Genomic DNA, 54298 nt, shown 5'->3' with positions numbered 1-54298 from the left:
CGCCGCGACGAACCACCTCAACAGGAAGCGCGCCCACAGGAAGCGCGCCAGCAGGAAGCGCGCCAGCAGGAAGCGCGCCAGCAGGAAGCGCGCCAGCAGGAGGCGGGGCCGCAGGAGCAGCGCCAGCAGGAGGCGCGCCGCACAGCTTCGCCTCCCCGGCCTTCGCCTCCGCCATCGGAGAGCGTCCGGTCGGACCCGCGTCCCGCTCCGGCCGCAGCGCCAACGGCAGCACCGACGGCCGCACCCCCGGTCGCCGCGCCGGTCGCGCCGGTATCGGTCGAGGCCCTGCCGAGCGGGGCGGAAACACGCACATCTGCGGCCGTGCCGGGCGCCGTTCCCGCACGGGTGGTCGCGCCGGGCCGCGCGGTTGCGCTGGCCTTCCCAGACGGCACCGGCGTCGCCGTGTTTCGGCGTGGTGGCGCGGTGCTCGCGGTGTTCGACGCCAAGGCCCCGCTCGACCTGACGGCGTTGCGGGGCGACCCGGTCTTTGGCGCCGCCGATAGCTGGACCTTGCCCGACGGCGTCGTGTTGCGCCTGCCGATGGCGGCCGGCGGCGGCCTGCTGCCCCGGCGCGAAGGCGCGACCTGGGTGCTCGAAGCGATGCGCGTGGAGGCGCCGTCGCGCCGTCCCGGCATCTCGGCGGAGCCCGAGCCCGGCCCGCCGGCCCGCCTTGTGATCGCGACCGAAGGCAGCGGCCGCGCACTCGCGCTGCAGGATCCCGAAACCGGCATGCCGTTGCTGGTCGCGACGCTCGCTGTCCCCGGCCAGGGCTTCGCGGCCGCACGCCGCATGCCCGACCTGGAATTGCTGCCGACGCAGCAGGGCGCGGCGGTGCTGGCGCGCAGCGACCGCCTGGTGCTGCGCAGCCTCTCCGATCGCATCCTGCTGACCGCGGCGCCGGGCGACACCCTGCGCTTCGGGACGCCCGGCGGCCTGGAGCCGGTGGCGGAGGCAGCGGCGTTGACGCGGGTCTTCGACCTGCCGACCCTGCCGCCTGCCGTCCTGCAGGACCGGCTGCGCGACCAGCAGGCGGCGATCGCCGGCGCTGCGCCGCTGGCGCGCGGACCGCTGCGGCGGGAGGCGATGGAAACCCTGCTCGCCCTCGGCATGCCGCAGGAAGCGCAGGCGATGGCAGGCCTCGCTCTGCAAGAGGATCCGCGGGTGCGGGGCGATGCGCGCCTGCTGCTGGGGCAGGGCGTGGCAGCACTGCTCGCCGGACGTGTCGCGGATGCGCGGGGTATCGAGGACCGGCGGCTGCCGGCAACCGATGAGACCGCGCTGTGGCGCGGGCTGCTCGCCGCGGCGCGGGGCGAGATGGATGCTGCGGCCTCGGGCATCGTGCCGGCGCTGCCGCTGCTGATGGTCTACCCGGAGGCGGTTCGCCAGCGCCTGCTGCCGCTCGTCGCCGACGCGCTGGCCGAGGCCGATCCGCGCGCCGCGCAGCGGCTGCTGGCGGCGCTGCCGGACGACGCCAGCTTCGGCTACGCAAGGGCGCGCGTCGCCGAGGCGGAAGGCCGGGCCGAGGATGCATTGACGCGCTATGATGCGGTGGCCCAGGGCGTGGACCGGCTGCGGCGCGCGCGGGCGTTGCGGCGGGCGACGGAATTGCGCCTGGCGACCGGACGCATCGATGCCGCCGGCGCTGCCGGCGCGCTGGAGCGGGCGGTCTTCGCCTGGCGCGGCGATGCGGAGGAGCTGGCTACGCGGCGCCGCATCGCGGCGTTGCGGCGCCAGACCGGCGCGGCGCGCCAGGCTTTCGATCTGCTGCGCGAGACCGCGGTGATGTTCCCGGATCAGGCGGCGGCACTCGCCCCCGACATCGCCGGCAGCTTCGCGGAGGCGCTGATATCCGATCCCCCCGTCTCGGCCGTGGCGCTGTTCGATGCGCATCGGGATCTGCTGCCGAGGGGCCCCGAGGGCGCCGAAGCGCTCGCCGGGCTGGCCGGACGGCTGGTCGAGCTCGATCTGCCCGACCGCGCGGCGGCGCTGTTCCAGGAAGCCGCCGATCGCGCCACCACGCGCGCCGGCCGGGCTGGCTTCGGCGCCCGGCTCGCGGCGCTGCGCCTGGCGGAGCGCGATGCCGCGGCGGCGCTCACCGTGCTGGATGCAACCGGCTTCGACGGATTGCCGGCACCCCTTGTCGTCGAACGCGGCGTGCTGCGCGCACGCGCGCTCGCCATGCGCAGCGAGCGCCAGGCCGCCGAAGCGCTGCTGGTCTCGCTCGGCGACGCCGGCTTCGCGCCGCTCGCCGCCTTGCGCGCCGATGTGCAGGACTGGGCGGGTGCGGCCGAGGCGCTGTCCCGTCACCTGACCGCGAGCCTGCCGCCGGCACCCGCGGCGCTGGATGACGCGCAGCGGCGGGACGCGACGCGGCTTGCAGCTTTCGCGGCGCTCGCCGGCGACGATGCACGGCTCGCCGTCCTGAAGGACTCGCTGAAGCCGCGCATGGGGGAGGGGCCGCTGGCCGAAGCCTTCGGCCTGCTCACCTCCGATCCGCTGCGCGGCATCGCCGATCTGGCGCGCCTGCAGCGGGAGCTGGACCTGATGCGCGCCCTGCCGGGGCGGCTGGCGGCGCGGCGCGCGGACTGACGCCAGCGCGGCCTTGGCGGTGAGTTTTCCGCCGTCCCCCGGGGGTCCGCAGGCGGAGTGCCGCGTCGCGGACGGGGGAGGTCCGCAGAAATTTCGGTCCCGCCACGGGATTTTCGCTTGCGGAGGGGGGCCGGGTGCCGCATATGCCCGCGCCGTCGACCCGTTCGACCCATACCACGACCGTTACGGTCATCTGCTGGCTGGAAGGAGCCCGTACTATGGAAGCTCTCGTCCAACTGGGGATGGTCTCGGACCTGCCGAGCGAAGCCCAGACTGATGAGAACCGCTCGGTGGAGGCGAAGGACTACTTCGTCAGCCGCAATGGCATTCGTTACGCGGGCACGCATCTGATCATCGATCTGTGGGGCGCGACCAACCTCGACGATCCCGAGCATATCGATGCGGTGCTGCGCGAGGGCGCGCTGGCGACCGGCGCCACGATCCTGCACGGCCATTTCCATCACTTCTCGCCGAATGGCGGCGTCTCGGGGGTGCTGGTGCTGGCCGAGAGCCATGTCTCCATCCATACGTGGCCGGAGCGGGACTATGCGGCGCTCGACATCTTCGTCTGCGGCGATTGCGATCCCTACAAGGCGCTGCCGGCGTTGAAGAAGGGCTTTTTGGCGGAGCGGGTGCAGCTCGCCGAGCACAAGCGGGGCCTGATCGGCTGAGCGCCGGAGCATTCTGCTCCAGCGTCTTTGTTTGATCGCGTGATTCGGACTTTTCGGCCGATGCGGCCTCAAGTCATCACGCTCCGACCCTACGGCTGATGCCAGGGCGGGGCCGCGAGGCTCCGCCCTTTTCGTCGCGGTGAGGATGGACATGACGACCGACGCCTGGGTGAACGAGACGCTCTACGCCGCCTGGGGCCAGCGCTTCCGCGTGGTGCGGGAACTGGCGCGGGTGCGTTCCGACTTCCAGGACATCATGATCTTTGAGAGCGAGACGCATGGCCGCGTCATGCTGCTCGATGGCGTGGTGCAGATCACCGAGGCGGATGAATTCGTCTATCAGGAGATGCTGGCGCATGTGCCGCTGCTGGCGCATGGCGCGGCGAAGCGGGTGTTGATCATCGGCGCCGGCGATGGCGGCGTGCTGCGCCGCGTGCTGCAGCACCGCAATGTCGAGAAGGCCGTGATGGTCGAGATCGACGGTGCCGTGATCCGGCTCGCCAAGGAGCATCTGCCAGGCATTGCCGGCGATGCCTGGACCGATCCGCGGGCCGAGGTGATCGTCGGCGACGGCATCGACTACGTGCAGCGGGCGCCGGACGCGTCCTTCGACGTGGTCATCGTCGACAGCACCGATCCGATCGGCGTCGGCGAGGTGCTGTTCACCGATGATTTCTACGCGAACTGTGCCCGGCTGCTGACCGATCGCGGGCTGGTCGTGAACCAGTGCGGCGTGCCCTTCATGCAGGCCGACGAACTACGCGAGACCAGCCTGCGCCGGAAGCGCTTCTTCGCCGAGGTCTCGGCCTATGTCGCGGCGGTGCCGACCTATGTCGGCGGCCTGATGACGCTCGGCTGGTCGGCCAAGGCGCCCGGGCTCAGCGCGACGCCGGTGGCCCAGATCCGCGCCCGCGCGGAGGCCGCGGGCATCCTCGGTGCCACCCGCTACTGGACGCCGGAGATCCACGCCGGCGCCTTCCACCTGCCGCCCTATATCGCCGAGCACCTGCCGGCGGATTGACGGCTTCCGGCCCCGGTATCAATCCGCCTGGATGCCGGCGGCCGCGATGATGGGCCGCCATTTGGCGACCTCCTCGCGGGTCATGACCTGCAGCCGTTCCGGCGTGCCGCCGATCGGCGCCACGCCCTGGGCACGGAGGCCCTCGATGGCTTCGGGATCGCGCAGCAGGGCATTGGCGGCGGCGTTGAGCTGGGCGATGAGCGCGGGCGGCGTGCCGGCGGGCGCGTAGAGCGCCCACCAACCCTCGACCACGAAGTCCGGCAGCCCGCCTTCCTGCATGGTCGGCACTGCGGCCAGCGCTTCGGCGCGTCGCGGCGCGGTCACGGCCAGTGGCAACAGCGAACCCTCCCGGAAATGCTGCACCAGCGGCAGGTAATGGTAGAACATCGCATCCACCTGGCTGGCCAGCAGATCGGTGATCGCCTGCGCCCCGCTGCGATAGGGCACGTGCACCGTCTGGATCCCGGCGCGCAGGTCGAGCAGCGCCTGCGACAGGTGACCCGTCGTGCCGTTCCCGGCCGAGGCGAAGGTCAGGGCGCCGGGTCGCTGCTTCGCCAGCGCGACCAGCTCCGCCAGGGTCGTCACGCCGAGCCGGCGCCCCACGGCGAGCACGGCGGGCGCGGTGACGAAGGGCATGATCGGCGCGAAATCCCGCACCGGGTCATAGCCCTGGTCGCGATAGAGGCTGGCATTCACGCCATGCGTGCCGCTGGTGCCAAGCACCAGCGTGTAACCATCGGGGGGCGACTTCGCGACCGTCGCCACGCCGAGATTACCGCCGGCGCCGCTGCGGTTGTCCACGACGACGCTCTGGCCGAGCGCCTGCGACAGATGCCGCGACAGGATGCGGGCCAGGAGGTCGGTCGTGGTGCCGGCGGCGAAGGGCACCACCAGGCGGATCGGCCTGGTCGGCCAGGCCTGGGCCCCTGCCGTGCCCGGCAGCCATGCCGCGGCACCCGCGGCTAGGCCGACGCGCCACAGCGATCGTCGGTCCATCTGGGTCATGATGCTGGCTCTCCTCCCATCATCCGCTCTTGGCGCCGGACGGAGGTCCGGTCGTGACGTAAGCGTCCATCGAGGCCTGCGGTACGCCGCGCCGAATCGGTGTGCAGGCGTCAGGGAATGCCTGCGGGAAGTGGTAGCCCCGATCCGCGAGCACGCCGAGGAAGCGGTCCAGATGGCGCATCGCGCCGCCCGGCAGGTCGTGCAGCACCAGCACGGTGGGGGAAGGCCCCGCGCACTGGGTCAGCGCGTGCTCCACCCAGCCATCCGGATCGCGCCAGTCGCCGGGAACGGCGGTCCACAGCACGCAGGTAAAGTGATGGCGTTGCAGATACGCCAGCGTCGCGCGCCCGAGCAGGTGTGGCCCGATCCGGCCGCCGCCGCCCACCGGGCGGAACAGCCGGTCGGGATGCGCGAGCCCGCCGATCAGATCCTGGGTACGGCCGATCTCGGCTTCCGCCACGCGATCCTCATCGGGTTGCTCGCCGAGCGGCCCGCCATGGGTGAAGGTGTGATTGCCGATCCAATGTCCTTCGGCATGCGCCCGTTCCGCCAGCGCCCATCCCGCCCTGTCGGCCAGCTTGCGGCCCATCACGAAGAAGGTCGCGCGCAAGCCACGCCGGCGCAGCACGTCCAGCACGCCCGGCGTGACCTCCGGCTCAGGGCCATTATCGAAGGTCAGGGTGATCTCCGCGCCGGCAGAGCTCATGCGGCGCCTGCCCGGCGTCCCGCCACTGCCCGGGCTTCGCCCTGGGAAGCAGCGCGCCGCGTGGTGACGCGCAAGCGGCTGACCGGCCGGTCAGCGGCTTCGGCGGCAAGGCGCATCCGGATTCACCCCCCTGTGTCCGACGATACTTTGTCGATAAAGGGAGCCCGTCAAATGCCTGCGCAAGCATTGGCGCGATTGGCCGGAGGCCTGCCGAATAGCTTCGAGCGGCATCTTGGCCGCGACGCCTCAACGACGCCGTGGCCGAGATGGCTGCCGCCCCTAGGTTGCGAAGCCCTGCACGAGACTGCCGGCGACCAGCCGCCAGCCATCGACGATCACGAAGAAGATCAGCTTGAAGGGCAACGACACGACCGAAGGTGGCAGCATCATCATGCCGAGCGACATCAGGATGCTGGCCACCACCATGTCGATGACCAGGAAGGGCAGGAACAGCAGGAAGCCGATCTCGAAGGCGCGGCGCAGCTCGCTGACCATGAAGGCCGGCATCAGGGCGCGCCAGGGCGCCTGATCGGCGGCTTCCGGCGCTGCCATGCCGCCGAGGTCGAGGAACAGCGCCAGATCCGCCTCCCGCACATGCGCGGCCATGAAGCGGCGGAAGGGCTCGGCCGCCGCCTGCATGGCGTCGATCTCACCCATGCGGCCCTCGGTCATGGGCAGCAGCCCCTGGGTCCAGGCCTGCTCGAAGACCGGCTGCATCACGAAGAAGGTGAGGAACAGCGCCAGGCCGATCAGCACCGGGTTGGGCGGGATCGACGGCGCGCCGATGGCACTGCGCAGCAGGCCGAGCACGATGACGATGCGGCCGAAGGCGGTCGCCATCACCAGCAGCGAGGGAGCGAGCGAAAGGAGGCCGATCAGCGCGGTGAGTTGCACGAGGCGCGCCGTGGTCCCGGGCTGGTTGGCGCCGAGATCGATCGCGACGCTCTGCGCGGTGGCGGGCGGCGCGATCAGCACGACTGCGGCGAGCAGCAGCGCGGCGGCGAAGGGCAGGGCGCGCCTCATGCCTCGTCCACCTTCGGAGCGCGAGGCACCCAGCCGAGGCTCTGGTCCGCATTGCCACCGGTGAGCAGCAGCAGCCTTTCGCCATCGACGTGCACCAGCAGCAGCCGGCGCCTGGCATCGAGCGCCAGCGTCTCCTCGACGCGCATGCGCTGCCCGGCCATGCGCGGCGCCAGCCCCGCGGCGCGGGCGCCGCGCGCCAGCAGCAGCAGCAGCGCGACGATTCCGGCCAGCGCGAGGCCGGCCCAAAGCCATTGAGTGGTGATCCATTGCGAGGGGTACATGCCGCGGCCTCCTGCCGGCGGTTGAAGGACGAAAGGTCAGGGGGGCGGCAGGGCGTTTTGCAGCCGCTCCACCTGATCGCGCAGCGCGGTCAGGACAGGGGCCAGTGCCTGCCCCTCCGATTTCGGCAGGGCAAGGATGCCGGCGCAGAGCCGCGCCACCTCCTCCTCGAAGCCGGCCAGGTCCACCCGATTCCCGGCGGTGACCAAGGCTTCGGCGATGCTGAGCATCGCCGACGCGCCCTCGGCCATATCCTCGGCCCCCACGAATCCGGGGCTGCGGGGCGGTGTCTCCGGGTCAGCGACCTGCTGCATGGCGGCAGCAAAGCACAGGGGGCGTTACCGGAAGCTTTCGGTCGGCGTTTACCGATAATTCGCCAAGCCCGTGCGATCCCTGTGCCATGGACCCGACCCAGACCGGACCCCTCGCGCTCACGGAACGGCGGCTGCACTGGCTGGACGCGCGGCAGCGCGTGCTGGCGCAGAATATCGCCAATGCCGACACGCCCGGCTACCGGCCGAACGATCTGCGCCCTTTCGGCGAGACCCTGGCGCGGGCCTCGGGCACCGCTCTGGCCGTCACCAACCCGCAGCATATCGCCAGCCCGGGCGGGCGAGCGCCGGATGCGCGGCAGGACCGCCGTGCGATCGAGCGGACGCCGGATGGCAATGCCGTCTCGATCGAGGAACAGGCGCTGCGTGTCGCCGAGACCGACCAGGCGCATGCGCTGGCGATCACGCTGCACCGCCGCTTCATGAACATGTTCCGCACCGCCCTCGGGCGGCAGGGCTGAGGAGGCCCGGGCCAATGGATATCGAAAGCGCGCTTCGCATCTCGGCCGCCGGCATGCAGGCGCAGGCGACCCGGCTTCGCGTCGTCGCCGAGAACCTCGCCAACAAGGACAGCACGGCGGAGACGCCGGGCGGCGATCCCTACCGGCGGCGCACCGTCACCTTCGCCAACCGGCTGGACCGGGCGGCCGGGTTGCAGACGGTGCACGTCTCCCGCGTCGGCACTGCGCCCGGGGAATTCCCGCAGCGCTTCGATCCGGCGCATCCGGCCGCCGATGAGCGCGGCTATGTCCGCACGCCGAACGTCAACAGCCTGGTCGAGGTGATGGACATGCGGGAGGCGCAGCGCAGCTACAGCGCCAATCTTGGCGTGCTGGAGACGACGCGCGGCATGCTGACCCGCACCATCGAGGCGCTGCGCTGATGGTCGCCGCCCTCACCTCCGCCGGCGTCGCGGCTGCCTATCGCAGTGCCGATGGGCTGGCGAACACGACCCGGGCACAGCCCGGGGCGGGCAGCGGCTTCGGCGCGGCGCTGTCGCGCGCCATGGAACAGGCCGTCGATGCCGGCCGGACCGCCGACACCACCGCGACCCAGGCGCTGACCGGCCAGGGCAGCGTGACGGATGTGGTCATGGCGGTCAGCCGGGCGGAGCTCGCGCTGCAGACCACGGTCGCGGTGCGCGACAAGGTCGTCGCCGCCTATCAGGACGTGATGCGCATGCCGATCTGACGCGAATTTTCGCGTCAGTCCCTCTGTTCACGGGCAGTCACCCGCCGTCAGGCGATCTGCTCAGGTGCGCCGCAAAATGCGGCCGAGGATGATGCCTTGGATCAGGTGACGCTCGCGACGCGCGAGGCGCTGTGGATTGGCCTTCAGGTCGGTGGGCCGCCGCTGATCGCGCTGCTGCTGGTGGGGCTTGCCGTGTCGGTCTTCCAGGCGCTGACCCAGATCCAGGAGGCGAGCCTCGGCTTCCTGCCCAAGCTTGCGGTGCTGGCCGGCGTGCTGCTGCTGCTCGGCCCGTTCATGGCAGGCGCCCTGCGTGGCTATACCGAGTCCCTGTTCCAGATGATGGTCGCGGCGGGCGGGGCGCCGTGACCGAGGCCGAACTGCTGGCATCCTTGCCGGTTCTGGCCTTCCAGGCGGCCCTGCTCTTTGCCCGGATCGGCGCGGCCGTGATGCTGCTGCCGGGCCTCGGCGAGCAGGAGGTGCCGCCCCCCTTGCGCCTCGGCCTCGGGCTCGCGCTGGTGCCGCTGCTGCTGCCCGCCCTGGCGCCGAGCCTGCCGGCAGCGCCGGACACGGCGACGGAGGCGGCGCGGCTGATCCTGCTCGAGGTGCTGGTCGGCCTCTGGCTCGGCTCGCTCGCGCGTCTCGTCAGCATCGGCTTCGCCCTGGCCGGACAATTCGTGGCGCTGATGATGGGGCTCGCCAGCGCGCTGGTGCCGGATCCGCAGATGGGCGGGCAGGGCACGGTGACGAGCCGCCTCTTCGCATTGCTCACCGTGCTGGTGGTGCTGAGCAGCGGGCTCTATGCGCTGCCGCTGCGGGCGCTTGCCGAGAGCTACGGGGTGCTGCCGGCGGGCGATCCCTGGCCGGCCGGCGAAGCGGCGGAAGCCTTCGCGGTAGCCGCGGGCGAGAGCTTCGCGCTGGCGCTCCGGATCGCCGCACCCTTCGTGCTGGGCTCGATCGTGCTGAACGTGGCGCTCGGGCTGCTGTCGCGGCTGGCGCCGCAGGTGCAGGTCTATTTCGTCGCCATTCCCGGCCAGATCCTGGCCGGCATCGCGCTGCTCGGACTGCTGCTGCCGGTGATCCTCGGCGTTTATGGCGAGGCGGCGCGCGCTGCCTTCACGGCCTTGCCGGGGAATCGCTGAACCATGGCGGGGGAAGAGAAGGACGCCGAGGACCGCACGGAAGCACCGACACAGCGCCGGCTCGACCGGGCGCGGGAGGAAGGCCAGGTCGCGCTCTCGCGGGAGGCCGTGATGCTGGCGACGCTCGGCGCCGGGCTGCTCGGCATGATGGTGGCGCTGCCGCCGATGGCACGGGAGCTGGTGGCGGCGCTGCGCGGCGTCGTCGCCATGTCGCACAGCCTGGCCCCGGAGGAAGCGGCGCCGGCGCTGCTGAAGCTGGCCCTGCTGACGATCGCGCCGGTGGCCGGGTTGACGCTGATCGGCGCCGTCGCCGGCACGCTGCTGCAGACGCGCGGCCTGGTCTCCGCCAGCGGGCTGACGCCCCGCTTCTCCAAGCTGAACCCATTGGCGGGCCTCAAGCGCCTGCTGGGCGTCGATGCGGCCATCGAATTCCTGCGCACCCTGCTGAAGCTCGGGATCGTTGGCGCCGCGCTCTGGCTGGCGCTCGACGATCCCACAGTGCTCCGGACCCTGCTGCACGAGCCGGCGGCGGCGCTGCTCGGGCGGGCGGCCGATGCGTCCTACGGGCTGATGCGGGCGGCGCTGATGGCCTTCGCGGTGGTCGCGACGCTCGACCTGGTGCTGGTCCGGCTGCGGCACATGCGCAAGCTGGGCATGAGCCGGGAGGACATGCGGGACGAGCAGAAGGAGACCGACGGCGATCCGCACGTGAAGGGGCGGATGAAGCAGCTTCGGCTCGCGAAGTCGCGGCAGCGCATGCTGGCGGCGGTGCCGAAGGCCGCCGTCATCATCACCAACCCGACGCACTACGCCGTGGCCCTGGGTTATGAAAAAGGCTCCAATGCGGCGCCGCGCATCCTTGCCAAGGGCGTCGACGCGCTGGCGGCACGCATCCGTGCGGTGGCCGAGGAGCACAAGGTGCCGATCGTCCCCAACCCGCCGCTGGCCCGCGCCCTGCATCGGCTGGAGCTGGAGGCGGAGATCCCGCCGGAGCACTACCAGGCGGTCGCCGAGATCATTGCCTTCGTCTGGCGCCTGAACAACCGCGTGGCCGGGAATTCCTGAGCGGAGGACGCCGGCGATCAGGCTGTCGCGGCGGCGGGGGCATGGCGATGTTTACTAAATGTTCTTGTCGGCCCGCGCCCCGGATCGCATAGTGTGGGTGACGCAGCGTGCTTCGAGTCGGCCCCTGCCGCCTTCGCGGCTGCACGGGAATCGATGCTCTGCAACGCAAAATTGCTAAACCGGACCGCCAGCAGGATTGGGGATCGCATATGGACAAGGGTAAGGCGCTCGACGCCGCGCTGAGCCAGATCGAGCGGGCCTTCGGCAAGGGCTCGATCATGCGGCTGGGGGCCCGGAACCTGAGTGACGGGGTGGAGGTGGTGCCGACCGGCTCCCTCGGCCTCGACCTGGCGCTTGGCATCGGCGGCCTGCCCAGGGGGCGCGTCGTCGAGATCTACGGGCCGGAAAGCTCGGGCAAGACGACGCTGGCGCTGCATGCGATCGCCGAGGCGCAGAAGAAGGGCGGCACCTGCGCCTTCATCGATGCCGAACATGCGCTGGATCCCGGCTACGCCCGCAAGCTCGGCGTCGACGTGGACAACCTGCTGATCAGCCAGCCCGATGCCGGCGAGCAGGCGCTCGAGATCGCGGACACGCTGGTGCGGTCCGGCGCCGTCGACGTGCTGGTGGTGGACAGCGTCGCCGCCCTGGTGCCGCGCGCCGAGCTCGAGGGCGAGATGGGCGACAGCCATGTCGGCCTGCACGCCCGCCTGATGTCCCAGGCGTTGCGCAAGCTGACCGGCTCGGTCTCCAAGTCCAACACGCTGCTGATTTTCCTGAACCAGATCCGGCTCAAGATCGGCGTCATGTTCGGCAATCCGGAGACGACGACGGGCGGCAACGCGCTGAAGTTCTATGCCTCGATCCGCATGGATATCCGCCGCATCGGTGCGCTGAAGGACCGTGACGAGGTGGTGGGCAACCACACCCGCGTGAAGGTGGTGAAGAACAAGATGGCGCCGCCGTTCCGGGAGGTGGAGTTCGACATCATGTACGGGGAGGGCATCAGCAAGGTGGGCGAGCTGATCGACCTCGGCGTCAAGGCGAACATCGTCGAGAAATCCGGCGCCTGGTTCAGCTATGACAGCACCCGGATCGGCCAGGGGCGGGAGAACGCGAAGCAGTTCCTCCGCGATCATCCTGAGATGGCGCAGGCCATCGAGCAGAAGGTCCGCACCCAGGCCGGGCTTCTTGTGGACAAGATGCTGACCGGCGAGCGGGACGAGGACGAGGCCCAGGCGGCCGAATAGAACGTGGTCGCTTGAGGTGGAATCACCGAAAGGCGTGAATCACGTGATCAAACAAAGTGGCCAGGACATGATCGCTTCAGCTTGAGGCGATCATGTCCTGGCCCACCCGCATTCCGGACCGGCGCCGTGCAACCGGCAGCCGGTCCGGGCGCTTCAGCCTGTTCGAGGAGAACAGGCCATGAGCACGCCCGAGAAGCCGAAGCTGCCCGAAAACGCGCCCGCCAGGCCGCCCGCGGCGCAGCCGGACCCGCAACGGCGGCCGGACGAGCGCAAGGAAGGCGGCCCGGACTTCGGCAAGGCCGAAAAGCAGCAGCGGAACAAGGAGAAGGCCCGGGAGGATGCCGCGGAAGAGGCGGAGCCCTGAGCGGCCGCCGCGGCCCCAAACCGGTCCTCGGCCCTTCACGCCCCAACTTCCGCGCGTTACAGGTTGCGGCCCCGCGCTCCGGCGGGGTCACGCGACGGCCGAGACATGACCAGCAGCAACGATATCCGCGCCACTTTCCTGGACTACTTCGCCCGCAACGGCCATCAGGTGGTGGACAGCAGCCCGCTGGTGCCGCGCAACGACCCGACGCTGATGTTCGCGAATTCCGGCATGGTGCAGTTCAAGAACGTCTTCACCGGCCAGGAGAAGCGGCCCTACAGCCGCGCCACCACCGCGCAGAAATGCGTGCGCGCCGGCGGCAAGCACAACGACCTCGACAATGTCGGCTATACGGCGCGCCACCACACCTTCTTCGAAATGCTGGGGAATTTCTCCTTCGGCGATTATTTCAAGGATCAGGCGATCGAGCACGCCTGGACCCTGCTGACCCGCGATTTCGCGTTGCCCAAGGACAAGCTGCTGGTCACCGTCTTCTCGGAGGATGAGGAGGCGCCGGTCTATTGGAAGAAGGTCGCGGGGCTGCCGGACAGCCGTATCATCCGCATCCCGACCTCGGACAATTTCTGGCGCATGGGCGATACCGGCCCCTGCGGCCCCTGTTCCGAGATCTTCTTCGATCACGGCCCTTCGATCCCCGGCGGCCCGCCGGGCAGCGCGGACGAGGATGGCGACCGGTTCATCGAGATCTGGAACCTGGTCTTTATGCAGTTCGAGGAAGGCCCGCCCGGCACCCGCGTGCCGCTGCCGCGCCCTTCGATCGATACCGGCATGGGGCTGGAGCGCTTCGCGGCCATCCTGCAGGGCAAGCACGACAATTACGACACCGACACGCTGCGCGCACTGATCCTCGCCTCGGCTGAGGCGACCGGCCAGGACCCCGACGGGCCCTTCCGCAGCAGCCATCGCGTCGTCGCCGACCACCTCCGCGCCGGCACCTTCCTGATCGCCGATGGCGTGCTGCCTTCCAACGAGGGCCGCGGCTACGTCCTGCGCCGCATCCTGCGCCGCGCCATGCGCCACGCCCACATGATGGGCGCGCGCGAACCGCTGCTCCACCGCCTGGTGCCGGCGCTGGTGCGCCAGATGGGCGCCGCCTATCCCGAGATCGTCCGCGCCGAGGCGCTGGTCATCGAGACCCTCCGCCTGGAGGAGACGCGCTTCCGCAGCCTGCTCGACCGCGGCCTGCACCTGCTGGCCGAGGAGGTGGCGAAGCTGCCGGAGAAGGGCACGCTCGCCGGCGACGTGGCCTTCCGTCTCTATGACACCTACGGCTTCCCGCTCGATCTGACCCAGGACGCGCTGCGCGAACAGGGCAGGGCGGTCGACCTCGCTGGCTTCGAGGCGGCGATGACCGAGCAGAAGCAGCGCGCCCGCGCCGCCTGGGCCGGCAGCGGCGAGGCCGCGACCGAGACCGTCTGGTTCGACCTGCGCGAGAGGCTCGGCGCCACCGAGTTCCTCGGCTACTCGACCGAAAGTGCCGAGGGCGAGATCCTGGCCGTGGTACAGGACGGCAAGGTCGTGGATAGCGCCCCCGCCGGTGCCGAGGTTGCCGTCATCCTCAACCAGACGCCCTTCTATGCCGAAAGCGGCGGCCAGGTCGGCGACGGCGGCACCATCCAGGCCGGCGAGGCCTGCCGCATCGTGGTGCGCGACACCCAGAAGAAGCTCGGCGATCTCTTCGTGCATCTCGGCACCGTCGCCCATGGCGCGGCGAGGCCCGGCCTCGCTGTCGTCGCCGAAGTGGATCATGGCCGCCGCGGCGCCATCCGCGCGCATCACTCCGCGACCCATCTGCTGCATGAGGCGCTGCGCCGCAAGCTCGGCACCCATGTCGCGCAGAAGGGCAGCCTCAACGCGCCCGACCGGCTGCGCTTCGACGTCTCCCACCCGAAGCCGATCGAGGCGGACGAGCTCGCCTGGGTCGAGGCCGAGGTGAATGCCCGTATCCGCGAGAATGCCGAGGTCATCACCAGGCTGATGACGCCCGAAGCCGCGGTCGCCGAAGGCGCCATGGCCCTCTTCGGCGAGAAATACGGCGACGAGGTCCGCGTCGTCGCCATGGGCCGCGACGAAGCCGCGACCGAGCGCCGCGGCAACTACAGCGTCGAGCTCTGCGGCGGCACCCATGTGACGCGCACCGGCGATATCGGCCTGTTCCGGATCGTCTCCGAAGGCGCCGTCGCCGCCGGCGTGCGCCGCCTCGAAGCCGTCACCGGCGAAACCGCGCTGAAGCTCATCGACGAGAGCGACGCCTATCTGCGCGATGCCGCCACCCTGCTCAAGGCCCGCCCGCAGGAGCTGGCCGAGCGTGTCGGCGCGCTGCTCGAGGACCGCAAGCGCCTGGAGCGCGAAGTCGTCGACCTCCGCAAGAAGCTCGCGACCGGCGGCGGCGCGGCCGCCGTCGAGGAGATCGGCGGCTTCCGCGTCGCGCTCCGCAATGTCGGCGAAGTCCCCCCGCGCGACCTCAAGGGCTTGGTCGAAGCCATCCTGCAAGGTGGCACCGCCGACATCGTCGCCGTGGTCTCCACCGCCGACGGCAAGGCCAGCGTCATGGTCGGCCTCGGCGACGCCGCCCGCGGCAAGGCCGACGCCGTCACCCTGGTCCGCGCCGCCAGCGCCGCCCTCGGCGGCAAGGGTGGCGGCGGCAAGCCCGACATGGCCCAGGCCGGCGGCCCCGACGCGTCGCAGGCGGACGAGGCACTCGCGGCGGTCAGGGCGGCGCTGGGGTGAGTTGCCTCGGGAGGGCGCTGCCCTCCCGAACCCACCCGGCAGGAGCCTACAGGCCCCTGCACTCCGTTTACTTTTAGAGCCCTGATGGGGAAGGGGTCAGCCGGTGCAATCGCACCGGATGACCCCTTTCCCATCAGGGCGCCAAGTGAAGCAGGTCCAGGAGCATCTATGCTCCTGGTGGGGTGGGTCCGGGAGGGGCAAAGCCCCTTCCGGAGTGCGACCTCACCCCCGCGGTGCCCCTGACCGGGCCGTGACGGCCTGTCGCACGACGCTGCGGAATTCGCGGCGGTGCAGTTCCTGGACGACCCAGAGGCTGGCGCCGATCAGCGCGAGCGGGTGGATCAGCCAGGCGAGGGCGGCGAGGCCGAAATAGTAGGCGCGGAGGCCCGAGTTGAAGTGGCGGGCGCCGCGGTTGACGACCTTGGCGGCCATCTCCGCGTCCAGCATGGCGTGCGGATCGCGGGCCGTCGCCATGCCGCCGACCAGGATCGAGGTGTAGTTGAACTGGCGCAGCGCCCAGGTCAGTTCGAAGAAGGCGCGGATGAAGATCAGCAGCAGCAGGGTGATGCGGATCTCCCAGGCGACCGGATCGGCCGGCACCTGGGCGAAGGGCATGATGGCGAAGATGCGCTGCCCGACCTCGGGCCCCGACATCAGGGCGACCAGGCCGCCCAGGATGAAGATGCAGGTATTGGCGAGGAAGGAGGTGGAGGACATCAGGTTGCCGATGATCGAGATATCGGCGATCCGGTTCTCCCGCCCCGGCACCTGGCGCATCCAGCTCCGGCGATGCTCGTCCATCGCCGCGATGACGCTCCGCCGACGGATGCCCGGCACGCGGTCCACGACCATCGCGTAGCCGATCCAGGCCATGAAGAAGAGCGCGAGCGCCAGCCAGTCCAGGATGGAGAAGGGCAGGGTCATGGCTGCGGCTTAGAGCAGATTCCGTTCAGCCGCGCAGCGGATCGTAGGGGGCGAGGTCGAGTTCCGGCGTTTCGCCGAGGGCCAGGGCTGCGGCGATGCGGCCGGCGAAGGGGCTGATGGTCAAGCCGCTCGGACCGAGGCCGTTGGCGATGACGAGGCCGGCGAGGCCCGGCACGGTGCCGAGCAGCGGCCTGCCGTCCGGCGACATGGGCCGGAAGCCGACCCGGGTCTCGACATGCGTGGCGGCGGCAAGGCCGGGGGCGATGGCGAGGCCGGCCTCCAGCACCTCGCGGAGTCCGCCGGCGGTGACGCGGTAGTCGAAGCCGGAGCCGGTTTCCCGCGTGGCGCCCACCACGACCCGCCCGTCTTCGAAGGTGAGGAGGTAATGCGACGTCATCGGATAGAGCACCGGCCAGGCGGCGGTGTCCTGGCCGTCCAGCCGGAGGTGCAGGATCTGCCCGCGTTGCGGTGCGATGGCCAGGCGCAGGCCGAGGGGTGCCAGCAGCGCCGGGGCCCAGGCACCGGCGGCCAGCACCACGGCGTTGGCTTCGATGCGCTCGCCATCCAGGGTGACGCCGCGCAACCGGCTTCCTTCCACCAGCAGCGCCGCGGTGCCGGCCTTGAGCGTGCCGCCCCGCCGCGCGATGGCGCGATGCAGCGCGGCCGAGAGGCGGCGGCCGTCGAGGCGCGCGCCGCCTTCGACATGCAGCGCCGCCCGATCGCCGGCGAGCGCCGGGAACAGTGCCCCGGCCTCCGCGGGCGTCAGGCGCGTGACGGCGCCGGCGGCGGGTGAGGCCGCAGCGCGGGCGCGTACCATGGGTTCGAGATCATCGAGGATGGCCGGGTCTTCCGGCGCGCAGAGCGTGCCGACGCGGCGATAGCCAAGATCGGTCTCGCCATCCTCGGCGAGGGCGGCGACCAGCGCCGGATAGGCCTCCGCGCCGCCGAGCAGCATCGTGTAGAGCGCGGGGCCTTCGTAGCGGGTGGTCCAGGGCGAGACGATACCCGCCCCGGCCGAAGTGGCGCGCCCTTCATGCGCGCGGTCGAGGAGGATGACCTCCGCACCGGCACGCATCAGGTGGTAGGCCGTGCAGGCGCCGAGGATACCGCCGCCGATAACGACGACCCGCATCCCGGCGCCTGCCGCGTCAGGCCATCGCCTTCTTCAGGTTCTCGTCGAGCTTCGAGAGGAAGGCCTGGGTGTTCAGCCAGGGCTGGTCCTTCGAAATCAGGATCGCGAGGTCCTTGGTCATGAAGCCGCTCTCGACGGTGTCGATGCAGACCTTCTCCAGCGTGTCGGCGAAGGCGGTCACATCCGGGGTGCCGTCGAACTTGCCGCGATAGGCGAGGCCGCGGGTCCAGGCAAAGATCGAGGCGATCGGGTTGGTCGAGGTCTCGCGGCCCTTCTGGTGCTCGCGGTAGTGGCGGGTCACCGTGCCGTGTGCCGCTTCCGATTCGACGGTGTTGCCATCCGGGGAGAGCAGCACGGAGGTCATCAGGCCGAGGCTGCCGAAGCCCTGTGCCACGATGTCGGACTGCACGTCGCCATCGTAGTTCTTGCAGGCCCAGATATAGCCGCCTTCCCACTTGAGCGCGGAGGCGACCATGTCGTCGATCAGGCGATCCTCGTAGGTGATGCCGCGCTTCTCGAACTCCGCCTTGAATTCGGCGTCGTAGATGGTGCGGAAGATGTCCTTGAAGTTGCCGTCATAGGCCTTGAGGATGGTGTTCTTGTGGCTGAAGTAGACCGAGTAGTTGCGCGCCAGGCCGTAGTTGAAGGAGGCGCGGGCGAAGCCTTCGATCGAGGCGTTGAGGTTGTGCTGCATCATCGCGGCACCGGCGCCCTTGAAGACGAAGTCGCCGATCTCCTGCGGCGCGCCGCCCTCGGGCGTGTAGGTCATGGTGACCTTGCCGGCGCCGGGCACCTTCATCTCGACCGCGCGGTAGATGTCGCCATAGGCGTGGCGGCCGACGACGATCGGCTTCGACCAGTGCGGCACCAGGCGCGGCACGTTCTGGCAGATGATCGGCTCGCGGAAGATGGTGCCGTCGAGGATGTTGCGGATGGTGCCGTTCGGCGAGCGCCACATCTTCTTCAGGCCGAATTCCTTCACCCGTGCCTCATCGGGGGTGATGGTCGCGCACTTCACGCCCACGCCGTACTGCTTGATGGCGTTCGCGGCATCGACCGTCACCTGGTCGTCCGTCTGGTCGCGATATTCGACGCCGAGGTCGTAGTACTTCAGGTCGACATCGAGGTAGGGCAGGATCAGCTTGTCCTTGATGAACCCCCAGATGATGCGGGTCATCTCGTCGCCGTCGAGCTCGACGACGGGGGTCTTCACCTTGATCTTGGCCATGCTGTCCTCGTGCGGAAATATGCCTGCCGCGCGGGCGGCCCCGGCGCGGCGAGGCCGGACAATTGCATCGCGACAGGACCTCGGCAAGGGCCGGACGGGCCCGGCCGTGGCTCAGACCAGATGGCTGGCGATCAGAGGCGCCCGCCGGTCCCCGGCGCATTGGGGTTGCTCGCGGCAGGCCCGCCCGCGCCGCCGAAGCGGCCGATATTGCCGAACAGGGACTGCAGCAGGCTGCGGTCATTGCCCGGCGTCGGCGTCTCCCGATCGACCATGGCGATGTCCTGGCCATCGGCTTCGGTCAGGGTACGCACGCCCTGCACCACGCCGGCATTGTCGAAGGCGATCGCCACCACGCGCCGATCCTCGATCTGCATGCGGCGACCGGGCGCGATGCGGGAGACGGCGCTGAGGTAATACCAGTTGGCATCGTTGAAGGTGCCGGCGAAGGAGGGCGAGCCGAGCAGCGCCTGCACGTCGCGGCGGGTCTGGACGCCTGGGGTGATCTGGGAGAGTTGCTCCTCGTCGATCCGGTTGCCCCGGGGGATCGGTGCCGCCTGGAAGAAGCTGCAGGCGCCAAGCCATACGGCCAGCCCCAGGGTGGCCGTGATGCGGAGAGGGCGATTGACCGGTCGGACGGGGCGAGCCATGTGCAGGGAATAGCGAGCCGGAGGAAGCGGGGTCAACCCGCGTCTCAGCCCGCCCGCCGCAATCGAGGATCGCGCCGCCCCATGGGCCTCTTCGCCCTGTTCCGCCGGAAGCCGCATGAGCGCACCGGCTTCGCCCTGTATACGGCCGCCGTCGCCACGGCCCGCTCCCCCTTTCTATTCGAGGGCATCGGCGTGCCGGATACGCTGGACGGGCGTTTCGACCTGATCAACCTGCATGTCGCCCTGCTGGTGCGCCGGCTCCGCGCCGATCCCGACCCGCGGGGGGCGGCCCTGGCGCAGGCGGTGTTCGACGCCATGTTCGCCGATATGGACCTCAATCTGCGCGAGATGGGGGTTTCGGACATGGTGGTCGGCAAGCGCGTGAAGCGGATGTGGGAAGCCTTCCACGGCCGCGCTATCGCCTATGAGGAGGCGCTGGACGCCCGGGATGCGGCGGCGCTGGCGCAGGCGCTGGCCCGCAATGTCTGGCGCGGCGCCACACCGGGCACGGCGCCGACGGCCAGCGCGGAGCAGCTCGCCTCGATCGTGCTGGCGCAGGACCGTGCGCTCGCGGCCCAACCCTTCGCGTCGCTGCTCGCGGGAAAGCCAGCCTTCCTGGCCGAGACGGAGTTGCCCGCATGACCCCTGAATTCCACCGCCCGCTGGTGATCGGGCGAATCGGCTCCGGCGGCCGGCGGGAGAACCTCGTCGCCTCTGAGGCCGAGCGGGCGGCGCTCGCCGAGCGCTTCGGTATCCCGGCGATCGGCCTGCTGCGTGCCGAACTCCTGCTGCACCCCGCCCCGGGGGGAGCCATCGCGGCGGCGGGGCGGCTGGTCGCGGAGGTGGTGCAATCCTGCATCGTCACCCTGGAACCGGTCGAGCAGAGCCTCGACCTGCCGCTGGCGTTGCGCTTCATCCCGGAGGGCGCGGAGCCTTCGGAGGATCCTGAGGCGCCGGATGAATTCGACATCGACGGCGAAACGATAGATCTCGGCGAAGCCGTCGCCGAGCAGTTGTCGCTGGCGCTCGACCCTTACCCGCGTGCCCCTGGCGCGACTTTGCCGGAAGGCCTGGTCGCACCGCCGGAGCCGGAAGCCGCGGTGGCGCCTCCGCGGCCGAGCCCCTTTGCAGCGCTCACGCGGCTGAAGCGGGACAAATAGGCACTTTCCGCGTGGTCACCGTGCTTGCTTCGGTCAGGGGGGGGTGCTAAGGCCCGCCGCTCACCAAAGTTTCTGGTCCGATTTAGAGAAGAGAGGCCCGGCGCCATGGCCGTTCCGAAGAAGAAGGTTTCGCCCTCCCGCCGCGGGATGCGTCGCAGCCACGAGGCTCTGTCCGCTCCTTCCTATCAGGAGTGCGCGAATTGCGGGGAGCTGAAGCGCCCGCATCACGTCTGCAGCCATTGCGGCCATTATGATGGCCGTGAGGTGCTGGCCGCCGAGCGCGTGAAGCCCGCGATCCGCGCCTGATGGTGCCGCGCGTGGTGCGGCGCTGACGATGGCATCGAAGCCGCCCGTCACCCCGGCCTTTTCGCTCGCGATCGACGCGATGGGGGGCGATGCGGCACCGGAAGTGGTGCTCGACGGCCTGGAACTCGCGGCCGAACGCCATCCGGAAGGGCGGTTTCTGCTGCTCGGCGATGAGGCCCGCGTCGGTGCCGCCCTGGCGCGCCGCAAGCGCGCGGCCCGCATCTGCTCGGTGCGCCATGCGCCGGACACGATCCCGGGCGACATGAAGCCGACGGCGGCGCTGCGCATCCGCGGCTCCTCGATGCGCCTCGCGATCGATGCGGTCGCGGCCGGGGAGGCGGCGGGCGTCGTTTCGGCCGGCAACACCGGTGCGCTGATGGCGCTCGCGAAGATCGTGCTGAAGACCCTGCCCGAGCTCGATCGGCCGGCGCTCGCCGCCATCGGGCCTTCGGCGCGCGGCGACGTGGTGATGCTGGATCTCGGCGCCAATGTGCAATGCGACGCGCGCAACCTGGTCGAATTCGCGGTCATGGGCGATGCCTTCGCGCGCGCGGTTCTGGGCCTGACCACGCCGTCCATCGGGCTGCTCAATGTCGGCTCCGAGGAGCTGAAGGGTGATGACCGGGTGCGCGCGGCGGCCGAAACGCTGCGCGATTCGCATCTCGGCGCCAATTTCCGCGGCTTCATCGAAGGCCATGACATCACCGCCGGCACCGTCGACGTGGTGGTGACCGACGGCTTCACCGGCAACGTCGCGCTGAAGACCGGCGAAGGCGCGCTGAAACTCATGCGCGACCTGCTGCGTCAGGTCTTCACGAGCAGCGTACCGGCGCGGCTCGGCTATCTGCTGGCGAGGCCGGCGCTCGATCGCCTCCGGGAATGGATGGATCCGCGGCGTTACAATGGCGCGATCCTGATCGGGCTACGCGGCGTTGTGGTAAAAAGCCACGGTGGCACCGACGCCCTTGGATTCGCCCATGCGGTGGATGTCGCGATGGATATGGTAACGCACGGCTTCAACGAGAGCATTCGGGACGGCATGGCGAAGCTCGCCACGCAGTCACGCGCGCTGCCGGTATGATCCGCGCCGTCATTGCAGGCTGCGGCGGCTATCTGCCGGGCGCGCCGGTCAGCAACGACGCGCTCGCGGCGATGCATGGGCTGGAGACCTCGGACGCCTGGATCCAGGCCCGCACCGGCATCCGCCAGCGGCATCTCGCCGATGCCGGGGCCACCGCCTCCGACCTCGGCGCCATCGCGGCGCGGGAAGCTTTGGCATCGGCCGGAATCGACGCGGCCGAAGTCGATGCGGTGATCGTCGCGACCTCGACCCCCGATTCGGCCTTCCCGGCGACCGCGGTGCGCATCCAGGCCCATCTCGGCATCGACCATGGCTTCGCTTTCGACGTCGCCGCCGCCTGCACCGGCTTCGTCTACGCGCTGAGCATCGCCGACGCGATGATGCGCGCGGGCCAGGCGAAGACCGTGCTGGTGATCGGCACGGAGATCTACAGCCGTATCCTCGACTGGACGGATCGCTCCACCTGCGTGCTGTTCGGCGACGGCGCCGGCGCGGTGGTGCTGCGCGCGACCGAATCGGCCGGCGGCGTCGCCGACCGCGGCATCATCTCCACCCATCTGCACGCCGACGGGCGGCAGGGCGGCATCCTGCACATCGAGGGCGGTGCCGGTTCGACGGGCGGCCCGGGCCTGCTGCGCATGGCCGGCAAGGAGGTGTTCCGCCATGCCGTCGCCAAGCTCGCGGCGGTGGTGGACGAGGCGCTGGCGGCGAACGGGCTCGGGCATGGCGATGTCCGCTGGCTGGTGCCGCACCAGGCCAATATCCGGATCATCGATGCGATGGGCCGCAAGCTGCACCTGCCGCCGGAGCAGGTGGTGGTCACCGTGGATCGCCATGCCAATACCTCCGCCGCCTCGATCCCGCTGGCGCTGGTGGAAGCCTGGCGGGATGGGCGGATCCGCCGCGGCGACCTGGTGCTGATGGAAGCGATCGGCGGCGGCCTGACCTGGGGCGCGGCGCTGGCGCGCTTCTGACACCCCGCTCTTCCGGCATCACAAGAGCCGGTTGCCGCAACGCCTTCGCGCATCGCGGTTGACGCCGCACCCCGCGCCGGTTTTCACTGGCACTTGAATGGGTTGCGAGGAGGTTCCAATCCGCCGATGGAGACGTTGACGCGCGCGCATCTGGCGGAGGCGATCTATGCCAATGTCGGCCTGTCGCGGAACGAGAGTGCCGCCCTGCTCGAGACCGTGCTGGAGCGCATGTCCGCGGCCTTGGAGGCCGGGCAGGCGGTGAAGATCTCCGCCTTCGGCAGCTTCATCGTGCGCCAGAAGGGACGGCGGGTCGGTCGCAACCCGAAGACCGGCGTCGAGGTGCCGATCCTGCCGCGGAAGGTGTTGGCCTTCCGGCCCTCGCAGGTGCTGAAGGCGCGCATCAACGGCGAGACGCCGCCTGGGGACGAGACATTGTGAGCGACGATCTTCTGATCGAGGAAGGCCACCGGCGCCCGCGCAAGGCGCCGACCGCCTTCCGCACCATCAGTGAGGTGAGCGAGGATCTTCAGATCCCACAGCATGTGCTGCGTTTCTGGGAGACGAAGTTCACCCAGCTCAAGCCGCTGAAGCGCGGTGGCGGCCGCCGCTATTACCGCCCTGAGGATATCGCGCTGCTGAAGCGCGTCTCCGACCTGCTCTACACCCAGGGCTACACCATCAAGGGCGTGCAGCGCCTGCTGAAGGATGGCGGCGCGGAGGAGGAGGTGGCGGCGCATGGCGAACTGCCGCTCGGTGACCCGCCGCCGGCCGAGGAGCCCGATCAGCGCGCACTCCAGGAGGTGCTGGAGGAGCTGGACGCCATCGGCGCGGCGTTGCACCAACTCGCCTCGAGGGGCTAGCCCCCTCCGCCACGCGGTGGTAATCAGCCGCGCGATCGGAGCGTAGCGCAGCCTGGTAGCGCACTTGTCTGGGGGACAAGGGGTCGTGGGTTCAAATCCCGCCGCTCCGACCATTAAGCCCCTGAATTCCTTACGGAATTCTACCCCAGCGACAGCAACTTCCTCACGCGCCACCAGCATCGTGGCACCGGCGGCGCTTCATTGAGCGACGCACGCGACGCGACCGACCGTATCCGGCGCATCGCGTGAGGAAAGGAATGTCGGGAGGGAGGCCGCGCTGGCATGACGAATCGCCTCGCTGTTGTCACAGGCGCCGGGGCCGGCATAGGCCTCGCCGTGGCGGAGCGGCTGGGTGCCGCCGGGCTGCGGGTGGTCCTGATCGATCGGGACCGGGACGCGCTCGCCCGTCTCGCGCCGGCGGCGTGGATGGCGGAGCGCCTCGCCTTGGACATCACGGATGCAGCGGCCGTCGCCACCAGCTTCGACGGTGTCGCCGAGCGGCATGGTCCGGTCGGCGTGCTGGTCAACAATGCCGGCATCGCCGCGCTGCATCCCTTCCTGGACCATCCGCTCGACGCCTGGGAACGGGTGATGGCCGTGAACGTGACGGGCGCCTTTCTCTGCGCCCAGGCGGCGGGCCGGCAGATGGCGCGGGCCGGCTGGGGCCGCATCGTCAACATCGCCTCGGTCAGCGGCGTGCGGGCGAGCCCGGGGCGCGCCGCCTATGGAACCTCGAAGGCCGCGATCATCGGCCTGACCCGGCAGATGGCGGTGGAACTCGCGGGTTTCGGTATCACCGCCAATGCCGTCGCACCCGGCGCCACCGAGACCGATCTCGTGCAACGCCATCACACCACGGCGACGCGGGAGGGATTCAACGCCGCGACGCCGGATGGCCGCTATGCCGCGCCGTCCGAGATCGCCGAGGCGGTGGCCTTCCTGGCGAGCGAGGTGGCGGGCCATGTGAATGGCGTGGTGCTGCCGGTCGATGGCGGCTTCCTCGCGGCCGGTATCCTGCAATAAAGCGACGGCGCGCAGGGCGCGCTCAGCGCGCGCGCAGCCCGTCCGCGACCAGGGTGCAGCCGGCGACGGCGGCGAGGATCGCAAGCCCCGGCCAGACCGCGGCCATCGGCGCGCTGAACACCAGCTCCTGCGCATTCGCCAGCATGTTGCCCCAGGAGGGGGCCGGCGGCGCGATGCCGAGGCCGAGGAAGGAGAGGGTGCTTTCGGCCAGGATGGCGCCGGCGACCGCGAGCGCGGTCGCGACGCTGACCGGCGCGGCAAGCGCCGGCAGCACATGCCGCCGCAAGAGCCGCGCCTCGGTCACGCCAAGCGCGCGGGCGGCGCGGATATGGTCACGCGCCAGCACCGAAAGCGCGGCGGCGCGGGCCAGGCGGGCGACACCGACCCAGCCGAACAGCGTCAGGATGATGATGATCCGCGCCATGTCGGACACCGCCTCACCACGCGGCAGGCCGATGACCGCGGGGTCGACGGCGGCGAGCACCACCAGCAGCGGCAGCGCCGGCAGCGCGAGCAGCCCATCGGCGAGCCGCATGATGAGCGCTTCCACGAAGCCGCCCCGCCAGGCGGCGAGGATGCCGGCCGCGGTGCCGATGAGGGCGGCGGCAAGCGCGGTCGCGATCCCGACCGCGAGCGAGACGCGGGCGCCTTCCAGCAAGCGGGTCAGCAGGTCCCGCCCGAGGTCGTCGGTGCCGAGCGGATGCGCGGCGGAGGGCGCGGCGTAGCGGTTGAAGAGGTCGGGCGCCCCTGAATCATGGCCGAGCCAGAGGCCGAGCAGTGGTGCCGCGAGTGCGCCCCCGGCCAGCAGGCCGAGCAGCAGCAGGCCGAGGCGCAGCCTGGTCATGCGAGGCGCGGGTCCAGCGCGCGCTGCGCCAGATCGGCCGCCAGCGTCGCAAGCATGGTCACCAGCGCGACCAGCAGCAGCGCGACCAGAGCGAGGTTGTAGTCGTTGCCCATGATCGCGTCGAAGATCAGCTTGCCCATGCCGGGGCGCGCGAAGAGGGTTTCGGTGACCACGGCGCCGGAGACCAGCGCGCCGGCATCCAGCGCCGCGAGCGTCAGGATCGGCACCGCCGCGTTCGGGAAGGCGTGGCGCCAGAGCACGCGGGTGCGCGACGCGCCCTTGGCGCGGGCGGTGCGAATCCAGGGCTCGGTCAGCGTCGCCGTCATCGCCGCCGCGGTGTGGCGCGCATAGGCCGCGACATTGGCGATCGCCAAGGTCGCGACCGGCAGCACCAAGAAGCGGAGAGCGCTGCCGCCATCCTCGGCGCTGCCGCCGGCCGGCAGCCAGCCGAGGGTGACCGCGAAGAGGATGATCAGCAGGATGCCGAGCCAGAAGGAGGGCATCGCCTGGCCGATCACCGCGATCGCGTCCACGAAACCCGCGCTGCGCGGCCGCGCCGCCGCCAGCACGCCGAGCGCGACGCCGCCCGTCGCCGCGATCGCCAATGCGCCGCCGAGCAGCGCGAGGCTGGAACGCAGCGCCGGCCAGAGCACGTCGGCGACCGGCACCGCGAAGAGGCGCGAATAGCCAAACTCCCCGCGCAGCACGCTGGCGGCCCAGGCGGCGTAGCGCGCGAGCAGCGGCTGGTCGAGCCCGTGCAGCGCCCGCAGCCGCGCCGCATCGCCGGCGGTCAGGCGCGGATCGCCGATGAGCGCGAGGTCGATCGGATCGCCCGGCATCAACCCGATCAGCATGTAGGCGGCGAAGGACAGGATCGCGAGGGTGATCGCGATCTGGGCCAGCCGCCGCAGGATCAAGGCCGCACCCGCCATTCCTCCGCCCAGAGGGTGGAGGGATTGAGATGTCCGGTCGGCCGCACGCCCTCCAGCCAGGTCGGCCAGATATGCGCGTCGGACCGGAACCAGAGCGGCAGCACCGGCAATTCCCGCGAATAGATGGCTTGCAGGCGGGCGAACATCTGCCGGCGCTCGTCGGGATCGAGTTCCTCGGGCAGCGCCTCGAGCAGGGCGTCGAGTTCGGGGTTGCGGTAGCCGCCGAAATTCTGGCCGGACCAGTTGCGCTCGGCACGCGGGATCTCGTCGGAATGCAGCGTGGTGCGCGGCACGCTCTCCGGCGCGCTGATCCAGGCAAAGAGCGCGGCGCCCTGGAAGCGCCGGCGCGACAAGGTCTCGGCGAAGAAGACGCGGGGCGGCTCGTTCCGGATGCGCGTCTCGATGCCGGCGGCGCGCCACTGCGCCTGCAGCACCTGCTGCACCTGCTCGCGCGAACGGTTGCCCGCGGTCGTCATGAGCTCGATGGAGAGCCGGTCGCCGGCGGCGTTGCGGCGGATGCCGTCGGGGCCGCGGCGCCAGCCGGCCTCATCCAGCAGCGCCGCGGCGCGTGCGGGATCATGGGGCCATTGCCGCACATCCTCGGCATGCATCGGGTCGAGCGGGTTGACGCTGCTGTGCGCGACCGGCTGTCGCCCGTCGAAGAGCCGCGCCACGATCTGCGCGCGGTCGAGCGCCATCAGCAGCGCCTGCCGCACCCGACGATCGCCCAGCGCCGGATGGTCGTGGTTGATGTCGAGATGCTCGTAGATCAGGCCCGGATGATACTCGAAGCGGAAACGGTCGCCGGTGCGGCGCTGCAGCGCTGCCGCCTGGTCGATCGGCAAGCCGAGCTCGCCCGCGATCATGTCGATCTGGCCGGCCAGGAGCTGGGCTTCGAGCGCCGCGGTATTCTCGACGGTGCGGATCTGGATGCGGCGGAAGGCGGGCGCGGCGCCGCCCCAGAGCGGGTTGCGCTCCAGCGTCACGCCGGCGCCGGGCTGCACGGCGGCGATGCGGTAGGGGCCGTTCCAGATGGCAGGGTTCGTCGTTTCGGTATCGTAGGCCGTGCGGGTGCGGTAGGCGCGCGGATCGGCTTCCCAGCGCGCGCGGTCGACATGCGCGGGCAGCGGCTTGAAATCGCCGACCGAGGCAAAATCGAAGGTGACCTTGTCGAAGCGCAGCGTGATGGTGCGGGCGTCGACGACGATGAGCTCATAGGCGCTGCGGTAGAATTCGGCGGCGCCGAAGCCGGTCGCGTCGTTGCGGCCGGCTTCCCAGGCGAAGCGCAGGTCTTCCCCCGTGATCGGGGTGCCGTCGCCCCAGCGCAGCCCTTCGCGCAGGCGATAGGTGAGGCGAAGGCCGGGACGGCCATTCGCCGCGGTCTCCCGCACCGCGAGCCCGTTCTCGATGGTCGGCAAGGTCTCGCAGAACAGGCAGGTCGGCTGCCAGTCGGGGGCATAGGCGGTGAGCGGCCGGAGCGTGAAGCCCGCCACATAGGACTTCGCGACCATGGCATCGATGTTCGGATGGAAGGTCGAGGGATACTGGGTGATGCCGATGGTCAGGCTGTCCCGCGCCGGCTGGGCCAGTGCGGGTCCGGCGAGGGCGAGCAGGGCGGCGGCGAGGCGAAGGGCGGGGGCCATGCTGATTCCCTAGAGCAGATCCTGCCCGGATGGAATCATTCGAAGGCCCCTGCCGCCCTCTATTGGCCGGGAGCGGGCACCGGCGCCTGGATTTTCTCTTCCGGTTCGATCCGGTCGACGGCGCGGCCGCGGGTCTCCGGCAGCATCAGCAGCGCCAGGATCTGGATGCCATAGGCGATGAAGGCGAAGATCGCGATGGCGACGCCGAGGTCCAGCCGGGTGGAGAGGAAGCCGACGAGCGCAGGGAACAACGCGCCCATCGCGCGCCCGGCATTGTAACAGAAGCCCTGGCCGGAGCCGCGCACCTCCGTCGGGTAGAGCTCGGTCAGGAAGGGGCCCATGGCCGCGAACATCATGTAGATCACGGTGCCGAGCGGTGCCGCGAGGATCAGCATCAGGCTGTTCGAGATCGGCAGCGTGACATAGCCCACCACGCAGATGGCGGAGGCGATGGCGGAGATCAGGAAGGTGCGCTTGCGCCCGATGGCATCAGCCAGATAGGCGCCGATGATGAAGCCGATCCAGGCGCCGGCGATATGCACAAAGAGGTAGCTGCCGGTGTTGACGACGGAGAGGCCGCGCACTGTCCGCAGATAGGTCGGCAGCCAGACGGACAGCGCGTAGGACCCGCCCTGCGCGCCGGTGATCATCAGCGCGACCTTGAGCGTGGTGCCGAGGTAGGGCGGCCGCAGGATGGTGAAGAACTGGCTCGGCGGCTTGCCGGCCCGGGCCTTGAAGACATCGGGTTCGTCGACGTGGCGGCGCACCCAGAAGACCAGCACGGCGGGCGTCAGCCCGATCCAGAACAGCGCGCGCCATGCCTGCTCCTCCGGCAGGATGGCAAAGATGCCGGTGTAGAGCAGCGCCGCGGCGCCCCAGCCGATCGCCCAGCCGCTCTGCACCAGGCCGACGGCGCGGCCGCGGTAGCGGTCGCGGATGACCTCACCCATCAGCACGGCGCCGGCCGACCATTCGGCGCCGAAGCCGAGGCCTTGCAGGGCGCGCAGGATGAAGAGCTGCTCGAAATTCTGGGCCCAGCCGCAGAGGAAGGTGAAGAGCGCGTACCAGAGAATGGTGATCTGCAGCACCTTCACGCGGCCGTAGCGGTCGGACAGCACGCCGGCCACCCAGCCGCCGCCGGCGGAGACCAGCAGCGTCACGGTGCCGAGCAGACCTGCATCGGCGCGGTCGATGTGCCAGAGGGTGATCAGCGTCGGGATGACGAAGCTGAAGATCTGCACGTCGAGCGCATCGAGCGACCAGCCGCCGAGGCAGCCGAGCATCGTCTTGCGTTCTTTTTCCGTGAGGTCGCGGAGCCAGGCGAACATCGGGCGTTCCTCCAATGCAAAAGGCCGGGCACCACTTGCGTGGTGCCCGGCCCGGCAGCGCCTGTGCGGCGCGATTGGAGGCCAGTTGGGCGGCGTTTCGCCCGGCTGTCAACGCAGGCTCAGACTGTGATGCCCTTCTGCTGCGCCTCGGCGACGCTGCCGATGCCGCCATGGGCCTGCGACCAGGCGACCGGATTCTCCAGGAACTTGCGCACTTCCTTGAGCGCGGCGTCACTGAAATAGGGGCGCTCGCGGCAGACCTCGAGCACGTCCCACCAGGTGCAGAGGGAGTGCAGGTTGAGGCCCATCTCCTTCATCTGCTCGAAGCTGCCGGGGAAGACGCCATAGTAGAAGACGACGAAGGTGTGGTCGCAGATCGCGCCGGCGGCGCGCAGCGCCTTGGCGAAGGCGATCTTGCTGCCGCCATCGGTGGTCAGGTCCTCGACCAGCAGGGTGCGCTGGCCCTCCGGCACGTCGCCTTCGATCTGCGCGTTGCGGCCGAAGCCCTTGGGCTTCTTTCGCACATAGGCCATCGGCGCCATCATGCGGTCGGCGATCCAGGCGGCAAAGGGAATGCCCGCGGTTTCGCCGCCCGCCACGCATTCGATCGATTCGTAGCCGACGTGGCGGCCGATCTTCTCGACCGCCAGGTCGCAGATGCGCTTGCGGGCGCGGGGGAAGAAGATGATGCGGCGGCAGTCGATATAGACCGGGCTCTTCCAGCCGCTGGTGAAGGTGTAGGGTTCCTCCGGACGGAAATTCACCGCCTTGATCTCGAGCAGGATGCGCGCGGTCGTCAGCGCGGCGTCGCGGTCCCAGTCGGAGGCGTGGAGGCTAGGCATGGCGGCGGGTCCCTTTCTTTCTCCTGTTGGTAATGGGCTCCGCGCTTGACGTCCACGGTAGAGGCGAGGGGCGGGGCGCCCGTCCGATCGCCGGAGGGCGAAGCCCAGAGGCGTGAATCGGCCGGGCCGGACGATAATCCCGACATCTGGGTATTGGCCGATCCGCGTGCCGGGACGGCGGCCCAGGCGCTCGGCATTGCCGAGGCGCTGGGACGGCCATTCCGGACGGTGCCGCTCGCCTGGGGCCCCTTGGCGCGGCTGCCGCTGCGCTGGGCGACGCTGGCCGGTCTGGCGCCGGCGGCGCGGGCGGTATTCGTGCCGCCCTGGCCGCGCCTGGTGATCGCGGCCGGGCGGCGCTCGGCGCCGGTGGCGCTCTGGCTGAAGGCGCGGGGCGCGCGGCTGGTGCACTGCATGCGGCCGGGCTTCGCCGAGGCGCGCTTCGACCTGCTGGTGCTGGGACGGCATGACGATCCAGCGCCGGCGGGCAATGTGCTGCCGATCCTCGGCGCCACGCATCGGGTCTCGGCGGCGAAGCTGGAAGCGGCGCGGGGGGAATTCGCGACGCTGGCGGCGCTGCCGGCACCGCGCGTGGCGCTGCTGCTTGGTGGTCCCGTCAGGGGCGAGGGGATGGCGGCGGAGGTCGCGGCGGCGATCGGGCGCCAGGTGGCGGGCTTCGCCGGCAGCGTGATGGCCAGCGCCTCTCGCCGGACGGGCCCTGCGGCGACGGCGGCGCTGGCAGCGGCGCTGGCGGGGGTGCCGCACCGGCTCTTTCGCTGGGGTGATGCTCCTCCGAACCCCTATCTGGGCTTCCTCGCGCAGGCCGATCTCGTCGTGGTGACGGGCGATTCCGTCTCCATGCTCAGCGAGGCGCTGGCGACCGGCGCGCCGCTGCTGATCGCCGATCCCGGCGGGCTCGGCCCGCGCCACCGGCGGCTCGGCGACAGCCTGATCGCGGCTGGCGCCGCCAGGCGGTTGGGGGAAGGGCCTGCATCCGCTGGCCGCGCGCCGCTCGATGAGACGGCGCGCGTTGCTTCCGAAATCATCGGGCGCGGCCTATTGTCCTGAGGCTGGCCGGGTGCTGGGCCGCGGGCTTTCCAGCATGCGCAGGAGATTGGCGTGGAAGGCCGTGCCGACACAGGATTCGACATCGACTTCTCGCTCGCGGTGCATACCCGGACGGGAAAGTATTTCATCGGCCGCGATCTGATCGAGGCGGCCGGCGACCTCGCCGGCAGGACCTATTACTGGATCCTGGCGCGCGACGAGCCACCGACCGGGCTTTTCGGAAAGGTCATCGGGCGGCTGCAGCATCTGCAGGCGCGCGGCCAGGTGGAAGGCGGGCCCTGGGGCTGGCTGCCGCGCCGGAATCCGTCCCGCCCATTGCTGCATCTCGATCCCTTCACCGTGCTGACCGCGAAGCTCCGGCGGTCGGACGCGATCCTCTGTCACGATGTCGGCCCGCTGACCCATCCCGGGCTCTTCGATCCGGAGATCTGCCGCGCCTACCGCCGGATCTATGACGAGATCGCCGCGGTGGGGCCGCATGTGGTCTTCGTGAGCCAGGCGTCGCAGCGTGCTTTCGAGGCGGTGCTGCCCGATGCCCGCCTCGCCAGTTCCCGCGTCATCTATCCGGCGATCCGCGCCGATATCGCGCAGCGGGACGCCGAGCCGGTGCCGGGGCTGGAGGGGCCCTTCCTGCTGAGCGTCGGCAGCATCGGTGCGCGCAAGAACCAGCTCGGTTCGATCGCCGCCTTCGCCCGGTCCGGCCTCTCGGCACGCGGCGTCCGTTACGTGATCTGCGGCGGCCGGGAGCCGGGTTACGAGGCCGCCGCCGCTGCCGCGGCCCGGACGCCCGGCGTGGTGCTGCTGCCCTATGTGACGGATGCGCAGCTTGCCTGGCTCTATGGAGAGGCACGGGGCTTCGTGCTGGCCAGCCTGCTCGAAGGCTTCGGCGTCCCGGTCGCGGAGGCGATCAGCCGCGGGCTGGTGCCCGCGGTCAGCCGTGGCAGCGTCCTGCATGAGGTCGCCGGCGACGGCGCCATGCTCGTCGATCCCGAGAATGAGGCGGACATCGCCGCGGCGATGGTGGCGCTGATCGACATGGATGCGGCGGAGCGGCAGACGCGGCTGCGGCTGCTGACCGACGCGATCGGGCGGTTCTCCCCGGCGCGCTTCGCGCAGGCATGGCGGCAGGCGCTCACGGAGATGCTCAAGGAGGGGCCTGCCGCCCACCCGGTGCCCGGCCTGGCCCCGGAGCCCGGTCGATGATGCCCAATGCGAAGGACCATCCGCCGATGCGCCCGCTGCTCGTATCCCTTCTGGCACTGCTCCCCGTCGCAGCCCTCGGTCAGCCGGCAGCGCCTGGGGCTTTCGCCTGCCCGGCTTCGGTCGAGGTCGAGTCCAGCGCACGGCTGCGCGCGCCGGAGGGCTTCACCGTGGCGAGGGCCCCGACCAGCCACTGGCTGCGCGGCGCCGACCTGTTCGACGGGCCGCCGGCCGAACTCGCCCAACTCCGTGGCGACGGCGGTGATCGGCGGACGCGGCGGGAATGGTGGACCCTCGATCCGGCCAATACGCGCCGCTACCACATCATCTGCCGCTACGAAGGCCTGGAGGAAGGGCTGGAGGCGGTGCTGCCCGCCGGCCTCCGGCGATGCACGGTCGAGACCTACCGGGAGGATGCGCGGGCGATGCGCGGGGGCCGGGTGGTGCTGGGGCCGGATGGCTGGGTACGGGTGACCTGCACGCGCTGAGCCGGAGCGGCTTGCGCGCGCCGACCGGCGGCATCAGCCGATCTCCAGCCGCGCGATCCGCCCGCCATCGAGCGTGAAAGCGAAGCGGAGCCGCGCCGGGCTGCCGGGAAAGGTGCCGGAGACATCGGCCGCGACCAGCACGCGGCCATCCACCTCGCTGACCTCGGCGACCGCGACGGTGACCCGGTATTTGCGCGTCGTCTCTTCCATCCAGCGCCGGATGGCGGCGTGGCCGCGCAGCGTCTCGCCCTCGTCCAGGACCGTCGCATCCGGCGCGAAGGGCGCCAGCATGGCGTCGATGTCGTGGCGGTTCTTGGCGGCGTAGTAGGCGGCAACAGGCGCGGGCAGGGTCGGGGTCATGAGGGTGTCCGGAGGGTGGTGAATTGCGATGCCCGGACAGTGGAAATAGGCTCTCCGAATGACAAGAACCCACGAAAAAGTAAGGTACCCACCGAGAGGTAAGGACCCGCCTTTCACGCCGGCCCTGGCCGCCAGTGGCGTCGAACAGGTGCTGCGCATCCTGGAAGGGCGGTGGAAGCTGGTGATCCTGTTCCACCTGTTCGGCGGCAAGGTGCTGCGCTTCTCGGAGCTTGAGCGGGCGATCCCCGCGATTTCGCAGAAGATGCTGATCCAGCAGCTCCGCCAGATGGAGGCGGATGGGATCGTGCGGCGTATCGTCCATCACCAGGTTCCGCCCAAGGTGGAATATGGGCTGACCGGCTGGGGCCAGGCGCTTTGCCCAGCGCTCGACGCCCTGCTGGTCTGGGCGGGACAGCAACCGAATACCGACGAACCAGGCCGCACGGAGTGAACGATGCCGCCCGAGATCTTCACCCTGACGGAATTCGATGACGACGATCGGGGCCTGACGCTCCGGATGCAGCATGGCCGCGACCTCGGCGGCGTCACGCCGGATGGCGTCGAGTACGACTACAACTTCATCGACTACATCTTCCCGATGACGGCGGGCGAAACCGGGGCGCGCATGTACCTGGAGCAGCCGGGGACCATCTATGTCCAGCTCAGCCGCGCCGCGCTCGGCGCGCCCAAAGCCGCGGCGATCCTGCGCTATCTGCAGCGGCGCTTCGATCGCATCATGACCCTCGAAGACGGCATCGGCTACGAGCTCTCCTGGGTAGAGGGGGCCGCCCCGGAGCTACGCAATCCCTGATGCCCTGCGGGCGGTCAGAAGAAGGCCGCCAGGTTCGCCCGGATCCGCGCCAGCACCGGTTGGTCGAGCGGCGGCAGCGGGAATTTCTCGCCGATGATGGTCTCGTAGACCTCCATGTAGATGCGCGCCGCTTCCATGCGCACCTCGGCCGGGATCTCGGGGATCGGGTCCTTGTAGGGGTCGCAGCGCGCGACCACCCAACTCCGCACGAAATCCTTGTCGAAGCTCTGCGGCGCCTGGCCGGCCGCGAAGCGCGCCGGATAGCTGCCGGCGAACCAGTAGCGGCTGGAATCCGGCGTGTGGATCTCGTCTGCCAGCACGATCCGGCCCTCGGCATCGACGCCGAACTCGTATTTGGTGTCGGCGAGGATCAGGCCGCGCTCGGCCGCCATTTCCCGCCCGCGGGCAAAGAGCGCGAGGGCGAGCGCCGAGACCTCCTCCCATTGCGCCGGGGTCAGCAGCTTCGCCTCCAGGATCTGAGCCGCCGTGAGCTCCTCGTCATGGCCGGCGTCGAAGGCCTTGCTGGTCGGCGTGATGATGGTGGCCGGCAGCTTCTGGTTCGGCCGCATGTCATCGGGGAAGCGGTGCCCGTACATCTCCCGCCGCCCGGCCTTGTACATCGAGAGGATGGAGGTCGAGGTGGTGCCCGCCAGGTAGTCCCGCACCACCACCTCGACCGGCATTATGTCGAGCCGCCGGCAGAGCAGCACGTTCGGATCCGGATAGGCGATGACGTGGTTGGGGCAGAGATCGGCGGTGCGGTCGAACCAGTGCCGGGCGATCTGGGTCAGCACCTGGCCCTTCAGCGGGATGGCGGTGAGGATGCGGTCGAAGGCACTGATCCGATCGGTCGCGATGATGATCCTCTGGCCGTCCGGCAGATCGTAATTCTCCCGCACCTTGCCCCGGTAGTGGTTCGGCAGCTCCGGGATGGCGGCGTCCGTGAGCGCGTGGTCGGCATAGGGGAGGAGGGCGGAGAGGGCGTGCGTCATGCTGCCTCCATAGCGCGGTCACGGCGTCCTGTGACGCCCCCTTGCCGCGGACCGGCCGCGCCGCCACTCTCCCGCCCCGTTTCGCCAGGAGGGTCCGCATGGCCAGGAAGCACCGCATCGCTGTCATCCCCGGGGACGGCATCGGCAAGGAGACGGTGCCGGAAGGCCTGCGCGTGCTCGATGCCGCGGCGCGCCGCTTCGGCTTCGAGCTGGAGCTGACCCATCACGACTGGTCCTGCGAGACCTATGTCCAGACCGGCAAGATGATGCCGGATGACGGCCTCGACCGGCTGCGCGACAGCGACAGCATCTTCCTGGGCGCGGTCGGCTGGCCGGGGGTGCCGGACCATGTCTCGCTCTGGGGCCTGCTGATCCCCATTCGGCGGCAATTCGACCAGTACATCTCGCTCCGGCCCTGCCGTCTGCTGCCGGGATCGAAGTCGCCGCTCGCCGATCGCGGGCCAGAGGATATCGATTTCTATGTGGTGCGCGAAAACACCGAAGGCGAATACAGCAGCGTCGGCGGCCGGATGTTCCCCGGGACGGACCGCGAATTCGTCTCCCAGCAATCGATCCTGACCCGCATCGGCACCGACCGCGTGATCAAATATGCGTTCGAGCTGGCGATGACGCGCAAGCGCCGGAAGGTGACCAGTGCCACCAAGTCGAACGGCATCACCTTCACCATGCCGTATTGGGACGAGCGCTTCGCCGAGATGGCGAAGCACTATCCGGAGGTGAAGACCGACCAGTTCCACATCGACATCCTCTGCGCCCATTTCGTGCAGCACCCGGACTGGTTCGACGTGGTGGTGGGCTCCAACCTGTTCGGGGACATCCTTTCCGACCTGGGGCCGGCCGTGGCCGGTTCGATCGGCATCGCCGCCTCGGCCAATATCAACCCTGAGAAGAAATTCCCGAGCATGTTCGAACCGGTGCATGGCAGCGCGCCTGATATCGCCGGCAAGTGGATCTGCAATCCGATCGGCCAGATCTGGTCCGGTGCCATGATGCTGGAGCATCTGGGGGAGAAGGCGGCGGCCGACGCGATCACCGCCACCATCGAGAAGCTGCTGGCCGAGGGCGGCCCCCGGACCCGGGACATGGGCGGCCAGGCGGGCACCGTCGATGTCGGCAAGGCGATTGCCGAGGCGGTAGCCGCAGGTTGAAGGCGGTAGCCGCGGGTTGAGAGCGGTAGCCGCGGGTGAGGGCGTGGCCGCAGATCGCGGGCGGTAGCCGCAGGTTGAAAAAGGGGGCGCGGCGGGCTGAATCGTCCGCCTCTATCGTTCCCATAGACGTCGCCGCTTGATGCGGCGGCGCGGGGAGGGTAGGGTCTTGCAGAGTGTTGCGAATGACTCGCATCTTGCTTCACCGGGGAACACCATGGGCAGCGACTTCAGCTATATCGCCCGCCGCTGCGAACGCGCCGTCGTGACCGCCTATCGCGAGCTGCGCGAGGTGGGAAATGATGACTTCGCGTCGTTCCAGGCCTGCACGGCGCTGTATCGCATCCACCATCCGGAAGCCTCGGTGAACGAAGCGCGGCTGCTGGTTTCCGAATGGATCGACCACCATGTCGTCCGTGCGGATACCGGCCCGACCAGCGGCTGCGAATGCGATTGATGGGCGGAACGCGGCCGGCTCACCCGGCCGCTGACTGCTCCCGAACGCCGGACGCCAAAGAGGCCGCGATGCGGCCTCTTTTGATTCAGGCCCCTTGCCGAGCCTGGTGCCAGCGGATCGATGCGCGGGCGAGGGCATCGATCGTGTCGGCGATCGGGAAGGGCGCCGCCGGGCCGGCGGCGATGCCGAGCGGGATCTCCGTGCATCCGAGCACCACCGCGTGGGCGCCGCGCGCGACCAGCCGCTTCGCGGCCTCCATCAGCGGCTCATAAGCCTCGCGGACATGATTGGCCTTCACCTCCGCGATCGCCGGGCTGACGACTCGCGTCATCTCGGCGTCGTCGGGGGTGATGGTCTCGTAGCCGCGCTGGTCGAGGCGCTTCTGGTAGAGGCGCATCGCCAGCGTCCCCTCGGTGCCGAGCAGGCCGATGCGGCCGCCGCGCAGGCCGAGCCGTGCCAGCTCCTCCGCGGCGGCATCGACGATGTGCAGGATCGGAAGCCGGGTCGCAGCCACCATGCCATCGAACCAGCCGTGCGCGGTGTTGCAGGGGATGGCGATGGCGCCGCAGCCGGCGGCTTCCAGGCCGCTGATACCGCGCAGCAGCCAGGGCAGCGGGTCTTCCCCGGTGCCGCGCTGGGCCGCAGTGCGGTCGGGGACGCGCGGGTCGGACCAGAGCACGGTCGGGATATGGTCCTGGTCGCGCTCGGCCGGCGTCAGCAGCGTCAGCCGTGCCATGAACTGCGCCGAGGCCAAGGGCCCCATGCCGCCCAGCACGCCGAGCATCGGCGCCCCTTGATCCGTCATCGCCATCACAACCCCAACCCGTCCCAGACCAGCTTCACGCCGGTCACCAGCAGCATCGCATAGACCAGATTGTAGAACAGCCGGTCGCTGATCCGCGTCTGCAGCCACATCCCGGTCCGGACGCCGATCGGTGCCAGCGGCAGCAGCAGCAGGCTGGTCAGAAGATTCTCGGCACTGAACTGGCCCAGCAGGACATAGGGCACCAGCTTCACGTAGTTGCAGAGCGCGAAGAAGGCGATCGTGGTCGAGGTCAGCACCGCGCGATCGAGTCGCAGCGGATAGAGATAGACCGCGAGCGGCGGCCCGCCGGCATGGGCGATGGTGCTGGTGAAGCCGGAGACCGCGGCCCAGAACCCGCCCTTGGCCGCACTGTGCGGCGCCGGCGGTGGCAGGCTCCGCCGCCAGGCCTGCCAGGCGGCACGGGCGAGGAAGATCAGCGAGATCAGCCCGACCATCAGCTTGGTCTCGCGGTCGCCGATGGCGCCGAAGGCGAGCCCGCCGAGCAGGATGCCGAGCAAGGCGCCCGGTATCAGCACCCGCATCTCCCGCTGACACCAGCGGCCCCAGATGCGGCGGAGGCCCGTCAGGTCCATGGCGCAGAGCACGGGCAGCGAGATCGCCGCCGCCTGCGGTGCCGGGATCATCAGCGACAGCAAAGGCACCGATGGATTGCCGGCGGCGGAAGCGAAGCCGCCCTTGCTGATCCCGTTGATGAGGAAGGCCGGAATCGCGAGCGCGTAGAACCAGGGATCGGAGATCAGCACGATGCGGGGGGGCCGGGTGACGCCTGTTGCGCCCTCGTGTATGGCACGGGCTTCCGCTTCGCCCAACTGGACCTCCCGCACCATGGACCACATGACCGATCCGCTCTGGCTCGCGGCGCTCGCGGCCGCGATGGCGGCGACGGGGCTTGTCTCCGGCACGCTGGCGGGTCTGCTCGGGGTCGGCGGCGGCATCGTCATCGTGCCGGTGCTGTTCAACATCTTCCCGCTCTTCGCGATCCCCGAAGCGGTGATGATGAAGCTCGCGGTCGGCACCTCGCTCGCGACCATCATCCCGACCTCCATCCAGTCGGCGCGCAAGCACTACGCGAAGGGCGCGATGGACATCCCGCTGCTGCGCTCGATCTGGCCGTCGATCATCACCGGTGTCGTGGTCGGCACCGTGCTCGCGATCTGGCTGAAGGGAGAGGCGCTGACCGCGGTCTTCGCGGTGATCGCGCTGCTGGTCGCGATCAACATGGGCTTCTCGGGCATCGACTACAAAGTCAGGGATCGCTTTCCTGAAGGTGTGGCGCGGCATGCGATCGGCGGCTTTATCGGCACCGTCAGCGCCATGATGGGCATCGGCGGTGGCACGGTCGGCGTGCCGATCCTCTCGGCCTTCGGCACCGCGATCCGGAGCGCGGTCGCCACCGCCTCGGTCTTCGGGCTGATCATCTCCATTCCTGCGACGATCGGCTTCGTCTGGGGCGGCTGGGGCGATCCGCTGACGCCGCCGTTCTCGCTCGGCTATGTCAACCTGATCGGCTTCGCGCTGATCGTGCCGAGCTCTATGCTCGCGACCCCCTGGGGCGTGCATCTGGCGCACACCATCCCGCCGCTGGCGTTGAAGCGCGCCTTCGCCGTGTTCCTGGCGATCACCGCGCTCCGCATGTTCTACAGCCTGCTGGTCTGAAGCGCGGCGTCCGGCAGGGCCGGCGGGCCGGACGGCAGCCCCATCAGCCGCCGCAGCGCCGGCTGCGGCAGCACCAGGAAGCCGTGCAGGGCGAGCGCGACTGTCGCGCCGCCGGCGACGGTCAGCGCGATCGCGAGGGCCGGCGGCAGCCCGAGCGGCAGCAGGGCGACCGCGACCGCCAGCAGCGGCAGGTGGTGCAGGACGAATACCGGCAAGGTCGCGTCCGCCAGCCAGCGCAACGCCGCGGAGGGCCGCGGCGGATAGCGCCCCACCAGGCCGAAGCCGGCGCCGATGGCGCCCCAGGCGCAGATGCCGACGGCGATCCGCCCAGGCAGCGACGGGCCGAACAGCAGCAACCCGGCGAGCCCCGCCAGGAACAGGCCGGCCAGCGTCCAGGCCTCCGCCCGCAAGCGCGCCTCGAGCCCCGGCCAGGATGCCAGCACGGCGCCGGCCAGGAAGCAGAGGGCGAAATGACCGAGATTCGCCCAGTCCTGCACGAGGTTGTGCAGCGCCGGCCAATAGCCGCCGCTCACCGCCAGCCAGAACCCGAGACCGAGGCCCGGCAGCCATATAGCGGCGCGCGACGGCACGCGCTGCAGCGGTGCCCGGCGGGCCAGCGCGGCGAGCATCGGCAGCAGCAGCACCGTGAGCAGCAGCAGGTAGGCGAGGAACCAGAGATGCGACCAGGTGAGCAGGCTCAGCCGCGTCAGGTACCGCGGCAGGAAATCCCCGAAGGGCATCGCCAGCGGCTCCACCAGGCGGAAGCCGGCGAGGCGCAGGTCGCGGCCCTGGCCGAGCTCGATATACTTGATCACCGGCCCGAGGATCAGCAGGCCGGCGGCGAGCGGCACGAAGAGCCGCGCCGCCCTGTTGCCCAGGAAACGGCCGGCGCGGCGGCGGCGCAACGCGCCGACCGAGCCCCAGCCGGCCAGCGCGAAAAAGCCGGCGAGCGCGCCGACGCGCAGGCCGTGGGATAGCAGGGTCGCCGGCCACCAGGATTCCGGCGCCTTGACGTGGTAGCGGGGATCCTCCGCATGCACCATCAGCGCATGGATCAGCAGCACGGCGCCGCAGAGCAGGACGCGCAGCAGGTCGAGATCGGCGCGGCGGGGGACTTCCGGCGGGGCGGCGTCGCTCACGCAGCGGGGGGCGTGTGGTTGCGGTAGGCCTCGCGCAGCTTGGTCTTCAAGAGCTTGCCGGTCGCTGTGTGCGGCAGCTCCTCCACCACGATCACGTCGTCCGGCAACCACCATTTCGCGACCTTGTCCGAGAGGAAGCGCAGCAGCGCTTCCTTGGTCGGGGTGGCGCCTGTCTTGGGTACCACGAGGAGCAGGGGCCGCTCATCCCATTTCGGGTGCGGGATCGCGACCACCGCGGCCTCCGCCACATCCGGATGCGCGACGGCGATGTTCTCGAGCGCGATAGAGCTGATCCATTCGCCGCCGGACTTGATGACGTCCTTGGAGCGGTCGGTGATCTCCATGTAGCCATTCTGGTCGATGGTCGCGACGTCGCCGGTGTCGAAGAAGCCCTCGGCATCCAGCATGCCCGCGGGATCGACCTTGAAATAGGCGGCGGTGACAGTGGGGCCGCGCACCTTGAGGCGGCCGAAGGTCCTGCCGTCCCAGGGCAGCGGCGCGCCTGCATCGTCGGTGATCTTCAGCTCCACCGTGAAGGGCGGCGGGCCTTGGGTGCGCTGCAGATCGAGCGCCGCCTGGCCTTCCAGATGCGCGACCTCCGGCTTGGTGTAGCAGAGCGTGCCGACCGGGGAGGTCTCGGTCATGCCCCAGGCATGCAGGACCTTCACGCCATAGTCGTTCTGGTAGCTCTCGGTCAGTGCCGGCGGGCAGGCCGAGCCGCCGATCGCGACCCGCTGCATGGTCGAGAGGCGGCCGCCGGAGCTCCTGAGATGCTGGAGCAGCATCATCCAGATGGTGGGCACCGCGGCGGAGAAGGTGACGCCTTCGGCCTCCAGCAGCTCATGCACCGAAGCGCCGTCGAGCTTGGCACCCGGCATCACCAGCGCGGCACCGGCGGCGGGCGCCGAGAAGGGCAGGCTCCAGCAATTGGCGTGGAACATCGGCACCACCGGCATGACCACGTCACGCGCGTTCAGGCCGAACATGTCGGCGGCGATCATGGTCATCGCGTGCAGCACGTTGGAACGGTGCGAATAGAGCACGCCCTTCGGATCGCCGGTGGTGCCGGAGGTGTAGCAGAGCCCGGCCGCCGACCGCTCGTCCAGGCTGTGCCAGGCGTAGTCGCCATCGGATTCGGCCAGCCATTCCTCATAGGGGACGGCGTTCGGCAGGCTGGTCTGCGGCATATGCGCGGCATCGGTCAGGATGACATAGCGCCGGATATGCGGCAGTCGCGGCGCGAGCTGCTCCAGCAGCGGGACGAAGGTGAGGTCGGCCAACACCAGCCGGCTCTCGGCATGGTTCAGGATCCAGGCGATCTGGTCAGCGAAGAGGCGCGGATTGACCGTGTGGTAGATCGCACCGATGCCGGTGATGCCGTACCAGGCCTCGAGATGCCGCCAGGTGTTCCAGGCCAGCGTCGCCACCCGGTCGCCCTCGGCAATACCCTCCCGGGCCAGGCGCTTGGCCAGCCGGAGCGAGCGGGCGCGAAGCCCGGCATAATCGGTGCGGTGGATCGGCCCTTCGACCGAGCGGCTCACGATCTTGCGCGACGGATGCTGGATCGCCGCGTGGTCGATCAGGCGATGGATCAGAAGTGGCCAATCCTGCATCAAGCCGAGCATGACGTTCTCCCCGTGGCCCATGCCGGACCATCTCTTTTCTGCCGCTGGACATCTTGCCACGGAAGCGCTTCGGATGCGCAAGACGGCGTATTCGCCGGGCATCAATCGCATCTGAAGAGGAGAGAAACTTGGGCATCCAGCTCGGTCAGATCGCACCCGATTTCGAAGCCGATACCACGCTCGGCCGCATCAAGTTCCATGACTGGCTCGGCAGCTCCTGGGCGGTGCTGTTCAGCCACCCGAAGGACTTCACCCCGGTCTGCACGACCGAGCTCGGTGAGACCGCGCGCCTGAAGCCGGAATTCGACAAGCGCGGCGTGAAGGTCATCGGCCTCTCGGTCGACCCGCTCTCCAGCCATGCCGGATGGGAAGCCGACATCGCGGAGACCCAGGGCCATGCGGTGAACTTCCCGATGATCGCCGACCCAGACCGGGTGGTGTCAAAGCTCTATGACATGGTGCATCCGGAGGCTGATCCCTCGATCACCGTCCGCACCGTCTTCGTGATCGATCCGAACAAGAAGATCCGGCTCTTCCTGGTCTATCCGCCCTCGACCGGGCGCAACTTCGACGAGATCCTGCGGGTCATCGACAGCCTGCAACTCACCGACAGCAAAAAGCTGGCGACGCCGGTGAACTGGCGCCCGGGCGACCGCGCGATCATCCCGCCCTCGATCCCCGACGCCCAGGCGAAGGAGCTCTTTCCGCAGGGTTGGGAAGCCAAGAAGCCCTATCTGCGCTATGTGGAGGTGAAGTGACCGGGAGCTGCTGATTTATCAGCGCTTTTCAGGCCGCTTTGTGGATTTGTCAGCTGTTTCCAGGGCTGAGGCCGGCGGCAGGAGGCGAGCAATCGCCGCCTGCGCCAAAATCGTCTGCTCTGCCGCAGCCGTATAGCGCGGCACCTCGGCGAGCGTTGTATGGCCGGTGATCGGTATGACCTGGTGCGCATTGCACCCGGCAGCGGCTTGTCGAAGAGGCTACCAGCGAAGCGAAACGCGACTGGGGTACCAACCCCGAAACTCGCGGCGTCGCCTTACGGAATGCCCTCGCTGTTGCGACGTCTCTCCATCGAGGCGGGGCCCCATCATCACCCGGTCCAAGCGCGACCGGGTGGCTACCCAACCCCGCTGGCGCCGCCCGCCTTAGTTCGGAAGCGAGGTGCCTCTGGCAGCAGGTTGGCCGACAGGCGGCGGCGCTGTCGCCGCGGCGCGCGGCACCCGAAGGTGATCGAAGGTCCGGATCGTTATCAAGACCCAGTCGGCATCTTGGCCCGCCGCCCGGTGGTAGCGGATGAAGCCGCTGACGAAGCCGCTATCGGCTTTCGCCCATGTGCCCTCGGCACGGCGTTCGTCCACCATGTCGCTGGCCGAGCCAGAAATCAGATATCGGCCGCAGCCTTCGCAATCCACAGCTTTGTTCTCGCCGTTTGCGAACATGCGGGATGCGGAGCCACAGAGCACGCACGGCTCGTGCCGAGCGAGCCTGGCGTTTGTTCCATAGGGGTTTTTGACCTTGGCGTTCGGGATGGTCTCGACCGAGTAGGCCGTTTTGGCCGTCTGTGACACAGGGAGCCTCATGGTGCGGATTCCCGATACAGTAGCGGCATTGGTGACGTGGATAAACGCGGCGGCAGCAGGCCCAACGACGGCATTTCCCCGCCGGGGCGCCGCGGTCCGGGTAGCGGAGAAGGCCTGCAGCTTTCGGAAGCTGAGATTTTGCGCCGAGCGAAGGCGTGGATGCAGCCGGCGTGTAACCGATAATTCTCGATAGGCGACTGGTGTGCCCCATATGCTCCCGTCTTCAGGAAGCGCCGGCGGCTGACCTTGCTCGACCAAGGGGCGGCTATCGTCCTGGGCCTCGCTTTCATCGGCCTCACGGCGGCAGCATCGTACTGGCCGCCGACTGCATTCCCGACGCCGGTCGGTGCAGCAGGTGGATGATCTTCCCTGACGATCGATAGCGGATCTGGCGCCCGCGATGGCGGTGTCGTCGGACCGGTGCTAGCCCTATGAATCGCAGAGCCTTCATTTTCCGGAAGAAGGCGGCGCCATCGATTACTTTGGCGCCGCTTTCCGCGTAAGTGCTTGATTTACTTGCGCGTTCTTGGAGGCTATGTGGAGGTGAAGTAGCCGGGTCGCGGACCGCATCCGGCGCGAGCGAGGGGGAGTGGCCCGATGAGCGGCGTGCCGGATGTGACTGCGACCGAGACCTGGGCGGCGCTGGAGAGCGACCCGGATGCCGCCCTGGTCGATGTGCGGACCGATGCGGAGTGGAACTTCGTCGGCCTGCCGGAGCTCGCGAGCCTCGGCAAGCAGCCGGTGCTGATCCCCTGGCAGGTCTATCCCAGCATGCAGGTGAACGGCGCCTTCGCCGAGCATCTGCGCAAGGCGGGGCTGACGCCGCTCTCGAAGATCTATTTCCTCTGCCGCTCCGGCGCTCGCTCGCTGGCGGCGGGCCAGGCCGCGCAGGCGGCGGGCTTCCCGCACGCCTTCAACGTCGCCGGCGGCTTCGAGGGACCGGTCGATGCCGAGGGGCATCGCGGCGCCGTCTCCGGCTGGAAGGCCGAAGGGCTGCCCTGGCGGCAGCGCTGAGGGACAGGAGGAACACGCCATGGCCGACCGCCTGCCGCTCGACACCGAATTCCTCTTCCGCCTGACGATCGAAGTCGGCGCCCCGGCGCCGGTCGGCGATGCCGGCGATCACGAGCTGCGCATCGTGCCGATCACCGGCGGCCGCTTCGAAGGGCCGCGGCTTTCCGGCGCTATCCTGCCCGGCGGCGCCGACTGGCTGCGCGTGGAGCCGGACGGCACCGCGCGGATCGACGTGCGCCTGACGCTCCAGGACGCCTCCGGCGCGCTGATCTATGTGCAGTATCAGGGCGTGCGCACCGGACCCGCGGCCGTGCTGGAGCGGCTGGCGAAGGGCGAGGCGGTGCCGGCCAGCGACTACTACTTCCGCGCCGCGATGCGCTTCGAGACGGCGGCGCCGGCGCTGCGCTGGCTCAACCGCACCATTGCCATCGCAACCGGGCAGAGGCCGCCCTCCGGCCCTTGCTACGACGTCTACGCGGTGAAGTAAGAGCCGATCAGCCCCGCAGCGCCTTGATCTGCGCCGGATAGCCCGACGGATCGACGGCGACGTCGATCACCGAAGGGCCGGGCAGGGCGAGCGCCTCGGCCAGCGCAGCATCCAGCGCCGCTTCGCTGCCGGCGGTGAAGCCGGCAGCCCCCATGGCGCGGGCGGCGGCGGCGAAATCGACCCTCGGCCAGTCGAGCGTGCGATCCGGCAGGTCGCGGCCTCCCTTCTTGATGTCGATCAGTGACAGCCCGGCATCGTTGAGGACCACGGTCACCAGCTTCACCCCAAGGGTCGCCGCGGTCGCGACCTCGCCAAGCTGCATCAGCAACCCGCCATCGCCGATGAAGGCCATCGCGCCGCGCGCCGGGTCATGCAGCGCGGCGGCGATGCCGGCCGGCAGCGCGAAGCCCATAGTGGCGAGGCCGTTCGAGATCAGCAGGTCGCCGGGGCGCGACGCTTCCCAATAGGTGGTCGCCGGAAACATGTGGGCGCCGGCATCGACCGCGAGCCGCGGATCGGCGCCCGCCCTGCGGCAAGCGGCCTGGGCGATCTCCACCACGCGCTGCGGGCCGAGGCCGCGCGCATTGTGGCCGCCGCCGGGATTGGCCAGCACTCGCTTCCAGGTCTCGCGGAAGCGGGCGATCTCGGCCGGCGTCCAGGCGGACGGCGCCAGCCCTTCCGCGAGCGCGCGCAACATGGGCGCGAGCGCGCCATAACAGGCGGCATCCGGCTGGCGGTAATGCAGCGGGCGCGGCGCGGTGCCGCAATCGAGCAGCGGTACCCCCCAGCGCCAGGGTTTTGGGATGAACTCCACCGGGTCGGCGCCGAGCAGCAGGATGGCGTCCGCCTGGTCAAGCACAGGCGCCTCGGCTGCGCCGCCGGTGAAGATGCCGGCGAAGAGCGGGTCGGCGTCGGGGACCGCGCCCTTGCCCTTGTAGGTGACGAGTGCCGGGCAGCCCAGCGCCGCAACCAGGGCGCGCGCGGCCAGCGCGGCGTCGGGATCCAGCAGTTCGAGGCCGAGGATCGCGACCGGCCGCTTCGCGCGGCCAAGCAGTGACCGCGCCGCGGCCAACGCCGCGGTATCGGCGACTGATGGCATCGGGCGCGCGAATCGCGGCATGGCTGCGGCGGGCGCGCGCGCGGCTTCGGCCGACATCTCGATCAGCGCGGCGCCGCAGGGCGCGGCGAGGGCCGTGGCGAGCGCCCGGTGGGCGGCCATGCCGGCCGGCATGGTGTCCAGCGCGACCGTTTCCTTGGCGACCGGCGCCATCATGGCGGCATGGTCGAAATACTGGTGCGTCGCGAAGCCGCGCTCGGCCGGCGCGAAGCCGTCGGCGACCAGCACCAGCGGGCTGCGTTCCAGCGCTGCATTGGCCATGGCATTGGCGGCATTGCCGACGCCCGGGCCGCGCGTGCAGAGCGCGATGCCTGGCGTGCCGGAGAGCTCAGCGGTGACCGAGGCCATCACCCCGGCCGCGAATTCGTGCCGCGCCAGGACGAAGCCGATCCCCTCCCGCTTGGCGGCGGCGATCAGGTCGAGGCTGGACCCGCCGCCCGGCACGCCGAAGATCCGTGCGACGCCTGCCTCCGCGAATGCCCTCGCCAGCACCTCCGCCCCCGATTGCTCCGCCATTCGATCGTTCCCTCCATTCGATTGGGGGAGGATAGGGGCGGCGCGGCGGGTCGTGAATTCCCGCACCGCCGCATGGCTGCGCGCGCTGTGCACGCGCTTTGGGCAGAAGCCGGGTCCACCGGCGGTTTTGAGACGCCATCGTGCTTGCACCGGGCGCTGCTTCCTGCAACCTCAATGGGCAGAGACGCCAGACTGGGTCCGCACTGACTATCGTCAGCGCGAACCCGATCTGGCAGCTTTTCTGCCGAGCAGATTCACGCCTCCGGCCGACGCCCGGCCTGCGACGATCTGCTCGGGAGCGCCCTGGGGGAGCCTTCGCATTGCAGCCGCGTGAGACGCCGCCCGCCTTCGACGAGATGCATGCCGCCACCGGCGTGCGCCCTGCCTATGCGCAGATCGAGCGATGGTTGGCCGGCACCTCACCGGAAGCGCTCGGTCTCAAGCGGCGCGAAGCGGAGCTGCTGTTCCGCCGCCTCGGCATCACCTTCGCGGTCTATGGCGAAGGCGGCGACCCCGAGCGGCTGATTCCCTTCGACCTGATCCCGCGCATCATCGGCCGCGGCGAATGGGACCGGCTCGCGCGCGGGCTGGAACAGCGGGTGCGGGCGCTGAACCTGTTCCTGCAGGATGTCTACGGCAAGCGCGAGATCCTGCGCGCCGGCCGCATCCCGGAACAGCTCGTGCTCGGCAACCCCGTATACCGGCCGATCATGGAAGGCTTCGTGCCGCCGGCCGGGGTCTATACCCATGTCTCCGGCATCGACGTGGTGCGCACCGGCCCGGACGAGTTCCACGTGCTGGAGGATAATTGCCGCACGCCCTCCGGCGTCTCCTACATGCTCGAGAACCGGGAGGCGATGATGCGCCTCTTCCCCGAGCTGTTCACGACGCACCGCATCGCGCCCGTCGGCCGTTACCCGGAGGAATTGCTGGAGACGCTGAAGGCGGTGGCGCCCAGAACCTGCCCGGCGGATCCGCGTGTCGTGCTGCTGACGCCCGGCGCCTACAACAGCGCCTATTACGAGCATTGCTTCCTGGCCGACGAGATGGGCGTCGAGGCGGTGGAGGGCGCCGACCTCTTCGTCCGCGACGACGTGGTCTACATGCGGACCACGACCGGGCCGCAGCGGGTCGACGTCATCTATCGCCGGATCGACGACGACTATCTCGACCCGGAGGCCTTCCTGCCGGAATCGATGCTCGGCGTCGCGGGGCTGATGCGGGCCTATCGGGCCGGCAACGTCGCGCTGGCCAATGCGCCCGGCGCGGGAATCGCCGACGACAAGGCGATCTACCCCTATGTGCCGGAGATGGTGCGCTTCTATCTCAGCGAGGAGCCGCTGCTCTCCAACGTGCCGACCTATCTCTGCGATCGGGAGGCCGACCGCGCCTATGTGCTGGAGCATATCCACGAGCTGGTGGTGAAGCTGACGCATGGCTCCGGCGGCTACGGCATGCTGATCGGGCCGCACAGCACCAAGGCGCAATGCGAGGAATTCACGGCCCGTATCAAGGCGAAGCCCGCCGAGTACATCGCCCAGCCGACGCTGGCGCTCTCCACCGTGCCGACCCTGGTGGAGGCGGGAATCGCGCCGCGCCATGTCGATCTCCGGCCCTTCATCCTGACCGGCAAGGAGGTGCGGATCATCCCCGGCGGGCTGACCCGCGTGGCGCTCCGCGACGGGTCGCTGGTGGTGAATTCGAGCCAGGGCGGCGGCACCAAGGACACCTGGGTTTTGCAGGACGACCCGCCTGCGGCGGGTGCCGCGGTTCCGCAGGACGGCCGGACGCCGGCCGCCACGCAATCCCAGTCCCAGCGGCAGGGGGATTGAGGCCATGCTGAGCCGCACCGCGGACAGCCTGTTCTGGCTTGGCCGCTACACCGAACGCGCCGGCAATGTCGCGCGCGGCCTGATGGTCGCGGCCCGCATGGCCGGTCTCACCCATCGCGACGAGGAATGGCGGTCCCTGCTGGTCGCGACCGGGGGCGAGACCGGGTTCTACGCGAAGCACGGCGAGGCGACGCGGGACGCCGTGCTGCACTACCTGATCCTGGATGCCGACAATCCGTCCGGCCTGCTGCCCTCGATCGAGGCGGCGCGGCGCAATGCGCGGCAGGTGCGCGCGGCGCTGACCGTCGACATGTGGGAGGCGATCAACGACACCTGGAACGAGGCGCGCAAGATGGCGCCCCAGGCGCTCTCCAGCGACGGACTGGCGCCCTTCCTCGATTGGGTGAAGGCACGGTCGCTGCTCTTCTACGGCGCCGCGGCCGACACCATGCTGCGCGACGAAGCCTGGCGCTTCACCCATCTCGGCACCATGCTGGAGCGCGGCGACAACACTGCGCGGCTGCTCGATGTGCGGCATACGCTGCTGGCAAAGCAGCCGGACGCCGAGGGCAGCGCGATCGACTACCTGCAATGGCAGGCGGTGCTGCGCAGCGTCTCTGCCCAGCGCGCCTATCAATGGCTCTATCACGCGCGCCTGCAGCCGCATCTGGTGGCCGAACTGCTGATCCTGCGGCCGGAGCTGCCGCGCTCCATGATCGCCTGCTATCGCCGAGTGGAATCGACGCTCGACATGATCGCCAGCGCCGCCGGCGGGCGGCGCGGGGAATGCCACCGCCTCGCGGGGGAGCAGCATGCCCGGCTCAAGTTCGGTCGGATCGAGCCCATCCTGGCGACGGGACTGCACGACTTCCTGACCGAATGCATCGATCGCAACGTGGAACTCGGGCAGCAGATCGCGCGCTTCTATCTGACGGCGTGAGGGGGTAAACGGGCGGGCATCCCAGGGAGGGAGGGCAAGCCCGTGACCTATTGCGTCGGCCTCTATCTCGACGAAGGCTTGGTCCTGCTGTCCGACACCCGTACCAATGCGGGCGTCGACAACATCTCGATCTTCTCGAAAATGCAGGTGGATGAGGTGCCGGGGCAGCGGGTCTTTGCCATGCTCTCCTCCGGCAACCTCGCGATCAGCCAGGCGGTGTGGAACCGGCTGTCGGAAGGCGTGATGCTCGACGGCTTCCGCCAGACGCTCCGTGACGTGCCAACCATGTTTCGCGCCGCCCAGCTCGTCGGCGCCGCGGTCCGGGAAGTCTATCAGACCGACGGACAGGCGATGGCGGCCCAGGGTGTCGGCTTCGACGTGGCGCTGCTGCTCGGCGGGCAGATCGCGGGGGCGGCGCACCGGCTGTTCCTGATCTATGCCGCCGGCAATTTCATCGAGGCGACCCAGGACACGCCTTTCCTGCAGATCGGCGAGCACAAATACGGCAAGCCGATCCTGGATCGGGTGGTGGAATTCGGCACGCCCCTGATGGACGGCATCAAGCTGGTCCTGGTCTCCATGGACAGCACGCTGCGCTCCAATCTGACGGTCGGCTTGCCGGTCGACCTGCTGGTCGTCCGGCGCGATGCGCTGGCGGCCGGGCTGCGCCGGCGCATCACCGAGGAGGATGAGTATTTCCGGGGCGTGCGCGACGGCTGGTCGGGCGCGCTCCGCGACGCCTACCGGGCGATGCCGGCGCCGGACTGGGTTATCAGCTGAACCCTTGCGGATTGGCAGTGGCCGGCTGATCCTCACCTCGAGTGGTGCGGCAAGCGCCCGCAGGACCAGGGGAGGAGGACAGCATGATTTCGCGCCGCGTTGCGCTCGGCAGCCTGACCGCGCTTTTCGCAGCACCCGCCGTCCGGGCGCAGGCGCCCTGGCCGACGCGGCCGGTGCGCATCATCGTGCCCTTCGGCCTCGGCGGCTCGGCCGATGTCGCGGCCCGCTTCCTGGCCGAGCCGCTCTCCCAGGCGCTGGGGCAGCCCTTCGTGGTGGAGAACCGGCCCGGCGGTGGTGCCACCATCGGCACCGACGCCGTGGCCAAGGCGGCACCCGACGGCCACACGCTGCTGCTGATGTCGAACACCCATACGGCGAACGAGACGCTGCTGCCGAGCCGGCCCTATGTGCTGTTGCGCGACCTGGCGCCGGTCGCCGCGATCAACGTCGCCTACCACGTGCTGGCGATCCATCCCTCGCTGCCGGCGCGGACGCTGCCGGAGCTGGTCGCGCATCTGAAGGCCAATCCGGGCCGCGTGGACTACGCCTCCTCCGGCCCCGGCACGCCCTATCACATCGCGGGCGAGGTCTTCGCGGCGATGGCCGGAGTGGAGATCAACCACATCCCCTTCCGCGGGTCGAACGAAGCGCGGACGGCTGTCATCGCGGGACAGGTGCCGATGATGTTCGACGCCATCCCGACGATGCGGGAGCAGATCACCGGCGGGCGCGTCCTCGGCCTTGCGACCACGGGACCCGAGCGCAGCCCGCTGCTGCCCGAGCTGCCGGCGGTGGCGGAGACGGTCGCGGGCTATGAGGCCTCGATCTGGCTGGGCCTGATGGCACCGGCGGCGGTGCCACGCGCGGTCGTCGACCGGTTGAACGCGGAGGTGAACCGGCTGCTGGCCCTGCCGGCGACGCAGGAAGCGCAGGCCCGCATGGGAGCGTTGCCGATGCCGATGACCATCGAGGCGTTCCGCGCCTTCGTGACGCGCGACGTCGACCGCCAGCGGGAATGGATCCGCATGGCGCGCATCCAGGCGAATTGAGAGTCCGAACCATGGCCGAGCCGCTGACCCTCTCGCTCGCCTGCACGCTCTCGGACCGCACGCGGCCGGTGCTGGACGGGCGCGTCGCCACTCCGAAGCTGCGCTTCCACGCCATCCCGGGCGAGCCGGAGGAGATCTTCCGGCGGGCGCTGCGCGACCGCGCCTTCGAGATCTCCGAACTCTCGATGGGCAGCCACATCGTGACCACGGCGCGGGGCGACGCGCCCTATGTCGGGGTGCCGGTCTTCCTCTCGCGCGCCTTCCGGCATTCCGCGATTTATGTGCGGACCGACCGCGGCATCCGCACCGCAGCCGACCTCGCGGGGCGGACCATCGGGCTGCCGGAATACCAGCAGACGGCGGCGCTCTGGGTGCGGGGCATCCTGCGCGAGCATCATGGCGTCGACACCAAGGCCGTCCGCTGGCGGATCGGCAATGAGCGCATCGCGATCACGCTGCCCGAGGGCTTCGACGTGCAGCCGGCGGGCGAGAGCCTGGAGACGGCGCTGGCCGAAGGCCGGATCGACGCCCTGATCGGACCGCGGCCGCCCGCCTGCTACCTGGCGCGCTCGGCGCCGGTCGACCGCCTGTTCCCGGACTACCGGTGCGAGGAGGAGGCCTGGCACCGCACGACCGGCTTCTTCCCGATCATGCATTGCCTGGCCGTGCGCAGGGACGTCGCCGAACAGCATCCCTGGCTGCCGGCGGAGCTGTTCCGCGCCTTCGCCTGCGCCAAGGCGATGTCGCTGGAAGAGCTCGCCATGGTGAACGTGCTGCGCGTCTCGCTGCCTTGGATCGCCGCCGAGGCGGCGGCGCAGACCGCCTTCATGGGGGGCAACCCCTGGCCCTATGGCTTTGCGCGCAACCGCGACGAGATCGCGGCCATGATCCGCTACGCACGGGACGATGGGCTCGCGGCACGGCTGATCGAGCCCGAGGAGCTGTTCCACCCGAGCGTGCTGGGTCTCGAGGATCTTTAGTGTCAGGAATAGAGAGGATACGACCATGACCCATCGCATCGCGCGTCGGGCGGCACTCGGGCTGGCCGGCACGGTGCTGGCGGCGCCGGCGCTGCGCGCGCAGTCCAACACCATCCGCATCATCGTGCCCTTCGCCGCGGGTGGATCGACCGATGCGGTGGCGCGGCTGGTCTCGCCGGGGCTGACGCAGCGGCTGGGCCAGACGGTGATCGTGGAGAACCGATCGGGTGCGGCCGGCTCCATCGGCACCGACCTGGTGGCCAAGGCACGGCCGGACGGGCTGACCTGGCTGCTGACCTTCGACAGCCATTCGGTGATGCCGGTGCTGCTGCCGAGCCTGCCCTTCGACCTGACGCGCGACCTGGATCCCGTGATGCTGATCGGCGGCGCGCCCTATGTCATCGCGACCAGGTCGGACAAGCCCTACCGCAACCTGGCCGATGTGGTGGAGGCGGCGAAGGCGCGGCCCGACGAGGTCTCCTATGGCAGCACCGGCAACGGCACCATCGGACATCTGACCATGGTGCTGTTGCAATCCCGCACCGGCATCCGCATGCCGCATCTGCCCTATCGCGGCGGCGGCCTCGCGGTGAATGATGCGGTCGCCGGGCATATCGAGATGATGATCGGCAGCGCCGCGCTGGTCGCGCCGCACATCGCCGGCGGCACGCTGCGCGCCGTCGCGCAGTTCGGGCCGGCGCGGCTGGCCGGCCTCGCGCAGGTGCAGACCGCGGAGGAGGCGGGCTTCCAGGGGCTGACGGCGGAGGCCTGGTGGGGCGTCTTCGCGCCGCATGGCATGCCGGGGGCGATGGTCACGCGCATGAACGCGGCGCTGCGCGAGACCCTGAGCGAGGCGCGCACCAGACAGCAGATGCAGGAGACGCAGCAGGCCCGCCTGGTCCTCTCCGACCCCGCCGCGCTCAGGACCTTCCTGGACGGCGAGGTGGCGAAATGGTCGCGCGTGGTGCGCGAGAACCAGATCCGCCCGGATTGAGGCGACCGCGGGGAAATTAACCCCGGCGCGCCCAGGGATCGGTTTGCCAGCGCTGGCGAAGCCGGGCGGTGAGGGCGCGCAGTTTCTCGTCCCACTCGGCGGCCGGCACCAGATGGGGGGTGCGGCCCTGGGCTGTGTTCTGGGCGGTGAATTCGGGGTCGGCGAGCACCGATTCCAGCGCCTCGGCAAGGCCATGGCGCATCAGCTCCGGCACACCCTTCGGCATCGCGAAGCCGCGCTGGGTCACCGGCACGCTCGGCAGGCCGACCTCGGTGAAGAGCGGAACATCAGGCAGCAGCGGGCTGCGCGCCTCGGCGGCGATGGCGGCTGCCTGGAACTTGTTCTCGCGCAGCGCATTGATGGCGTCCGGCAGCGGCAGCAGCGCGGCAGTGAGATTGCCCGCGATCACCGCCTGGCGTGCGGTACCGGGTGAGGGGAAGGCGATGGGCGTCAGCGGCAGCGCCGCCGTGATCATGGTCACCGCGAGCTGCCCGGCACTGCCGGTCGGCGGGCAGCCGAGCCGACCGCGGTCGCCGATGCCGCGCAGCGTCGGGATGTCGGGCGTGATGCCGGGGGCGACCACCAGCACCAGCAGCTCCTCGGTGATGGCGCCCAGGAAATCGAGCCGTTCCAGGGTGGCGACCGCGTCGGTCTCGACGGCGCGGGCGATGAGGGCTGGCATCGCCACGGTGCCGATGGCGCGGCCATCGGGCAGCGCATCGGCGATGGCCCGGGCGGCGACCATGCCGCCATCGCCCGCCAGGTTGGCGACCGAGACGCTGCTGCGCGGCCAGTGCCGTTCGAGGAAGGGCGCAAAGCCGCGTGCCCAGCGGTCGGGCGCCGAGCCGCCCGGCGCGCCGACCACGAGGGTCAGCGGCAGGGCGCGCTGCGCGACCGCCGGCCGCGCCAGCAGCGCG

General features: G+C 70.0%; 60 protein-coding genes and 1 tRNA gene (1 of these 61 cut by a window edge). 38 read left to right on the top strand and 23 right to left on the bottom strand.

What is annotated here, in order from left to right; translation table 11 throughout:
* From GXW71_RS15365 to speE, 3 genes are all read left to right on the top strand, one after another.
* A protein-coding gene (locus GXW71_RS15365; protein ID WP_211853408.1) for a hypothetical protein crosses the window boundary here: on the top strand, positions 1 to 2589 show its 3' portion. It extends 477 nt beyond the left edge of the window; the window shows 2589 of its 3066 coding nt (coding positions 478-3066); its start codon lies beyond the left edge, outside the window; the stop codon is at positions 2587 to 2589.
* A gap of 218 nt (positions 2590 to 2807) precedes the next feature.
* Positions 2808 to 3260, top strand: a complete 453-nt coding sequence (speD, locus tag GXW71_RS15360) for an adenosylmethionine decarboxylase (RefSeq protein WP_211853407.1) — start codon at positions 2808 to 2810, stop codon at positions 3258 to 3260.
* Positions 3261 to 3411: 151 nt separating this feature from the next.
* Positions 3412 to 4281, top strand: a complete 870-nt coding sequence (gene speE / locus GXW71_RS15355) for a polyamine aminopropyltransferase (protein ID WP_211853406.1) — start codon at positions 3412 to 3414, stop codon at positions 4279 to 4281.
* Positions 4282 to 4299: 18 nt separating this feature from the next.
* Here speE and GXW71_RS15350 read toward each other — a convergent pair whose 3' ends face one another.
* The 5 genes from GXW71_RS15350 to GXW71_RS15330 form a co-directional block, all read right to left on the bottom strand.
* On the bottom strand, positions 4300 to 5286 hold the full coding sequence (locus GXW71_RS15350; protein WP_211853405.1) for a Bug family tripartite tricarboxylate transporter substrate binding protein: 987 nt from the start codon (positions 5284 to 5286) through the stop codon (positions 4300 to 4302).
* A gap of 19 nt (positions 5287 to 5305) precedes the next feature.
* Positions 5306 to 5992 (bottom strand): polysaccharide deacetylase family protein, encoded by a 687-nt coding sequence (locus tag GXW71_RS15345; protein WP_211853404.1) that lies wholly within the window; start codon positions 5990 to 5992, stop codon positions 5306 to 5308.
* 279 nt (positions 5993 to 6271) lie between these two features.
* Positions 6272 to 7015: a flagellar type III secretion system pore protein FliP gene (gene fliP / locus GXW71_RS15340; RefSeq protein WP_211853403.1), complete on the bottom strand. Its 744-nt coding sequence runs from the start codon at positions 7013 to 7015 to the stop codon at positions 6272 to 6274.
* Entirely contained in the window at positions 7012 to 7296 is a 285-nt protein-coding gene (locus tag GXW71_RS15335; protein WP_211853402.1) for a flagellar biosynthetic protein FliO, read from the bottom strand. Before GXW71_RS15335 ends, fliP begins: the two co-directional genes overlap by 4 nt.
* 36 nt (positions 7297 to 7332) lie before the next feature.
* Positions 7333 to 7608 (bottom strand): hypothetical protein, encoded by a 276-nt coding sequence (locus GXW71_RS15330; RefSeq protein WP_211853401.1) that lies wholly within the window; start codon positions 7606 to 7608, stop codon positions 7333 to 7335.
* Positions 7609 to 7694: 86 nt separating this feature from the next.
* Here GXW71_RS15330 and GXW71_RS15325 point away from each other — a divergent pair, with 86 nt between their 5' ends.
* From GXW71_RS15325 to alaS, 9 genes are all read left to right on the top strand, one after another.
* The gene (locus GXW71_RS15325; RefSeq protein WP_211853400.1) at positions 7695 to 8087 is read left to right on the top strand and encodes a flagellar basal body rod protein FlgB; all 393 of its coding nucleotides are present in this window, start codon (positions 7695 to 7697) and stop codon (positions 8085 to 8087) included.
* 14 nt (positions 8088 to 8101) lie between these two features.
* Positions 8102 to 8509, top strand: coding sequence for a flagellar basal body rod protein FlgC (gene flgC / locus GXW71_RS15320; RefSeq protein ID WP_211853399.1), 408 nt, complete (start codon positions 8102 to 8104; stop codon positions 8507 to 8509).
* Positions 8509 to 8817 (top strand): flagellar hook-basal body complex protein FliE, encoded by a 309-nt coding sequence (gene fliE / locus GXW71_RS15315; protein ID WP_211853398.1) that lies wholly within the window; start codon positions 8509 to 8511, stop codon positions 8815 to 8817. The genes flgC and fliE overlap by 1 nt, the downstream gene beginning before the upstream one ends.
* Before the next feature lie 105 nt (positions 8818 to 8922).
* Positions 8923 to 9183: a flagellar biosynthetic protein FliQ gene (locus GXW71_RS15310; RefSeq protein WP_367617311.1), complete on the top strand. Its 261-nt coding sequence runs from the start codon at positions 8923 to 8925 to the stop codon at positions 9181 to 9183.
* Positions 9180 to 9956, top strand: coding sequence for a flagellar biosynthetic protein FliR (locus GXW71_RS15305; protein WP_211853396.1), 777 nt, complete (start codon positions 9180 to 9182; stop codon positions 9954 to 9956). Before GXW71_RS15310 ends, GXW71_RS15305 begins: the two co-directional genes overlap by 4 nt.
* Before the next feature lie 3 nt (positions 9957 to 9959).
* Positions 9960 to 11021, top strand: coding sequence for an EscU/YscU/HrcU family type III secretion system export apparatus switch protein (locus GXW71_RS15300; RefSeq protein ID WP_211853395.1), 1062 nt, complete (start codon positions 9960 to 9962; stop codon positions 11019 to 11021).
* A gap of 209 nt (positions 11022 to 11230) precedes the next feature.
* The gene (gene recA, locus GXW71_RS15295; RefSeq protein WP_211853489.1) at positions 11231 to 12271 is read left to right on the top strand and encodes a recombinase RecA; all 1041 of its coding nucleotides are present in this window, start codon (positions 11231 to 11233) and stop codon (positions 12269 to 12271) included.
* Positions 12272 to 12449: 178 nt separating this feature from the next.
* Complete coding sequence (locus GXW71_RS15290) at positions 12450 to 12635, top strand: hypothetical protein (protein ID WP_211853394.1); 186 nt, start codon at positions 12450 to 12452, stop codon at positions 12633 to 12635.
* A 105-nt stretch (positions 12636 to 12740) separates the two neighbouring features.
* A complete protein-coding gene (gene alaS / locus GXW71_RS15285) occupies positions 12741 to 15386 on the top strand; it encodes an alanine--tRNA ligase (protein WP_211853393.1) in 2646 nt (881 codons plus the stop codon).
* Positions 15387 to 15608: 222 nt separating this feature from the next.
* On the opposite strand, the gene GXW71_RS15280 is transcribed toward alaS, so the two are convergent.
* From GXW71_RS15280 to GXW71_RS15265, 4 genes are all read right to left on the bottom strand, one after another.
* Positions 15609 to 16310, bottom strand: a complete 702-nt coding sequence (locus GXW71_RS15280) for a DUF599 domain-containing protein (RefSeq protein ID WP_211853392.1) — start codon at positions 16308 to 16310, stop codon at positions 15609 to 15611.
* A gap of 25 nt (positions 16311 to 16335) precedes the next feature.
* Positions 16336 to 17442, bottom strand: a complete 1107-nt coding sequence (locus tag GXW71_RS15275) for an NAD(P)/FAD-dependent oxidoreductase (RefSeq protein ID WP_211853391.1) — start codon at positions 17440 to 17442, stop codon at positions 16336 to 16338.
* Between the two features lie 16 nt (positions 17443 to 17458).
* Positions 17459 to 18670, bottom strand: a complete 1212-nt coding sequence (locus tag GXW71_RS15270; protein WP_211853390.1) for an NADP-dependent isocitrate dehydrogenase — start codon at positions 18668 to 18670, stop codon at positions 17459 to 17461.
* A gap of 131 nt (positions 18671 to 18801) precedes the next feature.
* Complete coding sequence (locus GXW71_RS15265) at positions 18802 to 19317, bottom strand: outer membrane protein assembly factor BamE (protein ID WP_211853389.1); 516 nt, start codon at positions 19315 to 19317, stop codon at positions 18802 to 18804.
* A gap of 81 nt (positions 19318 to 19398) precedes the next feature.
* Between GXW71_RS15265 and GXW71_RS15260 the strand changes: the two genes are divergently transcribed.
* From GXW71_RS15260 to GXW71_RS15220, 9 genes are all read left to right on the top strand, one after another.
* A complete protein-coding gene (locus GXW71_RS15260) occupies positions 19399 to 19959 on the top strand; it encodes a ubiquinol-cytochrome C chaperone family protein (RefSeq protein ID WP_211853388.1) in 561 nt (186 codons plus the stop codon).
* The gene (locus GXW71_RS15255) at positions 19956 to 20477 is read left to right on the top strand and encodes a YceD family protein (protein ID WP_211853387.1); all 522 of its coding nucleotides are present in this window, start codon (positions 19956 to 19958) and stop codon (positions 20475 to 20477) included. The genes GXW71_RS15260 and GXW71_RS15255 overlap by 4 nt, the downstream gene beginning before the upstream one ends.
* Positions 20478 to 20582: 105 nt before the next feature.
* Entirely contained in the window at positions 20583 to 20783 is a 201-nt protein-coding gene (gene rpmF / locus GXW71_RS15250; RefSeq protein ID WP_211853386.1) for a 50S ribosomal protein L32, read from the top strand.
* Between the two features lie 28 nt (positions 20784 to 20811).
* The gene (gene plsX / locus GXW71_RS15245; RefSeq protein ID WP_211853385.1) at positions 20812 to 21864 is read left to right on the top strand and encodes a phosphate acyltransferase PlsX; all 1053 of its coding nucleotides are present in this window, start codon (positions 20812 to 20814) and stop codon (positions 21862 to 21864) included.
* Positions 21861 to 22838 (top strand): beta-ketoacyl-ACP synthase III, encoded by a 978-nt coding sequence (locus tag GXW71_RS15240; RefSeq protein ID WP_211853384.1) that lies wholly within the window; start codon positions 21861 to 21863, stop codon positions 22836 to 22838. Before plsX ends, GXW71_RS15240 begins: the two co-directional genes overlap by 4 nt.
* A gap of 126 nt (positions 22839 to 22964) precedes the next feature.
* On the top strand, positions 22965 to 23276 hold the full coding sequence (locus tag GXW71_RS15235) for an integration host factor subunit alpha (protein WP_211853383.1): 312 nt from the start codon (positions 22965 to 22967) through the stop codon (positions 23274 to 23276).
* Positions 23273 to 23698, top strand: a complete 426-nt coding sequence (locus GXW71_RS15230) for a MerR family transcriptional regulator (RefSeq protein WP_211853382.1) — start codon at positions 23273 to 23275, stop codon at positions 23696 to 23698. Before GXW71_RS15235 ends, GXW71_RS15230 begins: the two co-directional genes overlap by 4 nt.
* A 36-nt stretch (positions 23699 to 23734) precedes the next feature.
* Positions 23735 to 23811, top strand: a tRNA-Pro gene (locus GXW71_RS15225).
* Positions 23812 to 23980: 169 nt separating this feature from the next.
* A complete protein-coding gene (locus tag GXW71_RS15220) occupies positions 23981 to 24721 on the top strand; it encodes an SDR family NAD(P)-dependent oxidoreductase (protein ID WP_211853381.1) in 741 nt (246 codons plus the stop codon).
* A 22-nt stretch (positions 24722 to 24743) separates the two neighbouring features.
* On the opposite strand, the gene GXW71_RS15215 is transcribed toward GXW71_RS15220, so the two are convergent.
* From GXW71_RS15215 to GXW71_RS15195, 5 genes are all read right to left on the bottom strand, one after another.
* Positions 24744 to 25565, bottom strand: coding sequence for an ABC transporter permease (locus tag GXW71_RS15215; protein ID WP_211853380.1), 822 nt, complete (start codon positions 25563 to 25565; stop codon positions 24744 to 24746).
* Positions 25562 to 26497 (bottom strand): ABC transporter permease, encoded by a 936-nt coding sequence (locus GXW71_RS15210; protein WP_211853379.1) that lies wholly within the window; start codon positions 26495 to 26497, stop codon positions 25562 to 25564. Before GXW71_RS15210 ends, GXW71_RS15215 begins: the two co-directional genes overlap by 4 nt.
* Positions 26479 to 28140 carry a peptide ABC transporter substrate-binding protein gene (locus GXW71_RS15205; RefSeq protein ID WP_211853378.1) on the bottom strand — a complete coding sequence of 554 codons (1662 nt, stop codon included), beginning with the start codon at positions 28138 to 28140 and terminating at the stop codon, positions 26479 to 26481. The genes GXW71_RS15210 and GXW71_RS15205 overlap by 19 nt, the downstream gene beginning before the upstream one ends.
* 59 nt (positions 28141 to 28199) lie before the next feature.
* Positions 28200 to 29468, bottom strand: a complete 1269-nt coding sequence (locus tag GXW71_RS15200) for an MFS transporter (RefSeq protein ID WP_211853377.1) — start codon at positions 29466 to 29468, stop codon at positions 28200 to 28202.
* Positions 29469 to 29587: 119 nt separating this feature from the next.
* Positions 29588 to 30310 (bottom strand): orotate phosphoribosyltransferase, encoded by a 723-nt coding sequence (locus GXW71_RS15195; protein WP_211853376.1) that lies wholly within the window; start codon positions 30308 to 30310, stop codon positions 29588 to 29590.
* A gap of 45 nt (positions 30311 to 30355) precedes the next feature.
* Between GXW71_RS15195 and GXW71_RS15190 the strand changes: the two genes are divergently transcribed.
* The 3 genes from GXW71_RS15190 to GXW71_RS15180 are packed head-to-tail and all read left to right on the top strand — an operon-like array spanning position 30356 to position 33063.
* Positions 30356 to 31375, top strand: a complete 1020-nt coding sequence (locus GXW71_RS15190) for a mitochondrial fission ELM1 family protein (RefSeq protein ID WP_246526604.1) — start codon at positions 30356 to 30358, stop codon at positions 31373 to 31375.
* A 51-nt stretch (positions 31376 to 31426) separates the two neighbouring features.
* Complete coding sequence (locus tag GXW71_RS15185; RefSeq protein WP_211853375.1) at positions 31427 to 32578, top strand: glycosyltransferase family 4 protein; 1152 nt, start codon at positions 31427 to 31429, stop codon at positions 32576 to 32578.
* Positions 32575 to 33063, top strand: a complete 489-nt coding sequence (locus GXW71_RS15180) for an STY0301 family protein (protein WP_211853374.1) — start codon at positions 32575 to 32577, stop codon at positions 33061 to 33063. Before GXW71_RS15185 ends, GXW71_RS15180 begins: the two co-directional genes overlap by 4 nt.
* 33 nt (positions 33064 to 33096) lie before the next feature.
* Here GXW71_RS15180 and GXW71_RS15175 read toward each other — a convergent pair whose 3' ends face one another.
* The gene (locus tag GXW71_RS15175) at positions 33097 to 33423 is read right to left on the bottom strand and encodes a nuclear transport factor 2 family protein (RefSeq protein WP_211853373.1); all 327 of its coding nucleotides are present in this window, start codon (positions 33421 to 33423) and stop codon (positions 33097 to 33099) included.
* A gap of 58 nt (positions 33424 to 33481) precedes the next feature.
* Between GXW71_RS15175 and GXW71_RS15170 the strand changes: the two genes are divergently transcribed.
* Both GXW71_RS15170 and GXW71_RS15165 read left to right on the top strand, forming a co-directional pair.
* Complete coding sequence (locus GXW71_RS15170; protein ID WP_211853372.1) at positions 33482 to 33874, top strand: winged helix-turn-helix transcriptional regulator; 393 nt, start codon at positions 33482 to 33484, stop codon at positions 33872 to 33874.
* Positions 33875 to 33877: 3 nt separating this feature from the next.
* Complete coding sequence (locus tag GXW71_RS15165) at positions 33878 to 34234, top strand: hypothetical protein (RefSeq protein ID WP_211853371.1); 357 nt, start codon at positions 33878 to 33880, stop codon at positions 34232 to 34234.
* 14 nt (positions 34235 to 34248) lie between these two features.
* Here GXW71_RS15165 and GXW71_RS15160 read toward each other — a convergent pair whose 3' ends face one another.
* Positions 34249 to 35226 carry a phosphoribosylaminoimidazolesuccinocarboxamide synthase gene (locus GXW71_RS15160; RefSeq protein ID WP_211853370.1) on the bottom strand — a complete coding sequence of 326 codons (978 nt, stop codon included), beginning with the start codon at positions 35224 to 35226 and terminating at the stop codon, positions 34249 to 34251.
* Positions 35227 to 35324: 98 nt separating this feature from the next.
* On the opposite strand from GXW71_RS15160, the gene GXW71_RS15155 reads away from it, so the two are divergent.
* The gene (locus GXW71_RS15155) at positions 35325 to 36395 is read left to right on the top strand and encodes a tartrate dehydrogenase (RefSeq protein ID WP_211853369.1); all 1071 of its coding nucleotides are present in this window, start codon (positions 35325 to 35327) and stop codon (positions 36393 to 36395) included.
* A gap of 214 nt (positions 36396 to 36609) precedes the next feature.
* On the top strand, positions 36610 to 36849 hold the full coding sequence (locus tag GXW71_RS15150) for a hypothetical protein (RefSeq protein WP_211853368.1): 240 nt from the start codon (positions 36610 to 36612) through the stop codon (positions 36847 to 36849).
* 85 nt (positions 36850 to 36934) lie between these two features.
* On the opposite strand, the gene cuyB is transcribed toward GXW71_RS15150, so the two are convergent.
* Both cuyB and GXW71_RS15140 read right to left on the bottom strand, forming a co-directional pair.
* On the bottom strand, positions 36935 to 37660 hold the full coding sequence (cuyB, locus tag GXW71_RS15145) for a cysteate racemase (RefSeq protein ID WP_246526603.1): 726 nt from the start codon (positions 37658 to 37660) through the stop codon (positions 36935 to 36937).
* Complete coding sequence (locus GXW71_RS15140; RefSeq protein ID WP_246526602.1) at positions 37660 to 38511, bottom strand: sulfite exporter TauE/SafE family protein; 852 nt, start codon at positions 38509 to 38511, stop codon at positions 37660 to 37662. Before GXW71_RS15140 ends, cuyB begins: the two co-directional genes overlap by 1 nt.
* Between GXW71_RS15140 and GXW71_RS15135 the strand changes: the two genes are divergently transcribed.
* The gene (locus tag GXW71_RS15135; RefSeq protein ID WP_408901825.1) at positions 38501 to 39331 is read left to right on the top strand and encodes a sulfite exporter TauE/SafE family protein; all 831 of its coding nucleotides are present in this window, start codon (positions 38501 to 38503) and stop codon (positions 39329 to 39331) included. The genes GXW71_RS15140 and GXW71_RS15135 overlap by 11 nt on opposite strands.
* On the opposite strand, the gene GXW71_RS15130 is transcribed toward GXW71_RS15135, so the two are convergent.
* Together GXW71_RS15130 and GXW71_RS15125 are read right to left on the bottom strand one after the other, a co-directional pair.
* The gene (locus GXW71_RS15130) at positions 39313 to 40470 is read right to left on the bottom strand and encodes an acyltransferase family protein (protein WP_211853367.1); all 1158 of its coding nucleotides are present in this window, start codon (positions 40468 to 40470) and stop codon (positions 39313 to 39315) included. The genes GXW71_RS15135 and GXW71_RS15130 overlap by 19 nt on opposite strands.
* Complete coding sequence (locus tag GXW71_RS15125) at positions 40467 to 42095, bottom strand: long-chain-fatty-acid--CoA ligase (RefSeq protein WP_211853366.1); 1629 nt, start codon at positions 42093 to 42095, stop codon at positions 40467 to 40469. Before GXW71_RS15125 ends, GXW71_RS15130 begins: the two co-directional genes overlap by 4 nt.
* 128 nt (positions 42096 to 42223) lie before the next feature.
* Here GXW71_RS15125 and GXW71_RS15120 point away from each other — a divergent pair, with 128 nt between their 5' ends.
* Positions 42224 to 42853, top strand: coding sequence for a peroxiredoxin (locus tag GXW71_RS15120; RefSeq protein ID WP_211853365.1), 630 nt, complete (start codon positions 42224 to 42226; stop codon positions 42851 to 42853).
* A 384-nt stretch (positions 42854 to 43237) separates the two neighbouring features.
* Here GXW71_RS15120 and GXW71_RS15115 read toward each other — a convergent pair whose 3' ends face one another.
* On the bottom strand, positions 43238 to 43660 hold the full coding sequence (locus GXW71_RS15115; RefSeq protein WP_211853364.1) for a hypothetical protein: 423 nt from the start codon (positions 43658 to 43660) through the stop codon (positions 43238 to 43240).
* A 609-nt stretch (positions 43661 to 44269) separates the two neighbouring features.
* Between GXW71_RS15115 and GXW71_RS15110 the strand changes: the two genes are divergently transcribed.
* Both GXW71_RS15110 and GXW71_RS15105 read left to right on the top strand, forming a co-directional pair.
* Positions 44270 to 44686, top strand: coding sequence for a rhodanese-like domain-containing protein (locus GXW71_RS15110; protein WP_211853363.1), 417 nt, complete (start codon positions 44270 to 44272; stop codon positions 44684 to 44686).
* A gap of 19 nt (positions 44687 to 44705) precedes the next feature.
* Entirely contained in the window at positions 44706 to 45173 is a 468-nt protein-coding gene (locus tag GXW71_RS15105; protein WP_211853362.1) for a DUF3237 domain-containing protein, read from the top strand.
* 7 nt (positions 45174 to 45180) lie between these two features.
* Here the strand turns inward: GXW71_RS15105 and GXW71_RS15100 are convergent, their stop codons facing one another.
* Positions 45181 to 46806 carry a thiamine pyrophosphate-dependent enzyme gene (locus GXW71_RS15100; protein WP_211853361.1) on the bottom strand — a complete coding sequence of 542 codons (1626 nt, stop codon included), beginning with the start codon at positions 46804 to 46806 and terminating at the stop codon, positions 45181 to 45183.
* Between the two features lie 320 nt (positions 46807 to 47126).
* Here GXW71_RS15100 and GXW71_RS15095 point away from each other — a divergent pair, with 320 nt between their 5' ends.
* From GXW71_RS15095 to GXW71_RS15070, 6 genes are all read left to right on the top strand, one after another.
* Positions 47127 to 48638: a circularly permuted type 2 ATP-grasp protein gene (locus GXW71_RS15095; protein WP_456315988.1), complete on the top strand. Its 1512-nt coding sequence runs from the start codon at positions 47127 to 47129 to the stop codon at positions 48636 to 48638.
* A gap of 4 nt (positions 48639 to 48642) precedes the next feature.
* Positions 48643 to 49578, top strand: a complete 936-nt coding sequence (locus tag GXW71_RS15090) for an alpha-E domain-containing protein (RefSeq protein ID WP_211853360.1) — start codon at positions 48643 to 48645, stop codon at positions 49576 to 49578.
* 42 nt (positions 49579 to 49620) lie between these two features.
* Positions 49621 to 50358 carry a peptidase gene (locus GXW71_RS15085; protein WP_211853359.1) on the top strand — a complete coding sequence of 246 codons (738 nt, stop codon included), beginning with the start codon at positions 49621 to 49623 and terminating at the stop codon, positions 50356 to 50358.
* An 83-nt stretch (positions 50359 to 50441) separates the two neighbouring features.
* Entirely contained in the window at positions 50442 to 51407 is a 966-nt protein-coding gene (locus tag GXW71_RS15080; RefSeq protein ID WP_211853358.1) for a Bug family tripartite tricarboxylate transporter substrate binding protein, read from the top strand.
* Positions 51408 to 51418: 11 nt separating this feature from the next.
* The gene (locus GXW71_RS15075) at positions 51419 to 52387 is read left to right on the top strand and encodes an ABC transporter substrate-binding protein (RefSeq protein ID WP_211853357.1); all 969 of its coding nucleotides are present in this window, start codon (positions 51419 to 51421) and stop codon (positions 52385 to 52387) included.
* A gap of 25 nt (positions 52388 to 52412) precedes the next feature.
* Positions 52413 to 53381, top strand: coding sequence for a tripartite tricarboxylate transporter substrate binding protein (locus GXW71_RS15070; RefSeq protein WP_211853356.1), 969 nt, complete (start codon positions 52413 to 52415; stop codon positions 53379 to 53381).
* Between the two features lie 16 nt (positions 53382 to 53397).
* On the opposite strand, the gene GXW71_RS15065 is transcribed toward GXW71_RS15070, so the two are convergent.
* Positions 53398 to 54298 (bottom strand): tripartite tricarboxylate transporter substrate-binding protein (locus tag GXW71_RS15065; protein ID WP_211853355.1); only part of this gene is annotated, 901 nt, incomplete at its 5' end.

Source organism: Plastoroseomonas hellenica (assembly GCF_018129085.1).
Lineage (GTDB): Bacteria > Pseudomonadota > Alphaproteobacteria > Acetobacterales > Acetobacteraceae > Plastoroseomonas > Plastoroseomonas hellenica.
This window is presented reverse-complemented; position numbering and strand designations above follow the sequence as displayed.

Bases quoted from the DNA above. Each gene is read 5' to 3' on its own strand.
- speD (WP_211853407.1), top strand. From the start codon at position 2,808: ATGGAAGCTCTCGTCCAACTGGGGATGGTCTCGGACCTGCCGAGCGAA.
- speE (WP_211853406.1), top strand. From the start codon at position 3,412: ATGACGACCGACGCCTGGGTGAACGAGACGCTCTACGCCGCCTGGGGC.
- GXW71_RS15350 (WP_211853405.1), bottom strand. From the start codon at position 5,286: ATGACCCAGATGGACCGACGATCGCTGTGGCGCGTCGGCCTAGCCGCG.
- GXW71_RS15345 (WP_211853404.1), bottom strand. From the start codon at position 5,992: ATGAGCTCTGCCGGCGCGGAGATCACCCTGACCTTCGATAATGGCCCT.
- fliP (WP_211853403.1), bottom strand. From the start codon at position 7,015: ATGAGGCGCGCCCTGCCCTTCGCCGCCGCGCTGCTGCTCGCCGCAGTC.
- GXW71_RS15335 (WP_211853402.1), bottom strand. From the start codon at position 7,296: ATGTACCCCTCGCAATGGATCACCACTCAATGGCTTTGGGCCGGCCTC.
- GXW71_RS15330 (WP_211853401.1), bottom strand. From the start codon at position 7,608: ATGCAGCAGGTCGCTGACCCGGAGACACCGCCCCGCAGCCCCGGATTC.
- GXW71_RS15325 (WP_211853400.1), top strand. From the start codon at position 7,695: ATGGACCCGACCCAGACCGGACCCCTCGCGCTCACGGAACGGCGGCTG.
- flgC (WP_211853399.1), top strand. From the start codon at position 8,102: ATGGATATCGAAAGCGCGCTTCGCATCTCGGCCGCCGGCATGCAGGCG.
- fliE (WP_211853398.1), top strand. From the start codon at position 8,509: ATGGTCGCCGCCCTCACCTCCGCCGGCGTCGCGGCTGCCTATCGCAGT.
- GXW71_RS15300 (WP_211853395.1), top strand. From the start codon at position 9,960: ATGGCGGGGGAAGAGAAGGACGCCGAGGACCGCACGGAAGCACCGACA.
- recA (WP_211853489.1), top strand. From the start codon at position 11,231: ATGGACAAGGGTAAGGCGCTCGACGCCGCGCTGAGCCAGATCGAGCGG.
- GXW71_RS15290 (WP_211853394.1), top strand. From the start codon at position 12,450: ATGAGCACGCCCGAGAAGCCGAAGCTGCCCGAAAACGCGCCCGCCAGG.
- alaS (WP_211853393.1), top strand. From the start codon at position 12,741: ATGACCAGCAGCAACGATATCCGCGCCACTTTCCTGGACTACTTCGCC.
- GXW71_RS15280 (WP_211853392.1), bottom strand. From the start codon at position 16,310: ATGACCCTGCCCTTCTCCATCCTGGACTGGCTGGCGCTCGCGCTCTTC.
- GXW71_RS15275 (WP_211853391.1), bottom strand. From the start codon at position 17,442: ATGCGGGTCGTCGTTATCGGCGGCGGTATCCTCGGCGCCTGCACGGCC.
- GXW71_RS15270 (WP_211853390.1), bottom strand. From the start codon at position 18,670: ATGGCCAAGATCAAGGTGAAGACCCCCGTCGTCGAGCTCGACGGCGAC.
- GXW71_RS15265 (WP_211853389.1), bottom strand. From the start codon at position 19,317: ATGGCTCGCCCCGTCCGACCGGTCAATCGCCCTCTCCGCATCACGGCC.
- GXW71_RS15260 (WP_211853388.1), top strand. From the start codon at position 19,399: ATGGGCCTCTTCGCCCTGTTCCGCCGGAAGCCGCATGAGCGCACCGGC.
- GXW71_RS15255 (WP_211853387.1), top strand. From the start codon at position 19,956: ATGACCCCTGAATTCCACCGCCCGCTGGTGATCGGGCGAATCGGCTCC.
- rpmF (WP_211853386.1), top strand. From the start codon at position 20,583: ATGGCCGTTCCGAAGAAGAAGGTTTCGCCCTCCCGCCGCGGGATGCGT.
- plsX (WP_211853385.1), top strand. From the start codon at position 20,812: ATGGCATCGAAGCCGCCCGTCACCCCGGCCTTTTCGCTCGCGATCGAC.
- GXW71_RS15240 (WP_211853384.1), top strand. From the start codon at position 21,861: ATGATCCGCGCCGTCATTGCAGGCTGCGGCGGCTATCTGCCGGGCGCG.
- GXW71_RS15235 (WP_211853383.1), top strand. From the start codon at position 22,965: ATGGAGACGTTGACGCGCGCGCATCTGGCGGAGGCGATCTATGCCAAT.
- GXW71_RS15220 (WP_211853381.1), top strand. From the start codon at position 23,981: ATGACGAATCGCCTCGCTGTTGTCACAGGCGCCGGGGCCGGCATAGGC.
- GXW71_RS15215 (WP_211853380.1), bottom strand. From the start codon at position 25,565: ATGACCAGGCTGCGCCTCGGCCTGCTGCTGCTCGGCCTGCTGGCCGGG.
- GXW71_RS15210 (WP_211853379.1), bottom strand. From the start codon at position 26,497: ATGGCGGGTGCGGCCTTGATCCTGCGGCGGCTGGCCCAGATCGCGATC.
- GXW71_RS15205 (WP_211853378.1), bottom strand. From the start codon at position 28,140: ATGGCCCCCGCCCTTCGCCTCGCCGCCGCCCTGCTCGCCCTCGCCGGA.
- GXW71_RS15200 (WP_211853377.1), bottom strand. From the start codon at position 29,468: ATGTTCGCCTGGCTCCGCGACCTCACGGAAAAAGAACGCAAGACGATG.
- GXW71_RS15195 (WP_211853376.1), bottom strand. From the start codon at position 30,310: ATGCCTAGCCTCCACGCCTCCGACTGGGACCGCGACGCCGCGCTGACG.
- GXW71_RS15180 (WP_211853374.1), top strand. From the start codon at position 32,575: ATGATGCCCAATGCGAAGGACCATCCGCCGATGCGCCCGCTGCTCGTA.
- GXW71_RS15175 (WP_211853373.1), bottom strand. From the start codon at position 33,423: ATGACCCCGACCCTGCCCGCGCCTGTTGCCGCCTACTACGCCGCCAAG.
- GXW71_RS15170 (WP_211853372.1), top strand. From the start codon at position 33,482: ATGACAAGAACCCACGAAAAAGTAAGGTACCCACCGAGAGGTAAGGAC.
- GXW71_RS15165 (WP_211853371.1), top strand. From the start codon at position 33,878: ATGCCGCCCGAGATCTTCACCCTGACGGAATTCGATGACGACGATCGG.
- GXW71_RS15160 (WP_211853370.1), bottom strand. From the start codon at position 35,226: ATGACGCACGCCCTCTCCGCCCTCCTCCCCTATGCCGACCACGCGCTC.
- GXW71_RS15155 (WP_211853369.1), top strand. From the start codon at position 35,325: ATGGCCAGGAAGCACCGCATCGCTGTCATCCCCGGGGACGGCATCGGC.
- GXW71_RS15150 (WP_211853368.1), top strand. From the start codon at position 36,610: ATGGGCAGCGACTTCAGCTATATCGCCCGCCGCTGCGAACGCGCCGTC.
- cuyB (WP_246526603.1), bottom strand. From the start codon at position 37,660: ATGGCGATGACGGATCAAGGGGCGCCGATGCTCGGCGTGCTGGGCGGC.
- GXW71_RS15135 (WP_408901825.1), top strand. From the start codon at position 38,501: ATGGACCACATGACCGATCCGCTCTGGCTCGCGGCGCTCGCGGCCGCG.
- GXW71_RS15140 (WP_246526602.1), bottom strand. From the start codon at position 38,511: ATGTGGTCCATGGTGCGGGAGGTCCAGTTGGGCGAAGCGGAAGCCCGT.
- GXW71_RS15125 (WP_211853366.1), bottom strand. From the start codon at position 42,095: ATGCTCGGCTTGATGCAGGATTGGCCACTTCTGATCCATCGCCTGATC.
- GXW71_RS15110 (WP_211853363.1), top strand. From the start codon at position 44,270: ATGAGCGGCGTGCCGGATGTGACTGCGACCGAGACCTGGGCGGCGCTG.
- GXW71_RS15105 (WP_211853362.1), top strand. From the start codon at position 44,706: ATGGCCGACCGCCTGCCGCTCGACACCGAATTCCTCTTCCGCCTGACG.
- GXW71_RS15100 (WP_211853361.1), bottom strand. From the start codon at position 46,806: ATGGCGGAGCAATCGGGGGCGGAGGTGCTGGCGAGGGCATTCGCGGAG.
- GXW71_RS15090 (WP_211853360.1), top strand. From the start codon at position 48,643: ATGCTGAGCCGCACCGCGGACAGCCTGTTCTGGCTTGGCCGCTACACC.
- GXW71_RS15080 (WP_211853358.1), top strand. From the start codon at position 50,442: ATGATTTCGCGCCGCGTTGCGCTCGGCAGCCTGACCGCGCTTTTCGCA.
- GXW71_RS15075 (WP_211853357.1), top strand. From the start codon at position 51,419: ATGGCCGAGCCGCTGACCCTCTCGCTCGCCTGCACGCTCTCGGACCGC.
- GXW71_RS15070 (WP_211853356.1), top strand. From the start codon at position 52,413: ATGACCCATCGCATCGCGCGTCGGGCGGCACTCGGGCTGGCCGGCACG.